Annotated in this window: 54 protein-coding genes (1 of these 54 only partly in view); 25 read left to right on the top strand and 29 right to left on the bottom strand. The window is 43.1% G+C overall.

Going from position 1 to position 57,671, the window contains the following annotated elements:
* Positions 1–302: 302 nt before the first annotated feature.
* Positions 303–887 (bottom strand): LON peptidase substrate-binding domain-containing protein, encoded by a 585-nt coding sequence (locus Q91_RS09490; protein ID WP_015006677.1) that lies wholly within the window; start codon positions 885–887, stop codon positions 303–305.
* Positions 888–894: 7 nt separating this feature from the next.
* On the bottom strand, positions 895–2,250 hold the full coding sequence (mpl, locus tag Q91_RS09495) for a UDP-N-acetylmuramate:L-alanyl-gamma-D-glutamyl-meso-diaminopimelate ligase (RefSeq protein ID WP_015006678.1): 1,356 nt from the start codon (positions 2,248–2,250) through the stop codon (positions 895–897).
* 127 nt (positions 2,251–2,377) lie between these two features.
* Between mpl and apaG the strand changes: the two genes are divergently transcribed.
* Together apaG and Q91_RS09505 are read left to right on the top strand one after the other, a co-directional pair.
* Positions 2,378–2,761 carry a Co2+/Mg2+ efflux protein ApaG gene (apaG, locus tag Q91_RS09500; protein ID WP_015006679.1) on the top strand — a complete coding sequence of 128 codons (384 nt, stop codon included), beginning with the start codon at positions 2,378–2,380 and terminating at the stop codon, positions 2,759–2,761.
* A 9-nt stretch (positions 2,762–2,770) separates the two neighbouring features.
* Entirely contained in the window at positions 2,771–3,598 is an 828-nt protein-coding gene (locus Q91_RS09505; RefSeq protein WP_015006680.1) for a symmetrical bis(5'-nucleosyl)-tetraphosphatase, read from the top strand.
* On the opposite strand, the gene Q91_RS09510 is transcribed toward Q91_RS09505, so the two are convergent.
* The 3 genes from Q91_RS09510 to lgt are packed head-to-tail and all read right to left on the bottom strand — an operon-like array spanning position 3,595 to position 5,649.
* Positions 3,595–4,077: a dihydrofolate reductase gene (locus Q91_RS09510; RefSeq protein ID WP_015006681.1), complete on the bottom strand. Its 483-nt coding sequence runs from the start codon at positions 4,075–4,077 to the stop codon at positions 3,595–3,597. The two genes, Q91_RS09505 and Q91_RS09510, sit on opposite strands and share 4 nt — an antisense overlap.
* A complete protein-coding gene (gene thyA / locus Q91_RS09515; protein ID WP_015006682.1) occupies positions 4,077–4,871 on the bottom strand; it encodes a thymidylate synthase in 795 nt (264 codons plus the stop codon). The genes Q91_RS09510 and thyA overlap by 1 nt, the downstream gene beginning before the upstream one ends.
* A 4-nt stretch (positions 4,872–4,875) precedes the next feature.
* Entirely contained in the window at positions 4,876–5,649 is a 774-nt protein-coding gene (gene lgt / locus Q91_RS09520) for a prolipoprotein diacylglyceryl transferase (RefSeq protein WP_015006683.1), read from the bottom strand.
* Positions 5,650–5,973: 324 nt separating this feature from the next.
* Between lgt and Q91_RS11865 the strand changes: the two genes are divergently transcribed.
* From Q91_RS11865 to Q91_RS09540, 5 genes are all read left to right on the top strand, one after another.
* The gene (locus Q91_RS11865) at positions 5,974–6,150 is read left to right on the top strand and encodes an MscL family protein (protein ID WP_202948165.1); all 177 of its coding nucleotides are present in this window, start codon (positions 5,974–5,976) and stop codon (positions 6,148–6,150) included.
* A complete protein-coding gene (locus Q91_RS09525; protein WP_015006684.1) occupies positions 6,144–7,613 on the top strand; it encodes a helicase HerA-like domain-containing protein in 1,470 nt (489 codons plus the stop codon). Before Q91_RS11865 ends, Q91_RS09525 begins: the two co-directional genes overlap by 7 nt.
* A 69-nt stretch (positions 7,614–7,682) precedes the next feature.
* Positions 7,683–8,087 carry a DUF4332 domain-containing protein gene (locus tag Q91_RS09530; protein WP_015006685.1) on the top strand — a complete coding sequence of 135 codons (405 nt, stop codon included), beginning with the start codon at positions 7,683–7,685 and terminating at the stop codon, positions 8,085–8,087.
* Between the two features lie 95 nt (positions 8,088–8,182).
* Positions 8,183–8,629 carry a DUF3465 domain-containing protein gene (locus tag Q91_RS09535; RefSeq protein WP_015006686.1) on the top strand — a complete coding sequence of 149 codons (447 nt, stop codon included), beginning with the start codon at positions 8,183–8,185 and terminating at the stop codon, positions 8,627–8,629.
* Positions 8,630–8,650: 21 nt separating this feature from the next.
* Positions 8,651–9,103, top strand: a complete 453-nt coding sequence (locus Q91_RS09540) for a hypothetical protein (protein WP_015006687.1) — start codon at positions 8,651–8,653, stop codon at positions 9,101–9,103.
* Between the two features lie 44 nt (positions 9,104–9,147).
* On the opposite strand, the gene Q91_RS09545 is transcribed toward Q91_RS09540, so the two are convergent.
* Positions 9,148–11,154, bottom strand: coding sequence for a sodium-translocating pyrophosphatase (locus Q91_RS09545; protein WP_015006688.1), 2,007 nt, complete (start codon positions 11,152–11,154; stop codon positions 9,148–9,150).
* 174 nt (positions 11,155–11,328) lie between these two features.
* On the opposite strand from Q91_RS09545, the gene ppa reads away from it, so the two are divergent.
* Positions 11,329–11,877, top strand: coding sequence for an inorganic diphosphatase (gene ppa / locus Q91_RS09550; RefSeq protein ID WP_015006689.1), 549 nt, complete (start codon positions 11,329–11,331; stop codon positions 11,875–11,877).
* 14 nt (positions 11,878–11,891) lie between these two features.
* Here the strand turns inward: ppa and Q91_RS09555 are convergent, their stop codons facing one another.
* Together Q91_RS09555 and moaD are read right to left on the bottom strand one after the other, a co-directional pair.
* Complete coding sequence (locus tag Q91_RS09555) at positions 11,892–12,344, bottom strand: molybdenum cofactor biosynthesis protein MoaE (RefSeq protein WP_015006690.1); 453 nt, start codon at positions 12,342–12,344, stop codon at positions 11,892–11,894.
* Positions 12,345–12,346: 2 nt separating this feature from the next.
* Positions 12,347–12,616 (bottom strand): molybdopterin converting factor subunit 1, encoded by a 270-nt coding sequence (moaD, locus tag Q91_RS09560; protein WP_020932094.1) that lies wholly within the window; start codon positions 12,614–12,616, stop codon positions 12,347–12,349.
* 46 nt (positions 12,617–12,662) lie between these two features.
* On the opposite strand from moaD, the gene moaC reads away from it, so the two are divergent.
* From moaC to purU, 3 genes are read left to right on the top strand one after another with little or no spacing between them, the layout of a single operon-like run.
* Positions 12,663–13,145, top strand: coding sequence for a cyclic pyranopterin monophosphate synthase MoaC (moaC, locus tag Q91_RS09565; protein WP_015006692.1), 483 nt, complete (start codon positions 12,663–12,665; stop codon positions 13,143–13,145).
* A 2-nt stretch (positions 13,146–13,147) separates the two neighbouring features.
* A complete protein-coding gene (locus Q91_RS09570; protein ID WP_015006693.1) occupies positions 13,148–13,585 on the top strand; it encodes an HIT domain-containing protein in 438 nt (145 codons plus the stop codon).
* 13 nt (positions 13,586–13,598) lie between these two features.
* Entirely contained in the window at positions 13,599–14,462 is an 864-nt protein-coding gene (purU, locus tag Q91_RS09575) for a formyltetrahydrofolate deformylase (RefSeq protein WP_015006694.1), read from the top strand.
* Positions 14,463–14,545: 83 nt separating this feature from the next.
* Here the strand turns inward: purU and Q91_RS11625 are convergent, their stop codons facing one another.
* Genes Q91_RS11625 through metH form a run of 3 tightly spaced genes read right to left on the bottom strand, consistent with a single transcriptional unit; the run spans position 14,546 to position 18,682 of the window.
* A complete protein-coding gene (locus Q91_RS11625) occupies positions 14,546–14,722 on the bottom strand; it encodes a hypothetical protein (RefSeq protein WP_015006695.1) in 177 nt (58 codons plus the stop codon).
* The gene (locus Q91_RS09580; protein WP_232228635.1) at positions 14,719–14,988 is read right to left on the bottom strand and encodes a glutaredoxin family protein; all 270 of its coding nucleotides are present in this window, start codon (positions 14,986–14,988) and stop codon (positions 14,719–14,721) included. Before Q91_RS09580 ends, Q91_RS11625 begins: the two co-directional genes overlap by 4 nt.
* Positions 14,969–18,682, bottom strand: coding sequence for a methionine synthase (gene metH, locus Q91_RS09585; protein ID WP_015006697.1), 3,714 nt, complete (start codon positions 18,680–18,682; stop codon positions 14,969–14,971). Before metH ends, Q91_RS09580 begins: the two co-directional genes overlap by 20 nt.
* Positions 18,683–18,804: 122 nt before the next feature.
* On the opposite strand from metH, the gene Q91_RS09590 reads away from it, so the two are divergent.
* Positions 18,805–19,608 (top strand): hydroxymethylpyrimidine/phosphomethylpyrimidine kinase, encoded by an 804-nt coding sequence (locus Q91_RS09590; protein ID WP_015006698.1) that lies wholly within the window; start codon positions 18,805–18,807, stop codon positions 19,606–19,608.
* Positions 19,605–20,225 carry a thiamine phosphate synthase gene (gene thiE / locus Q91_RS09595; protein WP_015006699.1) on the top strand — a complete coding sequence of 207 codons (621 nt, stop codon included), beginning with the start codon at positions 19,605–19,607 and terminating at the stop codon, positions 20,223–20,225. Before Q91_RS09590 ends, thiE begins: the two co-directional genes overlap by 4 nt.
* 207 nt (positions 20,226–20,432) lie before the next feature.
* Here thiE and Q91_RS09600 read toward each other — a convergent pair whose 3' ends face one another.
* The 3 genes from Q91_RS09600 to Q91_RS09610 form a co-directional block, all read right to left on the bottom strand.
* Complete coding sequence (locus tag Q91_RS09600; RefSeq protein WP_015006700.1) at positions 20,433–21,539, bottom strand: NAD(P)-dependent alcohol dehydrogenase; 1,107 nt, start codon at positions 21,537–21,539, stop codon at positions 20,433–20,435.
* A gap of 72 nt (positions 21,540–21,611) precedes the next feature.
* On the bottom strand, positions 21,612–22,604 hold the full coding sequence (locus Q91_RS09605) for an amidohydrolase family protein (protein ID WP_015006701.1): 993 nt from the start codon (positions 22,602–22,604) through the stop codon (positions 21,612–21,614).
* 29 nt (positions 22,605–22,633) lie between these two features.
* On the bottom strand, positions 22,634–23,560 hold the full coding sequence (locus tag Q91_RS09610) for a VOC family protein (RefSeq protein ID WP_015006702.1): 927 nt from the start codon (positions 23,558–23,560) through the stop codon (positions 22,634–22,636).
* Positions 23,561–23,750: 190 nt separating this feature from the next.
* On the opposite strand from Q91_RS09610, the gene Q91_RS09615 reads away from it, so the two are divergent.
* Complete coding sequence (locus Q91_RS09615) at positions 23,751–24,866, top strand: fatty acid desaturase (protein ID WP_015006703.1); 1,116 nt, start codon at positions 23,751–23,753, stop codon at positions 24,864–24,866.
* 406 nt (positions 24,867–25,272) lie between these two features.
* Here Q91_RS09615 and Q91_RS09620 read toward each other — a convergent pair whose 3' ends face one another.
* The 8 genes from Q91_RS09620 to aceE all read right to left on the bottom strand — a co-directional run bounded on the left by Q91_RS09620 (position 25,273) and on the right by aceE (position 38,403).
* Entirely contained in the window at positions 25,273–26,379 is a 1,107-nt protein-coding gene (locus Q91_RS09620) for an NAD(P)-dependent alcohol dehydrogenase (RefSeq protein WP_015006704.1), read from the bottom strand.
* A gap of 247 nt (positions 26,380–26,626) precedes the next feature.
* A complete protein-coding gene (locus Q91_RS09625; RefSeq protein WP_015006705.1) occupies positions 26,627–28,744 on the bottom strand; it encodes a TonB-dependent receptor in 2,118 nt (705 codons plus the stop codon).
* A gap of 340 nt (positions 28,745–29,084) precedes the next feature.
* A complete protein-coding gene (locus Q91_RS09630) occupies positions 29,085–30,302 on the bottom strand; it encodes an argininosuccinate synthase (protein WP_015006706.1) in 1,218 nt (405 codons plus the stop codon).
* Between the two features lie 61 nt (positions 30,303–30,363).
* Entirely contained in the window at positions 30,364–31,515 is a 1,152-nt protein-coding gene (locus tag Q91_RS09635) for an OmpA family protein (protein ID WP_015006707.1), read from the bottom strand.
* A gap of 44 nt (positions 31,516–31,559) precedes the next feature.
* A complete protein-coding gene (locus Q91_RS09640; RefSeq protein WP_015006708.1) occupies positions 31,560–32,336 on the bottom strand; it encodes an alpha/beta fold hydrolase in 777 nt (258 codons plus the stop codon).
* Between the two features lie 13 nt (positions 32,337–32,349).
* On the bottom strand, positions 32,350–34,092 hold the full coding sequence (gene lpdA, locus Q91_RS09645; protein ID WP_015006709.1) for a dihydrolipoyl dehydrogenase: 1,743 nt from the start codon (positions 34,090–34,092) through the stop codon (positions 32,350–32,352).
* Positions 34,093–34,101: 9 nt separating this feature from the next.
* Entirely contained in the window at positions 34,102–35,703 is a 1,602-nt protein-coding gene (gene aceF, locus Q91_RS09650; RefSeq protein ID WP_015006710.1) for a dihydrolipoyllysine-residue acetyltransferase, read from the bottom strand.
* 21 nt (positions 35,704–35,724) lie between these two features.
* Entirely contained in the window at positions 35,725–38,403 is a 2,679-nt protein-coding gene (gene aceE / locus Q91_RS09655; RefSeq protein ID WP_015006711.1) for a pyruvate dehydrogenase (acetyl-transferring), homodimeric type, read from the bottom strand.
* A 224-nt stretch (positions 38,404–38,627) separates the two neighbouring features.
* Here aceE and Q91_RS09660 point away from each other — a divergent pair, with 224 nt between their 5' ends.
* Positions 38,628–39,578 carry a DUF4124 domain-containing protein gene (locus tag Q91_RS09660; RefSeq protein WP_015006712.1) on the top strand — a complete coding sequence of 317 codons (951 nt, stop codon included), beginning with the start codon at positions 38,628–38,630 and terminating at the stop codon, positions 39,576–39,578.
* Here the strand turns inward: Q91_RS09660 and argB are convergent.
* From argB to coaBC, 4 genes are read right to left on the bottom strand one after another with little or no spacing between them, the layout of a single operon-like run.
* Entirely contained in the window at positions 39,575–40,468 is an 894-nt protein-coding gene (gene argB / locus Q91_RS09665) for an acetylglutamate kinase (RefSeq protein WP_015006713.1), read from the bottom strand. The genes Q91_RS09660 and argB overlap by 4 nt on opposite strands.
* Before the next feature lie 38 nt (positions 40,469–40,506).
* Positions 40,507–42,888, bottom strand: coding sequence for a phosphomannomutase/phosphoglucomutase (locus Q91_RS11845; protein ID WP_015006714.1), 2,382 nt, complete (start codon positions 42,886–42,888; stop codon positions 40,507–40,509).
* Positions 42,889–42,891: 3 nt separating this feature from the next.
* Positions 42,892–43,347: a dUTP diphosphatase gene (gene dut / locus Q91_RS09675; protein ID WP_015006715.1), complete on the bottom strand. Its 456-nt coding sequence runs from the start codon at positions 43,345–43,347 to the stop codon at positions 42,892–42,894.
* On the bottom strand, positions 43,328–44,572 hold the full coding sequence (gene coaBC, locus Q91_RS09680) for a bifunctional phosphopantothenoylcysteine decarboxylase/phosphopantothenate--cysteine ligase CoaBC (RefSeq protein WP_015006716.1): 1,245 nt from the start codon (positions 44,570–44,572) through the stop codon (positions 43,328–43,330). Before coaBC ends, dut begins: the two co-directional genes overlap by 20 nt.
* A 60-nt stretch (positions 44,573–44,632) precedes the next feature.
* On the opposite strand from coaBC, the gene radC reads away from it, so the two are divergent.
* From radC to rpmG, 3 genes are all read left to right on the top strand, one after another.
* The gene (gene radC / locus Q91_RS09685) at positions 44,633–45,307 is read left to right on the top strand and encodes a DNA repair protein RadC (protein WP_015006717.1); all 675 of its coding nucleotides are present in this window, start codon (positions 44,633–44,635) and stop codon (positions 45,305–45,307) included.
* Between the two features lie 104 nt (positions 45,308–45,411).
* On the top strand, positions 45,412–45,648 hold the full coding sequence (rpmB, locus tag Q91_RS09690; protein ID WP_015006718.1) for a 50S ribosomal protein L28: 237 nt from the start codon (positions 45,412–45,414) through the stop codon (positions 45,646–45,648).
* 10 nt (positions 45,649–45,658) lie between these two features.
* Positions 45,659–45,814: a 50S ribosomal protein L33 gene (gene rpmG / locus Q91_RS09695; RefSeq protein WP_015006719.1), complete on the top strand. Its 156-nt coding sequence runs from the start codon at positions 45,659–45,661 to the stop codon at positions 45,812–45,814.
* A 69-nt stretch (positions 45,815–45,883) separates the two neighbouring features.
* On the opposite strand, the gene Q91_RS09700 is transcribed toward rpmG, so the two are convergent.
* Together Q91_RS09700 and Q91_RS09705 are read right to left on the bottom strand one after the other, a co-directional pair.
* Positions 45,884–46,276 (bottom strand): Rieske 2Fe-2S domain-containing protein, encoded by a 393-nt coding sequence (locus Q91_RS09700; protein WP_015006720.1) that lies wholly within the window; start codon positions 46,274–46,276, stop codon positions 45,884–45,886.
* On the bottom strand, positions 46,267–50,781 hold the full coding sequence (locus Q91_RS09705; RefSeq protein WP_015006721.1) for a cyclic nucleotide-binding domain-containing protein: 4,515 nt from the start codon (positions 50,779–50,781) through the stop codon (positions 46,267–46,269). The genes Q91_RS09700 and Q91_RS09705 overlap by 10 nt, the downstream gene beginning before the upstream one ends.
* A gap of 211 nt (positions 50,782–50,992) precedes the next feature.
* On the opposite strand from Q91_RS09705, the gene Q91_RS09710 reads away from it, so the two are divergent.
* From Q91_RS09710 to Q91_RS09740, 7 genes are all read left to right on the top strand, one after another.
* A complete protein-coding gene (locus Q91_RS09710) occupies positions 50,993–51,412 on the top strand; it encodes a DUF6524 family protein (protein ID WP_015006722.1) in 420 nt (139 codons plus the stop codon).
* An 11-nt stretch (positions 51,413–51,423) separates the two neighbouring features.
* A complete protein-coding gene (locus Q91_RS09715; protein ID WP_020162614.1) occupies positions 51,424–52,797 on the top strand; it encodes a DegQ family serine endoprotease in 1,374 nt (457 codons plus the stop codon).
* A gap of 5 nt (positions 52,798–52,802) precedes the next feature.
* The gene (gene moaB, locus Q91_RS09720) at positions 52,803–53,327 is read left to right on the top strand and encodes a molybdenum cofactor biosynthesis protein B (protein ID WP_015006724.1); all 525 of its coding nucleotides are present in this window, start codon (positions 52,803–52,805) and stop codon (positions 53,325–53,327) included.
* A 6-nt stretch (positions 53,328–53,333) separates the two neighbouring features.
* Positions 53,334–53,708 (top strand): DUF423 domain-containing protein, encoded by a 375-nt coding sequence (locus tag Q91_RS09725; RefSeq protein WP_015006725.1) that lies wholly within the window; start codon positions 53,334–53,336, stop codon positions 53,706–53,708.
* A gap of 4 nt (positions 53,709–53,712) precedes the next feature.
* Entirely contained in the window at positions 53,713–56,349 is a 2,637-nt protein-coding gene (pepN, locus tag Q91_RS09730; RefSeq protein ID WP_015006726.1) for an aminopeptidase N, read from the top strand.
* A gap of 39 nt (positions 56,350–56,388) precedes the next feature.
* Complete coding sequence (locus Q91_RS09735) at positions 56,389–56,904, top strand: methylated-DNA--[protein]-cysteine S-methyltransferase (RefSeq protein ID WP_015006727.1); 516 nt, start codon at positions 56,389–56,391, stop codon at positions 56,902–56,904.
* A 127-nt stretch (positions 56,905–57,031) separates the two neighbouring features.
* The gene (locus tag Q91_RS09740) at positions 57,032–57,505 is read left to right on the top strand and encodes a DUF1456 family protein (RefSeq protein WP_015006728.1); all 474 of its coding nucleotides are present in this window, start codon (positions 57,032–57,034) and stop codon (positions 57,503–57,505) included.
* 4 nt (positions 57,506–57,509) lie between these two features.
* On the opposite strand, the gene Q91_RS09745 is transcribed toward Q91_RS09740, so the two are convergent.
* A protein-coding gene (locus Q91_RS09745; RefSeq protein WP_015006729.1) for a CoA pyrophosphatase crosses the window boundary here: on the bottom strand, positions 57,510–57,671 show its end. The gene runs 420 nt beyond the window's last position; only the last 162 of its 582 coding nucleotides appear in the window; the start codon falls outside the window, past its right edge — the gene reads right to left on this strand; its stop codon occupies positions 57,510–57,512.

Here is a 57,671-nt window from a genome sequence, read left to right on the forward strand (position 1 = left end):
TGATTAACAACTGGCCACCTAGCCTTGCTCTCATAAGTGGCCACCATCTCAATATGCCACGCTTTCATCTTGTGTGCGCAACTCACCAATGGCTTTAGAGCTTGAGCAAGTGTTCAAGCATAAATATTGCCCCTGAAAAAATCTATCCAAGCAAAACAACGAGCAAGATATTCTCGATCGCTCATTGCCTTCATTACTCCTTGTTTTCACACACATACCCAAAACCACCCGGTCATAAATTTTTTTAACCTTTAAAATATAGCAGATAAAAACTCTTCTACAAGTCGATAAACAAAGACAATTCAATGGGCCGATAACAAACCCAAAATCACCTCTAATCGCTCGGTAGGATTGTCTATTTCAAGCAATCGTTGGCGCATAATATTTTCCATTGGAAATACTTCTGTTAGGCGGCAACTTACCCAGTTTGCATCTTTAAACCTTGTTTCATCCAATGAGTTATTGGGCTGATGCTTTTTAAGTATTCTTTTTAACATCGTGATTAACTCAGAGCACTCAGCAGGAATCGTTGCGCCCACAGGTTCCTCTAAAATTTTAATACTGGCAGTTCTTAACTGTTGATCAGACACTTGGCTATCTACTATGCTGAATCGCTGACAACCTAATGCCTCGATTTGCAGCACGCCATCGGCTGACTGATCCCAATTGATGATTTTAGCTAATGTGCCTATTGCATAACACTTGGCTGCATCACCTACCTCATGACCATCTTCAATCATATTAACGCCAAAAGGCATATTTTGTTTTAAACAACGGCTCACCATATCGAGGTATCGCGTTTCAAAAATTCTTAGCGACAAAACCCCTTCTGGAAAAAGGGCTACGGATAATGGAAAAATAGGGACATTGTTTGTTGAAATTTGCATGGCCGTGTTACGAATTTAATCTGTCTTCAATTATTTGATGAATACCGCTAAAACTACCATTGCTCATAAATAACACATGGTCATTTGATTGCACAACACTAACGATGGCTGCCACTAAATCATCAATGGTTTTAAAAAGCCTAATATTGGGATAATTACCCATCTCCATTTGCCAGTCCATCTCATCCGGCATAAAAACAAAAGCAAGGTCTGCTTGCTCTAACGAGGGTAACAAGGTCTCTTTGTGCACGCCCATTTTCATAGTGTTGGATCGTGGTTCAAGCACCGCTATTATCCGTTGATCTGCAACCTTTCCTCGCAAACCCGCCAAGGTGCTAGCAATGGCCGTTGGGTGATGGGCAAAATCATCGTACAAGGTAATATTATTTACAACCGCTCGAACTTCCATTCGACGTTTAACGTTTTGGAATCGCGCCAGCGCTTTAATTGCGGTGGCCGGCTTAACACCCACATGAGCTGCCCCTGCAATAGCAGCTAAGGCATTTGATACATTGTGTTGCCCGCTTAAGCTCCAACACACACGCCCCATAAAATCACCTTGATAATACACATCAAACTCGCCTTCACCTGCGTCAAGGTTATCGGCAAACCAAGTCGCTTTAGCTGATGACTGTTTAGCAAATTTTTCTACCGGAGACCAGCAGCCTTGTATGAGCACCTCGTCTAAGTTTTCATCACCGGAAGGGGAAATCAACAGCCCATTGTTTGGCACCGTTCTTACCAAATGATGAAACTGGCGTTTTATCGCACCAAGGTCATCAAAAATATCAGCATGGTCAAACTCAAGGTTATTTAAAATACAGGTCTTTGGCCGGTAATGTACAAACTTCGAACGTTTATCAAAAAAGGCCGTATCATATTCATCCGCTTCAATCACAAAGTAATCAGATTCTCCCAACTTAGCAGATATAGCAAAATTTAGCGGCACACCACCTATTAAAAAACCTGGTTTTAAACCAGCGTCCTCTAAGATCCACGCTAACATCGAACTGGTTGTCGTTTTGCCATGCGTGCCAGCGACAGCTAACACCCAATGATGTTGCAATACATGCTCGGCCAACCATTGTGCACCTGATGTGTAAGGCAGATTTAGATTCAACACCGCTTCAACCTCTTCATTGCCTCGCGACAGTGCATTACCTATCACAACAATATCTGGCTTTACCCTTAAGTTATCAGCACTATACCCCTGCATCAACTCAATCCCTTCGGCTTCAAGCTGAGTACTCATGGGAGGGTAAACACCTGCATCTGAACCAGTAACGGTATGGCCTAAACGTTTCGCCATAACGGCAAGCCCGCCCATAAAGGTGCCACAAATACCTAAAATATGTACTCTCAATTCACGTTTTCCTAGATAATATCGCTGAAGACCATCTTACTTCAGATACTGTTTATATTTGAAGGTAAAGGCCAATTTATTATGAACAACCACCCACATTGGGCAAACGCTATTATTTATAAAAACCATGAGTGATATAAAACGTCAAAAGATTCAAGTCGATGTAGACACTACTTACATCGCCTCTTCATCTGAACCAGAAGCAGCACGTTACGTCTTTGCGTATTCTATAACAATTAAAAATACCGGTAATATTGAGGCACAACTCTTGAGCCGTCATTGGATTATCACTGATGCTAATGGCAAAGTTCAAGAAGTGCATGGCGAAGGCGTCGTTGGCGAAAAGCCTCACCTACAACCAGGCGAGTCTTTTCAATATACTAGCGGTGCGGTTATTGAAACATCGGTAGGTGCGATGCAAGGCAGTTATCATCTACAAGATGCTGATGGCGAAAAGTTCACCGCTACCATTGCGCCCTTTTCTTTATCCACGCCAAGAACCTTGCACTAAGGCGCTGTTATGACAACCTACGCCATCGGTGATGTTCAAGGTTGTTATGATTCTCTTCGCCGGCTATTGGATAAAATTCAATTCGATCCTAACAAAGATCAACTATGGTTTGCTGGCGACCTCATCAATCGAGGTCCCAAATCATTAGAAACATTACGTTTTATCATCTCGCTAGGCGACAGCGCCCACAGTGTATTAGGTAATCATGAGTGCCATTTTTTAGCATCCGCACGTGGTCACAAGAAAGCACATCGCACAGATACATTTGCTAATATTTTAGAGGCTCACGATGCCGACCAGCTTATTCACTGGGTTCGGTCGCTTCCATTCTTACATCACGACAAAACACTCGGCTATACAATGATTCACGCAGGCTTGCCTGCCCCATGGACACTTGAAGATGCTAAACGATATGCAAAGGAGCTGGAAGCAGCCTTTCAGAGCGACTTATTCGATCCCTTTTTAGCAAGTATGTACGGTAACAAGCCTACCCACTGGGATAACAGCTTGTCAGGTCATGCACGTTTGCGCTTTATTATTAATTGTTTTACCCGAATGCGTTTTTGCGATGAACAAGGACATTTAGAGTTTAAAGAAAAAGGTTCGCCAGCAGATAGTCCGCCTCACTTAATACCTTGGTTTGAAGTACCTAAGCGGCAAACAGCCCAGGAAAAAATAGTGTTTGGTCACTGGTCAACTTTAGGCCTCAATAAACAAAACAACGCCTTTTGTTTAGACTCTGGCTGTCTTTGGGGTGGCCAATTAAGCGCCATGACACTGGATGGAACTGAGCGCATAATCTCGCTAGATTGTGACGCTTCATTAGAACCTTATTAGATTCGTCGATAGGTTATAAATGAATACGGGTAAGCGTGCTTTTCATCCGCTTCATGCTTAACCTGCTCAACAACCTCCCAATCTTCGGCTTTGATCTCAGGAAAAAAAGCATCTGCTTCAAAATCTTGATGGACCACCGTTAAATATAATGTCTCTGTCACCGGTAACATTTGCTCATAAAAACTTGCGCCACCAATGACCATCACATCATCAAATTCTTCCGTCGCCTCTAACGCTGCTGTAATTGAATGAACAATGACAATACCCTCAGCCGTAAAGTTATTATCACGGGTAATAACAATGTTTTTTCTGCCCGGTAATGCCTTTCCTATCGATTCAAACGTTTTACGCCCCATTAAAATAGGCTTTCCCATGGTGACCGACTTAAAATGCTGAAAATCTTTAGGTAAATGCCAAAGCAGCTCATTATTTTTCCCAATGGCTCTGTTTTCAGCCATTGCAACAATCATAGAAATCATTAAATCGCGACCGGTGCTTTAATCCCAGCATGGGATTGATAACCGATGATCTCAAAATCTTCATACCGATAATCAAATAATGAGGCGGGCTTTCTTGCTATCTGTAATTGAGGCAACGCTAAAGTATCACGTGATAGCTGTAAATTTGCTTGTTCAAAATGGTTGCTGTAGAGATGCACATCTCCCCCTGTCCAAACAAAGTCACCAACCTCTAAACCTGCTTGCTGAGCAACCATATGGGTTAACAAGGCATAGCTGGCTATATTGAACGGCACCCCTAAAAAGAAATCAGCTGAGCGCTGGTACAACTGACACGACAGTTTCCCATTAGCGACATAAAACTGAAACAATAAATGGCATGGTGGTAAGGCCATATCCGGTATCTGCCCCACGTTCCATGCACTCACTATCATTCGGCGAGAGTCGGGGGTGTTTTTAATTTGCGCCAACACCTCACTGATTTGGTCAATATTCTCGCCAGAAGGAGTTGGCCAAGAACGCCACTGGTGACCATAAACTGGGCCTAAATCACCCTTATCATCTGCCCATTCATCCCAAATACTCACCCCGTGATCTTTCAAATAGCGTGTATTTGTATCGCCATTTAAAAACCATAACAGTTCATGAATAATAGATCGCAAGTGTAATTTTTTAGTTGTTACCAACGGAAAACCTTTCGATAAGTCAAAACGCATCTGCCGACCAAACACTGACCGCGTTCCAGTTCCCGTTCTATCTTCTTTATCTGTCCCGTTATCGAGGATATCTTGCATTAACTCTAAATATTGTTTCATTAACTTAGCCTTTTTGTTTTGCTTTCAGCATTAAGACGGCTCCTAACAGCAACATTGGCAAGGTCAAAATTTGCCCCATGGTTAGCCAACCAAATGCTAAGTAGCCTAAATGCGCATCGGGTAGCCGGACAAACTCAACCGCAAACCTAAAGGCGCCGTAACCGATTAAAAACAGGCCCGACACGCTCATCCTTGCTCTTGGTTTGCTTGAATAAATCCATAAAATAAAAAATAGCACAAAGCCTTCTAGTGCCGACTCATACAATTGTGAAGGGTGCCTAGGCATATTACCTAACCCTGGCACTAGCATGCCTAGCGCAAAATCAGTCGGTTTACCCCACAACTCCCCATTAATAAAATTACCAATTCGTCCCGCCCCTAAACCAATCGGTACCAAGGGGGCAATAAAGTCAGTCACTTCAAAAAAGTGATGCTGGTATTTTTTGCCAAACAGGTACATGGCAACAAGCACACCTAATAAGCCACCGTGAAAAGACATCCCGCCTTGCCATATTTTTAACAAAATAACAGGGTTATCGATAAAAGCAGGGAAGTTATAAAATAACACATAGCCAATACGGCCACCCAATACCACACCCATCGCCGCGTAAAAAATAAGGTCATCAATTTGCTGAACACTCCAGCCCACCTTTTTAGCCCTATACCGACCTAACAACCATGCACCCACAAACCCAACAAGATACATGAGGCCATACCAGTGAACAGCCAACGGCCCAAGGTTGATCGCAACGGGGTCTATTTGAGGGTATACCAACATATTATTTAATCCTTAAAGGGAGTAAATATTTTAGCGTGTGCACGCCAAGACATGCATCTTTTATTTAACGCAACCTGATTAACAAAAGTTATCGATATTTTTAACATTTTTCTCATGTTAAATAAGACATGAAATCTAACAACAAAAATAACTATTGTGGCTACTCGAACAACTGACTAATATAAGAAATATAAAATAAGCATGATGAAAGGATTTACTGTACAAAGAAATGCCGTTGGTATGGTGATTAGCATCATCATTCGCACGGCTTGTAGTTAAGGACCCTTTCATCATTTTTAGCTGACAGGATTATACCATCCACAGATGAATTACTTCTTCTCGTCACTATTCAAGAAGCTGTCAGCGAAGTACCTGCTGCGGTCATTAAATACGCTAGTTTTTATTTATACGGTGGTCGATTTTATAATTATTGCTTTCACTATTTTCATGGTTGTGAAGGCTATTAACTCAACAAAAATAAACGGTGCTTATCAATGTTGAATGAATCTAACTTGTTAATTGGCGGCAACCTTACTGATCAAATAAAATTGAACCCTAAAATGGGCAATCGACACGGGTTGATTGCGGGGGCTACAGGCACTGGAAAAACCGTGACACTTCAGGTGTTAGCTGAAGGGTTCTCCAAGCTTGGTGTCCCTGTCTTTATGGCTGATATTAAAGGGGACTTATCTGGACTTGCTAACGCCGCATCAGCACACCCAAAAATCGAAGAGCGTATTAAGAAAATCAAAATAACAGATTATCAATCGCAAGCTTCACCAGTAGTTTTTTGGGATGTTTATGGAAAACTTGGTCACCCATTACGCACAACTGTCAGCGATATGGGCCCGCTACTTCTATCTAACTTACTCGAATTAAATGATACTCAAACGGGTGTCTTATACGCCTGCTTCAAAATTGCAGATGATAACGGATTATTGTTACTCGATTTCAACGACCTTAGATCAATGCTGACATGGGTGAGCAATAACACCAAAGAACTAAAAGGCGAGTATGGCAATATCACCTCCGTCAGCATTGGCGCAATACAGCGTGATCTGCTCATTTTACAACAACAAGGAGTAGAAAATTTTTTAGGTGAACCAGCCTTAAGGCTTGAGGATTTAATGCGTATTGACTGGTCAGGTCGAGGATTCATCAATGTGATGGATGTAACGCAACTCATGCAAAAGTCACCTCGTTTATACGCCACTATTTTATTATGGTTACTGTCTGAATTATTCGAAAACTTACCGGAGGTCGGTGATGCAGATAAACCAAAGTTTGTTATGTTCTTTGATGAAGCGCATTTGCTCTTTGACGATGCACCGGAAGCACTAACCGACAAAATCGAACAAATTGTAAGACTCATCCGGTCGAAAGGTGTTGGCGTCTATTTTATCAGCCAAAGTCCTATGGATATTCCGGAAAATGTCTTAGGGCAATTAGGCTTACGTATACAACATGCCTTACGAGCATTTACACCTAAGGACCAAAAAGCTATCAAACTGGTGGCTCAAACATTTCGACAAAACCCAAACATTGATATTACAACATGCCTTTCTGAGCTAGGTATTGGCGAAGCCTTAGTCTCCACACTTGACAAAAACGGTAGCCCTACACAGGTTGAGCGAACGCTCATTCGCCCACCTGAATCACAAATTGGCCCGATAAAGATGAAAGAACGCGCAGAAAAACTTGACCGTTCTCCTGTATCCGGAAAGTATGACACGCCAGTTGATCGAGAATCCGCTCATGAGCTCTTAAAAATAAGGGCAGAAGAAGCAGAAAAACGTGCGCTCGATATTGAAGAAGAAAAAGCCAGAAAAAAAACCACTCGTAAGAAACCTCAACGCTCTACCAATAGCCCAATGGACGCCATGATAAAAAGCGCCGCCCGAGCCATTGGAACTAAAATTGGCGGTAAACTCATACGCGGTCTCCTAGGTTCATTACTAAAGTAGTTTTAAACAAGGACAGATGAGTGTAAAGTTTTTAACGTCAACTCGACAAAACAACATAGGGAGAGAAAGATGACCGCATTATCTGATATAGAAGGAATTGGACCAGCATATGCAGAAAAACTAAGGGACGCCGGTTTAACATCAATTGAAAATTTATTAGAGGTTTGCTGTACAAAAAAAGGACGCAAAGAAATTGCCGAAAAGTCTGGCTTGAGTGAGAAACTTATCCTAGGCTGGGCCAACCGCGCAGATTTAACGCGTATTAAAGGTGTCAGCACACAATATGCAGACTTATTGGAATGCGCTGGCGTTGACACGGTACCAGAACTAAAACAACGAAACGCCGAGAACTTACACGCTAAAATGGCACAGGTGAATGAAGATAAAAATTTAGTCCGTAAAGTTCCCGCCTTATCACAAGTAGAAAGTTGGGTTGAGCAAGCTAAAGACTTACCTAAAAAAATCACACATTAAAAGCTTCCAGCACCCTATATAAAAGCCGTATATATCGTTAATGCTATGTACGGCTTTTTTTTACCCCAAAACAATCCTTTGTAAACTTTACATCCATGAGAAAGTATCTTGTTCTAATAATAGCGATCATTATTTTTTTCACCTTCTTTAACAAACAGCATCAACCCCTTGATACACCTCATGACTCAAGCTCTTCTACGTCCACGTATTCAACTGATGCGTTAATAAGCGCTTATAACAACAAACAAAGCGATAAAATTATCACTGCCACAGGCACCGTGAGCAAATTATTAGCCGATGATAACAATGGCAGCAGGCATCAAAAATTTATTGTCCGTATTTCACCCGTATTAACAGTCTTGGTTGCGCATAATATTGACCTAGCTCCTCGAGTAAAGGCCTTAAAAAAAGACGACCCTATTACATTTAAGGGAGAATATGAGTGGAATATAAAAGGTGGTGTTATTCACTGGACCCATCATGACCCTAGAGGCATACACCCAGCCGGATGGATCAAATATCGTGGTAAAGTTTACCAATAAGATGAAAAATTAGAGAACATTATGAGCAAACCAACAAAAAGCAAAAAGATTCCAACAAAAGCAGAACCATTACTTGGTTCAAATTTAGTCAACGTAGACATTGGTCAAATACACTCATGCGCTCTTTCAGAGGATGACACCCCTAACTTACAAGAAAGTAATGAGTTTAGAAGTGCCGGTGTGTTAATGAAAGCCATTGCTGATGAAGCCCTATCTTGGCGACAATCACTTGAAGAAGGCCTACAACCAGCTATTGTGGCCGTTCTACAAGGTGGCATTCAAATTGACGTGTTAAAACTCTCTCAAGTCAGTTTCCACGGTATTAGAATTGAAGGCAAAATGGGCGGAAATAGCTGCGTGATGTTTGCTCACCAATCCAGTGTACAAATGCTCTGTCACGCGATAGAAATAAAAGAAGAAGCCCCCCAACGATCCATCGGATTTATCTGGCCGGATAAAGAGGTTCACATATAAAAAAAAGCGGCATGTAAGCCGCTTTTTTTATACCCTTTTACGCTCTACCCGAGCAACGGCGCAATAACCAAACTTACAATCGCCATTACATTAATCAAGATATTCATTGAAGGGCCTGATGTGTCTTTAAAGGGATCGCCTACCGTATCGCCTACCACTACGGCAGTATGGGTATCAGAGCCTTTACCGCCTAAATTCCCTTTTTCAACGTACTTTTTAGCATTATCCCAAGCACCACCGGCGTTCGCCATCATCAATGCTAACAACACGCAACATAGCAATGCGCCTGATAACATACCGCCTAAGGCTTCAGCGCTTATGAAAAAACCAACTAAAGGAGGCGCACTCACTGCAATCACACCGGGCACAATCATTTTCTTAAGTGCTGCTGTTGTTGCAATATCAACACAACGAGCGGTGTCTGGCTCGGCTGTTCCTTCTAATAAACCATCAATCTCTTTAAATTGGCGACGAATTTCCTTAATCATCTCAAATGCCGCATCACCGACAGCTGTCATCGTCAACGCGGCAATAACAAACGGAATAACCCCACCAATAAATAAACCAATTAATACTTGCGGGTCATTTAACTGCAAAGAGAAATCTGGCACATGTACCGATACTGTTTCTATAAACGCAGTAATAATCGCCAATGCCGCTAATGCTGCTGCACCAATAGCAAAGCCTTTACCTATCGCTGCTGTTGTATTACCCAGTTCATCTAACGAATCTGTGATTTTACGAGTTTCCTCGCCCAAGCCCCCCATTTCAGCAATACCACCGGCATTATCAGCAACGGGGCCATAAGCATCTATGGCCATAGTTATGCCAACAGTCGCCAGCATGCCCACCGCAGCAATACCCACACCGTATAAACCAGCAAAGTGGCTGGAAACTGCAATCACTCCACAAATACTAAATGCTGGGATAGCGACTGATTGCATACCAACAGATAAGCCTGTAATCATCACCGTTGCAGGGCCCGTTTCACCTGATTTAGCGATATGTTTAACCGGCGCTCCTGCAGTGTAATATTCTGTCACTAAGCCAATTACCATACCACCTACTGCACCGGCCAAAACCGCTACCCAAACATAATTACTCACATCCATCATCAAAATAAGTAGCAAAGCCACAACAATAAATAAAGCAGATGCCCCCATGGTCCCCATACGCAGTGCTTTTTCTGGCGACTTAGACGCGTTGTTTTTAACAATGACAATACCTCCAATTGAGCACAACAAACCAATTGAGGCCAATGCCAAGGGTAAAAACATTAAACTGGACTGTGCGCCCAGCTCTGACAACAAAACAGCAGACATTGTTGATGCAATCGCAATGGTCGCAATCATAGACCCACAATATGATTCAAAAATATCTGAGCCCATGCCAGCAACATCGCCCACGTTGTCGCCAACATTATCAGCTATCACGCCCGGATTACGCGGATCATCTTCTGGAATACCCGCTTCAATTTTCCCCACCAAATCCGCACCAACATCTGCACTTTTAGTAAAAATACCGCCACCTACACGAGAAAACAGCGCAACAACTGAGGCGCCCATCGCAAAGCCATGTATAGCATGTGAGCTTTCGGGGTCACTGCCAAAAAATAAATACATCAAGCCTAAACCCATTAGGCCAAGAGAGGCTACCGCTAGCCCCATAATTGAACCACCAAAGAAAGCAACTGAAAGAGCTGCCTCGGCGCCATCTGTATGAGCGGCCGTTGTTGTTCTAACATTCGCTTTGGTGGCTGTATTCATACCGATGTAACCAGCCGCACCAGAGGCCAACGCGCCCACTAAGAAGCAAAGTGCTGTTGCCCAACCTAAAAATATAAATGTTAAAACAAATAAAGCGGCCGCAAAATTAACCAGCATTTTATATTCGCGCTTCATAAAAACCATTGCGCCTAAATGAATTTGCTCAGCAATTTTTGCGACAACACCCTCACCTTCCGGGTACTTCATTACCAAGCTATATACATATTTCGCTGCATACAAACCAAAACACCCAATAATAGGGGGCAATAAGTGACTCAACTCCATAGTTTTCTCCTGATGATTATTCTATTTCCCGCTGATTAGCTTCATAAAAACATCACGCCCTCTCTTTTTTACTCTGCCTACTGGTATGGTGCAAGCAGAAAGCTTAATTAAATCAAATCCTCCCTGTATAATGCGGCACAACATTCAATCCAACATAAAAACATAGGAAAAAACATGAGCCTTAACCTAGTCCCTTCTGGGGAAGATCTACCCCATGACGTTAACGTTATTATCGAAATACCCTCTCACTCTGATCCTATTAAATATGAAGTCGACAAAGAATCTGGCGCATTATTTGTAGACCGATTTATGGGCACTGCTATGCATTACCCATGTAACTATGGATACGTGCCGCATACACTTTCTGATGATGGTGACCCAGTGGATGTGCTCGTTATTACACCCATTCCTTTGATGAATGGCTCGGTTATTCGCTGTCGCCCTATTGGTGTTTTAAAGATGACTGATGAAGCAGGTGAAGATGCCAAAGTATTGGCTGTGCCTGTATCAAAACTGACACCCTTGTATGATGATGTTAAATCCTATGAAGATATCTCACCGGTTACCTTAAAACAAATCGCTCACTTTTTTGAACACTATAAAGATTTAGAAGCGAATAAATGGGTAAAAGTTGAAGGATGGGAAGGTGTTGATGGTGCCGCCAAAGAAATTACAGAAAGTGTTGCTCGTTACAACGCTATAGAAGAAAAGCCTAACTTCTAAACGGCTTGTTCTGATCAATAACCGCTGGTGTTTTTTTCAACCCAGCGGTTTTTTTCTGCCTGCAAAGCGGTAGAACTAAGGTTCTCTTTTTTCCAAAAAGGTGCCTTACTTTTTAAATCTTCCATAATAAAACGACTCGCCTCAAACGCATCTTTACGATGTACCGACCAAGCAGCCACCAAGACTATAGGATCATTTGGCAATAGCGCCCCTACTCGATGAATAACTAATGTTTCCAGCAGGTCCCACTGTTTTTTTGCCGATTGAACGATCTTTTCCAAGTGTTTTTCGGTCATTCCAGGATAATGTTCAAGAAACATTCCGTTGACGGCATCTCCCTCGTTAATATCACGCATCGTTCCAATAAAATTAGCACAAGCACCAAACTCACCTTCTCGCTTCATTTCTCGCTGAAAGGTTGATAACTCATGCCAAGGGTCAAACGCTTTTTGAATAATTTTAATCATTCTCAACCACCCGTAACTGGAGGAAAAAAAGCCACTTCATCGCCAGCATGTACTAACGAGTCCGCCTGCGCATATTCATGATTAACCGAATACAGCACCTGCTGGGATACATCGTACCCCTTGCTCACATGCTTCCAAACATCTTCGACCGTTTTTAGGCCGTCAATATTAAGCTGTTGCTCGCTACGCCCGAACAGCTCTTTTAAACTGGCAAAATAAAGTACTTTTACAGACATCGCTTCTTCATACATCTGACTATTTGATTGTGTCATAATTGATTATATTATCATGTTAACAAACGAATCGAGCCACTAGATTATGTCTGAACTCACACATTTTAACACCGCCGGTGATGCTCATATGGTCGATATTAGCGCCAAAGCCGATACCGACCGGACAGCCGTAACTGAAGGCTTTATTGAAATGAGCGCTGCCACCTTACAACGGGTGATGAACGGCGATAATAAAAAAGGCGATGTGCTGGGTATTGCACGGATCGCTGGCATTATGGCCAGCAAAAAAACAGCTGACCTTGTGCCCTTATGCCACCCCTTACCAATTACCCATGTGGACATTAAACTGGAACCTGATACGCAAAATAACTTGATTGCTTGCCAAACCACCGTCACCACATCGGGCAAAACAGGTGTTGAAATGGAAGCCCTTAATGCTACTCAGGTAGCCTTACTGACAATTTACGATATGTGCAAAGCGGTTGACCGCGGTATGACTATTCAAGGTGTTCGTTTGCTTGAAAAGAAGGGCGGGAAATCAGGTCATTGGAAACGTGAGGAGCCATAAGCATGGACTTTAAATTACATCCATGGCTTGCTGAAGATTGTTACTACCTAGGCGATTTTCCTTTGTGTGCACTTTTACTGAGCAAAGACGCCAATTACCCTTGGTACATTCTTGTGCCCCGACAAGCAGGCATTGTCGAAGCATTTCAGCTCAATAAGCAGGACCAACAAACACTACAAGATGAATCCTTACAATTCAGCCAAGCGTTAAGCGCAGCCTTTTCCGCTGACAAGATGAATATCGCCGCATTAGGAAACATGGTCCCGCAATTGCACCTTCATCATATTGTTCGTTATAAACATGATGCCGCTTGGCCAAATCCTATATGGGGCCATGTGAGCGCTAAACAATACACCCCTTCTGCATTACAAGACCGTATTCAAAAAACACACCAATTGCTCGGTCAGATGCACTTCACCCCTAACTTACAAACCAGCTAAAACAGGGCTTATTTTGAACCAACAAACCACCGCCATCTTATTAGCAGAATGTCCTGATCAAGCTGGCATTATCGCAAAAGTTACCAATTTTCTTACTAAGAATAATGGCAATATCGTCGATTTAGAACAACATGTCGATACTGCAGATAAGCACTTCTTTATGCGTGTTGAATGGCAACTAGAAAACTTTTCTATTGACCGCGAACAGATTCAAAAAACCTTTTCGGAAGAAGTTGGCTCGGCGCTTAATATGAACTGGCAGATAGCATTTTCTGACATTAAACCTAAGCTTGCACTGTTTGTTTCACAGCATGGGCATTGTTTGTTTGACATTCTTTCTCGCTACCAATCCGGCGAGTGGGACGTCGAGATCCCCCTGGTCATCAGCAATCACAAAAACCATCAATCACTTGCTGAAAACGCAGGCATTGCTTTTCATCACATACCCATCACTGCCGACAACAAGCAGCAGCAAGAACAGACGCAACTTGACTTACTTGCCAAGCATCAAATAGACACTATTGTGCTGGCTCGTTATATGCAAATATTAAGCGCCAACTTTATAGACCATTACCCGCATCAAATTATTAACATTCACCATTCTTTCTTACCCGCTTTTCCAGGCGCTAGGCCGTATCATTCAGCGCATGAAAGAGGGGTCAAGATTATTGGTGCCACTAGTCATTATGTCACCACGGAATTAGATGCAGGCCCTATTATTGAACAAGATATTGTACGCATCAGGCATAACGATAATATCGAAGATTTAAAACGCAAGGGCCAAGACAATGAAAAAATTGTGTTATCTCGCGCTATCCGACATCACCTAATGCACAAAGTATTAGTTTACAAAAACCGTTGTATCGTCTTTGTGTAACAACCTAATCAACAGCGGCTTAGTTGCCCAGTTGGTTTTGCGTAAATAAGCAACCGAGTCAAAAAGCCATTCCCAACCACGCTCTACTTAGTTGTAACAACAGAGCTACTTAAGCTGGGACGTTTTGCGCCGTCAGATGATGCACCAACCTCATCAAAAACAAACCAATAAAAAACCCCAACACCCAACAAGACGGCCACCACACTTAAGACAACCATCATATAAGCAAAGCGGCTTACTGCCTTTTTATTCGCTCTCACTGCATCTCTCCTTCATCTACAAAACAGAGTAAATCTGCATAAGTAAACGGCCAAGCCAACACTTGCTGAACAGCATCTTTCATCACAACGGGTATGCGCGTTCCATACTGTTCAACTAACTCTTCTGAGTCAATAATATCCACCACTTCGATTTGAAAACGCGTTGGATACTGCACTAATAACTGCTGTAATAACCGCTGTGCATCCTCACATAAATGACATCCTTCGGTTGTATAAAAGGTTAACTCAATTATCATCTGGGTCATACGCAAGACTTGGGGCCAGCCAACGTTCTATATATTCTAACGATTCACCCTTACGCACCGCATAGTCTTCAACTTGGTCTTTCTTTAGTTTTCCAACATTAAAATACTGCGCCTGCGGATGCGCAAAGTACCAGCCGCTCACTGCTGCAGTTGGGTACATGGCAAAACTTTCTGTTAACTCAATACCTGCTTGCTCGCTAGCATTAAGCAATGAAAACAATGTGGCCTTTTCAGTATGATCAGGACAGGCAGGGTAGCCTGGAGCAGGACGAATACCCGTATATTTCTCGCCAATAAGCTCGTCATTTACAAGTGATTCATCAGCGGCGTACCCCCAATAATCTTTTCTTACATGCTGATGTAAGCACTCAGCAAACGCTTCTGCTAAACGATCAGCTAACGCCTTGACCATAATCGATTGATAATCATCATGATCTGCTTCAAATCGCTTAATATGCTCTTCAATGCCAATACCCGCCGTTACTGCAAATGCGCCAATGTAATCATTAATGCCTGAACCCTTTGGTGCAACCATGTCCGATAAGCAGTAATTTTTACGTCCTGGTGGCTTGATATTTTGCTGACGTAAATGATGTAAAACTGCTGCTTCATTAGAACGCGACTCATCTTCATAAACAACAATATCATCCACTTGACTATTGGCTGGATAAAAGCCAAAAACCCCACGAGCCGTTAGCCACTTCTCATCGATAATTTTTTGCAGCATGATTTTGGCATCTTTTAACAAGTCCTTTGCATGCTGACCGACTATTTCATCTTCTAAAATTTTAGGGTAGCTTCCAACCAGCTCCCAAGTTTGAAAAAAGGGTGACCAATCAATAAACTTTGCAATTTCATCCAGTGGAAAATCATTCAACACCTTGGTACCCAAGAAACTCGGCTTTACCGGTGTATACTGACTCCAATCAATCGTGCTTGCATTCTGCCTGGCATCGTCTAAATTAAGCTGGCGTTTTGTAGACTGACGACCCTTATGACGCTCACGAACTTCAGCATATTCCTCACGAATTTTTTGCTGATAATCATTCGCCGCGCTTTTATCCATTAAATTACTCAACACACCAACCGACCGAGACGCATCGGTAACGTACACACTTACACCATGATAGTGCGGTTCTATTTTTACCGCTGTATGCGCACGCGATGTCGTCGCACCGCCAATCATTAACGGTATATCAAACCCTTGGCGTTCCATTTCTTTTGCCATATGCACCATTTCATCCAAAGATGGCGTAATCAGGCCGCTTAAGCCAATCACATCAACATTGTGTTTACTGGCTTCTTTCAAAATAGTATCTGCAGGTACCATTACACCCAAATCAACTACTTCAAAACCGTTGCATTGAAGCACAACAGCAACTATGTTTTTACCGATGTCATGCACATCGCCTTTGACTGTTGCCATTAAGACTTTTCCGTTAGTCTCCACCACATCACCCTTTTCTTCTTCCATAAACGGCATTAAATAGGCGACCGCTTTTTTCATAACACGCGCAGACTTTACGACTTGCGGTAAAAACATCTTACCAGCGCCAAACAAGTCACCTACTACATTCATACCATCCATCAGCGGCCCCTCGATGACGTGTAAAGGACGCTCAACTTCTTGTCGAACCAATTCGGTATCTTCTTCAATAAATTCTGTAATGCCTTTAACCAGCGCATGCTCTAAGCGTTTTTTAACCGGCCAAGATCGCCATTCGGCGGCTTCTTTAACCGCTTCTTCTGAATCACCCTCAAGGTATTTTTCAGCAATGGCTAATAAGTTCTCTGTCGCAGAGGTACCGCTTTTAGGTGTCCGGTTTAAGATGACATCTTCGACACTCTCGCGTAGCTCATCAGGAATATCGTCATATACTGCTAGCTGCCCTGCATTGACAATGCCCATATCCATGCCTGCTTGAACCGCATAGTATAAAAATACCGCATGAATCGCTTCCCTGACTTTGTTATTTCCTCGAAAGGAGAAGGACACATTCGAAACACCACCAGACACCATAGCATGTGGCAAAGTTTGCTTAATAACACGTGTTGCTTCAATAAAATCAACCGCATAATTATTGTGCTCATCGATGCCTGTGGCAATGGCAAAAATATTAGGGTCAAAAATGATATCTTCGGCTGGGAAGCCAACCTTTTCAGTCAGCACTTTATAGGCACGTGTACAAATTTCAACTTTACGTTCAAATGTATCTGCTTGCCCGGTTTCATCAAACGCCATCACTATCACTGCCGCGCCGTAACGCATAATGGTTTTAGCTTGATTGATAAAATTTTCTTCGCCTTCTTTCAGACTAATCGAATTGACGATCGCTTTGCCTTGCACACACTTTAAACCGGCTTCTAAAATATCCCATTTAGAAGAATCGATCATCACGGGAACCACCGATATATCTGGCTCTGCCGCTATCAAACTTAAAAAACGTATCATCGCTGCTTTCGAATCCAACATGCCTTCATCCATGTTGATATCGATCACCTGAGCGCCACTTTCCACCTGCTGACGCGCTACATCGAGTGCTGTTTCGTAATCTTGCTCTTTAATTAGGCGTTTAAACCGAGCCGAACCGGTCACATTCGTTCGCTCACCCACATTGACATACAGAGAGTCTTTAAAAATATTCATCGGCTCTAAGCCAGACAATCGACAGGCAACCTCAAGCTTCGGTATTTCCCTTGGTGCACTATCGCTCACTGCTTCTTTCATTGCCGTTATGAATTCAGGTGATGTTCCACAACAGCCACCAATAATATTCAAGAAACCACTTTGCGCCCACTCCCGAATATGGCCGGCCATATCGTCTGGTGTTTCGTCATAACCACCAAACTCATTCGGTAGACCTGCATTGGGGTGTGCACTGATATACGTATCGGCAACACGAGACAACTCTTCTACATATTGGCGCAACTCTTCAGCACCAAGAGCGCAGTTAAAGCCAATACTAATCGGCTTGATATGTCTTAGCGAATTCCAAAATGCTTCGGTTACTTGACCTGACAACGTTCGACCGGAGGCGTCGGTTATTGTGCCAGAAATCATGACTGGGTATTCAACATCATGTGTTTCAAAATACATTTGAATCGCGTACAGCGCCGCTTTCGCATTGAGCGTATCAAAAATGGTTTCTACCAAGATAATATCGACCCCACCTTTTATCAGCGCATCAATTGATTCTGTATAAGCCTCCGCCAATTCATCAAAGCTGATATTTCTAAAAGCAGGATCGTTTACATCCGGCGAAATACTGGCCGTACGATTTGTTGGGCCTAAAACACCTGCTACAAAACATACTCTGCCAGGGTATTTTGCCTCAATCTCATCTGCCGCTTTTCTTGCAATACGAGCCGATTGTTCGTTAATTTCATACGATAACTCTTGCATATCGTAATCAGCCATAGCGACACGTGTTGAATTAAAAGTATTCGTTTCAACAATATCCGCACCCGCTTCAAAATAAGCCAAATGGATAGCACGGATAGTATCTTCTTGAGTTAACGATAATAAATCATTATTGCCTTTTACATCGCTTGGCCAGTCAGCAAAACGCTCTCCACGATAATCACTTTCGTTAAAGTCATACGACTGAATCATCGTACCCATAGCGCCATCCAGTAATAAAATGCGTTGCTTTAATAAATCTAACAGCTGTGTATGTTTTTCTGTTTGTGCCATTGTTTCGGTACGTTTGTTTTTAAATAATCAGCCATTTTACTCGTTTGCTACTGAACAGGCACTTGTTGTTATAAATTTATTCCTCTACCATCCTTTTTAAATGTAAAACGCACCCCACTCTTTTGTCTCATTCGCCAAAAAATCTAGACACAAAACCTGCCGTACTAACTATTTCTGGGCATGACCCAACTGGCGGCGCCGGCATTCAAGCGGATATCGAAGTACTCACCCATTTTGGCTGCCACCCTTGTTCAATCATCAGCTGCTTAACGGTACAAGATTCCAGCACGGTTCATCGTTTAATACCCTTAAAAGCGGACGATATCATTGAGCAAGCTAAGGTGTTGTTTGATGATCTGTCTATTGCTGTTATCAAAGTTGGGCTAACTGGGTCAGTCGACGCCGTTAAAGCTATCGTCAAGATCATTCAGTTACACCCTAATATTCCTGTGGTTTTCGACCCCGTCCTTGCTAGTGGCGATGGCACATCATTGGCCAATATTAAACTGCTCGATGAAATTAAAAATACGCTTCTTACCCTCACAACCGTGTTGACACCCAATACTATCGAAGCGGCTCAACTTTCTGGTTTACAACACGATAACAATGAAGAAAGCCTTGGCAAAGCACTGCTTAACACAGGTACAAATTACGTTTTAATAACGGGCGGGCATTCACCAGGGGCGGTACTGCGTAATCACTTATTTTTTAATCCTGAAAAACAAATAACTTATGAATGGGAACGCCAAAGCGGCCACTTTCATGGTACCGGTTGCACACTGGCCTCAGCCATTGCAGCCTTAGTCGCGCAAGGTCAATCAATACCCAATGCCGTAGCGTTGGCACAAACATATGTTAACCAAGCCATTAAATTAGCTAACCGAGTTGGTAAAGGGCAACTTTTCCCCAATCGCATTCAGCAATGACTCCGTTACCTAAAAATGGCCTATACGCTATTACACCAAATATAGCCGAAACAGCTTTATTATTAGAAAAAGTAGAACAAGCACTTCAAGGAGGTGCAAGCCTTCTGCAATACCGAGACAAAATCAGCACGCCTGTTGAAACACTGCTGCGAGCACAGGCTATTCATCAATTGTGCTTAAATTATAACGTTCCATTGATCATTAACGACAATCCTGCCCTTGCACTAGCCTGTCAGGCAGAGGGTGTCCACCTTGGTCAATCAGATGGCAGCATTCTTGAAGCGAGACAACGATTAGGCAAGGATGCACTTATCGGGGTGACTTGTCATCACCATTTATCGCTTGCCTTACAGGCTCAAGAACAAGGTGCAGATTATGTTGCATTTGGTCGATTTTTCAATTCAACCACAAAGCCCGGCATTCCTTTAGCAAACCTTAAAACCCTACAGGATGCGAAAGCTGCTTTATCTATCCCCATCGTTGCCATTGGCGGCATTCAACACAACAATGCAAAAGCACTGATTAATCAAGGTGCAGACTTTATCGCCGTTGTAGAGCAAATTTTCAGCGCAGATAACATCAGCGAAAGCTGCCAACACTTCAGCGCTTTATTTTAGTATTGCAGTGCCCACCTATCCACGACCTGTAGAGCATTTGCATCAGCTGCCACTAACTCACGCGCGCAAGTCAATAGTATTTGCTGGCTCACGATAATTCTCTTTAACTATGCTCTGACATTCAAAATGCGCATATTACGCTCTTTCATTTCTAACTAAACCTCGTAAAAACCCGAAGAGTAAGGTTCGGCGTTTGTATTCTAAGTACTACTTGGGAAGTCGCATCACCGCTTTAAGTGTCACGCCTTTCTCTGAGTCTTCCGCTGCTTGGTTTATTTGATCAAATTCGTAAAATTTTATTAATTTATCAAATGGAAATTTACCCTGTTTATACAACTCGATTAAGCGTGGGATAAAAATATCAAAGTTAGATTGGCCTTGTATAATCCCTCGTAGCGTTCGGTTATCCAACATAAAACTAACATCTACAGGTATCGTTACACCTAGCGCTGGTGAACCCACGATGCCTATTTCACCCCCTGGTTTTGAACAAGTAATTGCTTGAACCAATACATTTGGAACCCCGCTTGTTTCAAGTACATAAGCAATACCTGCCCCACCCACTATTTTCTTAATTTCCTCAACAGGGTCTACCTCAGCGGCATTAATAACATGGGTCGCCCCAAGCTCTTTTGCTAACGCTAAACGGTTTTCCTTTACATCAACCGAAATTATCGTTGTACAGTTTGCAATAACAGCCCCCATAACAGCTGAAAGACCGACTGCACCCGCACCATAAATAGCAATTGCACTTCCTGCAGGTGGGTTCAAGGCATTGAGCACCGACCCTGCACCTGTTTGCACGCCACAACCTAACGGCCCCAATAGCTCCAATGGGACGTCTTTAGGCACTTTTATGGTATTTCTTTCATAGGATAGTGAATAGCTAGCAAACGATGATTGGCCAAAAAAACTCGAGCCGATTGCTGCCCCCGAGTGATCATGAATCGTACAACTACCATCGACTGCTCGACCTAAAAAGTTCGGCTCAAATGCTGCTTCACATCGCGCAGGCTCACCATTCAAACAAGCTTCACAGTGGCCGCAGGTATAAAATGTAAGAACAACATGATCGCCCGGTTCAACCTTCGTCACATTTTTACCTACTTTTTCTACAACGCCAGCCCCTTCATGACCAAACACCATGGGCAAGGGAACGGGATAAGCTTGATCACGACAGGTTAAATCCGTATGACAAAGCCCTACTGCGACTATTTTTACTAAAATCTGATCAGCTGATACTTCTGCTAACTCCAACGATTCAAACTCAAAAGCCCCTTTACTTCCCCTTATTACTGCTGCTTCTATTTCCATGGAATGATCTCCTTTAGGTGATTATTATTTTTTATAAAATGCTAGTGTTAAAAATATGAATGAATGCTTTGCCTACCTAGAGCAAGCTAGAAAACGTTGTGCGTTGACAGACTGAAGGAGCGACATATCATGCTCACTAAGCCCCAAAGACTGTATCCTCTTGCCGGGCGACTTCTCACGAATGACAAAGGGGTAGTCAGTACCCACCATGAGTTGCTCTATGCCAAATGAGTCAATTAAATACTGAAGCGTTTGATTATCGTACACCAAGGTGTCGTAGTAGAGTCGTTGTGCAATATCTATCGGCGACTCATCAAATAGATCACGCCCCATTGTTTCCCACCCTTGCATCATTCGCGGCAACATCATAGCAAAACCACCGCCACCATGACTTAACCCAATACGTAACGCTGGGTACTTGGTCAACATTCCCCCACTGACTAAAGAAGCCGCCGCGAAAGCTGTTTCATTTGGGAATGCGACCAAAGCTGACATGGCTGGCGGGCCTGTAACTCTTTCCACCCCAGCTGGGTGTAACGGATGAATAAAAATTGATAATCCATTCTCAACCGCTGCCGCAAAAATGGGCTCAAAGAAAGGGTCGCCAATGGGCCGTCCATTAATATTTGTACCCACCTCTATACCCAATAAACCATAATCAGCACGTAAACGTGACATTTCACTGGCTGCACGCTCAGGGTCTTGCAAGGGAACCATTCCTAATCCATAAAAGGATTCAGGAGAACTATTAACCATGTTAGCAATCGTATGATTCATATGCCCACACATACGCACAGCATCATCCACATCAAACCAATAGGATAAAAGCTCAGGCATTGGCGACAAGACTTGTCTATCAACCTTTTCCACCTGCATATCAAGCAGACGTTGAGAGGCATCCCAGCTATGATGACTGACTTCTCGAAATGTTTTGCCAGCAATTAAAACTGACCGATGATGCGGCTGATCACAACAGCCCATTGATGGCCATCGAGTGGCTACATTATTACCAGAGTATGCAGGGAAATACTCAGGAACCACATGCGTGTGTACATCAATAATCACTTTGAACCCCTATAAGGCTAATCTGGTTTTTAAAGTAACTGGCCTATCAATTGTGGTTTAGCCGGTAAAATATCGCCAGCCTGAGCCCAATCTTCTTTCGGTACACTTCCCCAATAATCACCAGAATCTGGACGAGGCTCTAACGACCTTGGTTTCCGTGGGTTTTCTTCAGGAAATTCTTCCATGCCAAAACTGTATTCAACCGTCATTCCATCTGGATCTAAGAAATAATAAAAAATACTGCCTGAGGGTGGATGCCGTCCTGGCCCAAATACAATAGGAATATTATTTTCTGGCATTCTATTCAGTGCGCGCCCAATATCATCCATGTCTGTCACCATAAAATTAACATGATGCAAGCCTGGTCTATCGCCTCTTAATTTCGCATTACTCACACCCAACGTATGGTGGTATGGGTTAGGAAAACACCGCATAAAGTTTATAAAACCATCAATCGAGTCAGAGGTATCAAAGTTCATGACTTCTCTAAAGAACTTGATCGAGGCATCCCAATCAGAAAAACTCACGACCACATGACCCAAACGGGCAATTTTACTGACGGTTGGCTGATAACTTGTTGCTCTCTTGTATTGCTGGTTATAGAGTTCAAAACATATACCATCATTAGGCTCTATAAAACGTAATGTTCGTCCTTGGAAAATCCCCTTACTTTCTTCGGTTGGCAATTCATACACATCGAGGCCATGCTTTTTAAACGTATCAGCCGCGTTATCTAATTCGGCATCACTCTCCATTTCCCATGCAATGCGCTTTAACCCCGCAACATCATTTTGGTAAAGCACTAGATTATGATGGTCATCACTGCAAGAGAAATATGCCACCCCCTCTTCTTGCAAGTTAAGCTGCAAACCAACTAAATCACGGTAATAAGTAATAGACCTTTCCAGATCGGTGACACCCAACGCAACATAACCTAATTTTTTATAACGGATCATTACATTTCCTTTTGTGTTTAAACCTAACGGCTGACTTAATTAAAGCCCTTTCATTGAAATTAAGAATAAAGACCTTAACTCAAGCTCTTAAAGCAATCAATAAAAAATAACATCCGTTAGTTATTTATTTTCTTTTGTGCTAGGGTGTTGATTCCAATAAAAATAAAATCAATCGTTACAGGAGGGAGTTATGGATTATTTACGATACTACTTCGGAACCATTCTTGTTTGCATTGCTATTTGGGGCTTTGCTCATGGAGGCCACTGGGTTTGGGTCGGCGTCGGGCTGCTGATACCCATCACTATTCTTGATGTTTTAGCCAAACCCGATCTGAACATGCGCAAGATAAATCACCCGTTTATCGTCAATATCCCTCTGTACCTTCACCTCTTCTTTATGATTGGTTTATATGCAAGCTTTGTACATTGGGTCAACACGACGGTCCAGGCTACAGGCTCTATCCCTGTTATAGATATGGTCGGCGCAGTACTTTCTCTTGGATTGTTAGGCGCTATGCCCAACGTACCTGTTACCCATGAGTTACTACACCGCAGAGATTATGGGCGTTATTTTGCCACCTTATTAGGTACTTTTTTTCTAGATCCCACTCGTGACGTCGCTCATATCCACAACCACCATGTTAACCTAGCAACACCTCTGGACTCTGATACCGCAAGACGAGGTGAAAACATTTATAGCTATATGTTTAGGGCCTCTTTTGGCAGCTATAAAGACTTTATTCATGCAGAACGTGAAAAGAGTAAAAAAACTAATAAAAGCATATGGTCTCCGAGTGGTCGCTTAGTACGTGCTATCGTCCAAGTGTTTATCCTCATTGGAGTCGTTACTTGGTTCGGCGGCGTTTATGCGATGGTGATAAGCATTTTCGGCTTAATGCTAGCTAAACTATTTGCTGAGGGTTTTAACTACTTCCAACACAATGGTTTAGTTAGGGTTGAGGGCCAACCTTATGAATCACGTCATATTTGGAATCACTTGTCCTACATTATTCGCCCGCTCGCATATGAAATTTCAAATCATAACGATCATCACCTAGACTCATATATCCCGTTTTATGAACTAAAACCAACACCTGATGGCCCACAAGGCCCGAGCATGTTTTTATCCTTCAATGCAGCCCTAATCCCGCCCATTTGGTTTAAGTTTCTTGCTCAACCTAAACTCAAAGAGTGGGATCTGACTCGCGCTACACCTGAAGAAAGAGTGCTTGCAAGGGAAGCTAATAGAGCAGCTGGTTGGCCTGACTGGCTGGGTGAACCAACAGAAGAAACTGTCAGCGCGTAATTTTTCCTCTTACTCAGAAAAAAACCGAGTAGCAATTCTACTCGGTTTTTTTGAATAATAAAGTAGCCTAATTTAGTTTAGCGGATCAATCACATAACGCCGCTAATTATTCGTAGTAACAATCGCCACACTCTTTTGAAAATGAAGCTCCACTAGACACATGATCAGTTCTTATTGGCAAACCAAGGCTGGAACGACGTCACTGCCTGAGAACATTATATTACTCAATATAATGTCAGCATTAAATAGCTAGCATGCTCTAGGTTAAAACGTCATAGAAATTAACGCGCAGCATAAAATAAATATGACTAATGCACAGGCAACAATGCCATACCAATACAAAAATATCAGACATAAAAAAACCGGCACTATATATAACGCCGGTTTCTTAATACCCTACAGGTGACTACTTAGGAAGACGCATAATCGCTTTTAGCGTTGTTCCTTTTTCTGAGTCTTCCGCTGCCTCGTTAATTTGCTCAAGATCATAGAACTTAACCAACTTATCAAACGGGAATTTACCCTGTTGATACAGGCTAATCAACCGAGGAATAAAGATATCAGAATTTGACTCGCCTTCTATAATTCCACGCAATTTACGATTAAATAACATGTGGTTAACATCTAAAGGAACCGTTGTGCCCATTGCAGGTGCACCTACAATACCAACCTCACCACCCACACAAGATGACATAATAGCCTGGCTCAACACAGGTGCCACACCGCTGGTTTCAAGCACATAAGCAATACCTGCACCACCGGTTAGTTTTTGAATTTCTTTAATTGGATCAAGCTCTGCAGCATTGATGGTATGTGTTGCACCAAGTTCTTTAGCAAGCTCTAAACGGTTTTCTTTAACGTCAATTGAGATAATAGTTGTGCAGTTTGCCACTACCGCGCCCATCACCGCTGAAAGGCCAACCGCTCCGGCACCAAAAACAGCAATCGCACTACCCGCAGGTGGGTTTAGTGCATTAAGTACAGAGCCTGCACCCGTTTGCACACCACAGCCCAGCGGGCCAAGTAGCTCAATTGGTGCTGATTTATCTACTTTAACTGTATTACGCTCATAAGCTAACGCATGGGTAGCAAAGGAAGACTGTCCAAAAAAGCTACAACCCACTTCATCACCAGCATGATCATGAATGGTACAGCTACCATCAAGAGCACGCCCCATAAAATTAGGGCCAAAAGAGTTAGCGCAACTAGTAGGATCTCCACTAAGGCAAGCGTCACATTTTCCACAAGTGTAGAAAGTTAAAACGACGTGGTCACCAGGGGCTACTTTACTAACATTTTTACCTACTTTTTCTACCACACCCGAGCCTTCATGGCCAAACACCATAGGCAGTGGTACTGGGTAAAGCTGGTCACGACAAGTTAAGTCGGTATGGCATAAGCCAACACCAGCAATTTTGATTAAAATTTGATCATCAGATGGCTCTGCTAACTCAAGTGTTTCAATTTTAAAGTCACCCTTACCTTCTCGGACCACTGCTGCTTCAATCTTCATACACGTTCTCCTGAATTATTTTTACGTTATAAAAAAAAACAAAGCCACCTACTTGGTAGCCAATTTATCAATGGCACTATAAAAACATCATCTTTTTCTATCGTCAAACAATAATTGAGCTAATCGAGACAATTATCATTCTCTATATACTTTTAGCATTTTATTGCTTTCCAATACCGCATAAAAAAGCCTAGGCGTCACCTAGGCTTTTTACTACCATTGTTATGTAAAACTTAGTTCTTACAACTTACCATTTGTAGCTCGCTGTGACATAAAGATTGCGTCCTTGGCCTGGTATTTTGTCACCCACTGCAACATCTTCATTATTCATTGCCCGATTAACAGCTGAGGTATGATCTTCAAAATCTCTATCTAAAATATTTTCTACCCCCAACCCAACTTTAAGGCCTGCAATAGGTGCTATTTCACCACGAACATGCAGCAGCCCATAACCGGCTGATTTTTGCTCACCATTATAAGCAGCTACGTCATTTTGCGCACTGTACGCTTCGAGCTCTGTGGCTAATGACCAGTTATTTTGTTCGAACGTTAATTGCGTTCTCGTATTAAAAGGTGCTATCCGATAAAGATTATCTCCACCTCCATCACGGCGACGACCGCGCACATAACTGACCGTTCCATCCAAACGCCAGTCTGTCGTAAGTTCATAGCCCCACTCCACATCCACACCATACAGTTCAGCATCTACGTTGCTGAACTGTAACACCGTATCTCCGCCAAAAATACTGTTCGCGCCATCTGCTACAATATTTGCAGTTGTGCCAGTGACTTGCTCACCTTGAATATAATCATTCACACGGTGATAAAAAGCACGCGGCGCAAGGTATAACTCGCCAGCAGCATATTCTAGACCCAGCTCAAACTGATAGGCCGTTTCAGGCTCTAAATTCACATCGCCGATATACACTCGGTTATCCGCTAAACCACCCGTGGCTTCTAACGGTATCCATAAATAACGTTCTTGATAACTGGGAGAACGCATTTTACGTGCAAAACCTACTTCAGCTGTTAATTCGCTTGATATCGACTGCCTTAAAATAACATCAAAATCCCAGTTATGATCTGTTTGAGAACGATCTCCCTCATTAAAGCTATCAACCAATTCTGTGACTTGAGGCCCGATCATCATCATATTCCCGTACATGTGGTGCCCCACTTCGTCTGAATCCATTTTAACTTGGGTATATCGAAGGCCTGTTTCAAGCTCTAAACCCTGCTGGACGTCACCTTTCCATTCTGCAAACCCACTGTAACGATTGCGTTCAGCGCCGTTAAAATTATCCACGCCAAACATTGGGTTATTCGGATCAGTAATAAAACCGTCATGCGTCGATTGATCGCCTTGCACACCAAGGCTAAGGTGACCGTTTGAAAAAGGCATTTTATAAACAGCCGATAAGCCACCCCCATCAACTGTTGTTAGGTTTTCACGGGTGCGGCTACTACCTGCCATGGTGGTCATGTTCGTACCGTTAGAACGTAAGCTAAAGTTATTCATTAAATGACGCATATCTTGATAATAGTAATCGACTTCTAATGAACGATTGTCAGCTAACTGGACACTGTAGTCAGCAGAAAATATACCGCCTCTAACCCAGATGATATCCATCGGTAAAGAAGCGGAGCCAGTATGACCGGTATCATTATTACTGTAATTAAACCCTAACTCATGTGCACCAAATTTTGTACCGTAACCAATGGTATAAGCATCACGATCATATTGGCTAGGGTCAACTGTACGACTACCGTCAAACTCATAGTCATCGCCTTGTTCTTTGCTAATACTCGCATAAAAACGATGGCTATCATTCGAATATGCACTCAACACACTGCTGGTTAAGCCGTTATCTACCTCACTAAACCCCAGTGACGCTAAACCATGAAACTCAAATTCTTCACCATCGGTGAACTCTCCTTTACGAGACTCAGCGATCATTGAACCACCTATTGTTTCAATCCCGCTACTGATCGGCGCAATACCGCGATACACGGTCAGCTTATCGGTTAATGCTGCTGGTATATGGCTTAATGGAGGATCCATGCTGTTTGGCCCAACTTCTTTCCAAGACATGCCATCAACCACTGCATTAATACGACCACCAAATTGACCTCGGTATGAGGCTATACCGGTTAGCGGGCCATTACGATTAACATTAGCGCCAGGCACTCTTTTTAGAAGCGCAGCAGTATCTTTCAATGCTAACGATTCTGGTGCAATTCCGAATGCGCCCGGACGCATGCTAGCACCTTCTACAATGATTGTTTGATTTGTGTAATCAGCCGCCTTAACTGGCAAAGCTGCAATGACAGCTAATGATAATAAACTTAATTTAAACCGTTTCATAAACCCTCTAATTAGTTTTTTGTTTTTTTACAACAAAGTGGATTTTACCAATGAATCGGTTTTCAGAAATGTGACAAATTGTCACACCTCTATAGCGTCACACAAAAATAAACGTTAAAACCTCTGCGACAATTTGCCACATTCTCAGGACTCACATATCTCGGTAAGCTATCAGCAACTCTTAAAAGCTGATTGAGTAATTTTTACTTCAAACATGCTGATGCCCTATGGGCATAAAGCAGCCCGAATCTCCCTTCTATGGCTGCTTTTTCGACCTCAAATCTATTAAGAGTTCTTTATCGCCCTCTGTATCCCAGAGGGCTTTTTTTGACTATAAAGATTAAGAACGTTTCCTAGCCGCAATTCGCATGCGTAATGCATTTAATTTAATAAACCCTTCTGCATCTTTTTGATCATATGCGCCGCCATCATCTTCAAACGTGGCAATGTTTTCATCAAATAAACTATTAGAGGCTGATTCACGACCCACAACAATCACATTTCCTTTGTAGAGTTTCAAACGAATTCGGCCATTTACGGTAATTTGTGACGCATTAATCATTGTTTGCAACATTTCACGCTCTGGACTCCACCAGTAGCCGTTGTAAATAAGGCTAGCGTAACGTGGCATCAATTCATCTTTCAGATGGGTCACTTCGCGATCTAATGTTATCGATTCGATGGCACGATGCGCTTTTAGCATGATAGTGCCGCCTGGGGTTTCGTAACAACCACGCGCCTTCATACCCACATAACGGTTTTCAACAATATCTGCACGGCCAATACCGTTTGCCCCACCTATTTTATTTAATTCCGCTAATACGGTAGCCGGTGACATCGCTTGACCATCAATCGCTATAATATCACCACCTTTATACTCCAGTTCAATATAGGTCGGTTCACTGGGGGCTGCTTCTGGAGAAACAGACCAACGCCACATGTCTTCTTCTGGCTCAACCCATGGGTCTTCTAAAATATCCCCTTCATAAGAAATATGTAGCAAGTTCGCATCCATCGAATAGGGTGACTTTTTACCACGTTTCATTTCAACGGCTATCCCCGCTTTCTCAGCATACGCAAGCAATGAATCACGCGAGGTTAAATCCCACTCGCGCCAAGGCGCAATAATTTTTACATCTGGCTTTAACGCATAGGCACCGAGCTCAAAACGCACCTGATCATTACCTTTGCCGGTTGCCCCGTGTGAAATGGCATCCGCTCCTGTCTCATTAGCAATTTCAATTAAGCGTTTTGAAATTAGCGGGCGAGCAATAGATGTCCCGAGAAGGTATTCACCTTCGTAAATTGTATTCGCTCTAAACATTGGAAAAACAAAATCACGGACGAACTCTTCCTTTAGATCATCAATGTAAATTTCCTTAATGCCGTAGGATCGTGCTTTTTCACGGGCTGGCTCTACTTCCTCACCTTGACCCAAATCGGCGGTAAACGTAACCACTTCACAATTGTATACATCTTCTAGCCATTTAAGGATAACCGACGTATCTAATCCACCAGAATAAGCTAAAACAACTTTATTGACTTCTTGCTTTGACATGAGATCACTCGCGACTTAAAAATAATCCGCGAATTATACCCGATTGCATGACCACTTGGCGCTACCCTGAAATTGAAATATCCACTCGTCTGTTTAATTGACGCCCTGCAGGGTACCTATTACTAGATGTAGGGCGACTTTCACCATACGCCTTAGTCACTATTTGATCTGACTTAACACCCTTTGATAAGAGGTATTTTTTTATTACCTCAACACGCTTTTTGGAGACTGCCATATTAATCTGACGAGGACCTTGACTATCACTATATCCTTTAAGCACTATCTTCCCGTCTGGATGTTGTAAACGCCTATATTGTAATAAGTAGTCTAACTTTTTATTATCACGCTCATTTAAGCTGACTGAACCGGACCTAAAGTAGATATGCTTAAAAGGCTCAGGGCCAGCCACTTTCATCCGCACACTGGCGGCGGGTGTATCTAATGCTTCGGGGTCATCTAAGGCAATAACCTGTTCTTCAGGCATTCCTTCGTTAATTAAGAACTGGCGTAACGCCTGAACCCGCCCATCATAAACGCGCCGACCGTCTTTGACAGAAAAATCTTCTGTGCCACTAACTAAGTCAATTCTTTCTGTCTGACCAGCTTCTTTTACATACGTAACCGCTTTGCTTAACAGCTTGCGGTTTTTATGTGTGATTGTTGTACTTAAATAGTTGAATAACGACAATTGCTGGTGCACATCGTCCCTGCTAAAGGGGAGTAGATTTTGGCGGCATGACTCAAATTGCGCCATCACATCCAAAAAGTTAACCGATGATATCGCTACGTTAACCTGCCCACCTTGATTCGCCTTATAACTAAACTGTGGAAAACGGCCATTGGATAGTTCTTGTAACATACGTTCTGATACATCACTTTGAACCACCAATTCTTTGGTTTTCGTTTTAACCTTTGCTAATTTAAGTGAGGGCGCATCGTGCATCCATACTGGTGGCACAGAGCTCAACATAGCCGTGTGAATTGGTGGCACGTATGATTCTGCTTTTAAAATAAAATTAACCCGCTCACCTGACTTTTGCTCAAAAACACCCACGCCATATTGTGGAATAACATGCGTTATATAACACCCAACTTTGTTACCAGAGAACGTCCATTGTGAATGCGTAACTGGCGCCTGATACTGCTGAGCCAAGGTGCTCGCACTAAACAGCGTCATTGCCAGTAAGAATATATAGTGTTTAATCGTCTTCATACCGCCTATATCGGCAGATAAAAATAGAACTTTATATTTTTCTTCTAACTTAAAAAACTATTAAGCAACGTCATAAATTCCACAGGTGATTCAATATGCGGCCAATGGCCAGACTTAGCTATGGTTTGAAATTCGGCGGCTGGAAACATTTCTTTCGTCGGTTCTCGGTAGCGTGACGTCATATAGGTTGATTGACCACCATTAATAAACAACGCACGATTCGCATACTGCTTCTTAAGGCTATTTGCTGGAAACCCCATAATATCAGGCATGCTTTTTTCAATGCTCGCAAGGTTAACTCGCCACTGATAACCCCCTGATGTATTCGCCACCAAGTTTTGTAGTAAAAACTGTCTTAAACTGGGCGTACTTAGTTTTTCAGCTAAGTACTGATCAGCTTCTTTTCTTGAGCCGACGCTGTCAAGTGGTACATGATATAGGCCCAACAACACATCATCGAAATTATGCGAATACGTCACAGGTGCCATATCCACAACAATTAATTGACTCACCTTTTTTGGCTCTGAGAGGGCCAGTTGCATCGCAACTTTCCCACCCATGCTATGGCCTAGTACCACCGCTTCTTTAATGTCTTCAAGCGCCATAAACGCTAGCACATCAGCCGCCATTGATTCATACCCCATCTCATCAGCATGTGGAGATGAACCATGATTACGTAAATCTAAGCTGTATACCGTGTCGCGTTCTGCCAATTGCTTTGCAATTCCCTGCCAATTACGCGCGCTACCAAATAGCCCATGTAAAATAATTATCGGCCTACCCGCTTCACCGTGTCGTACAAAATTCAGTGATACGCTCATCGCCTGACCCGACTTATTTCTTTTTAACGTATAAGTCGGTAATTGAACCCGCCTGCATTTCTGCTGCAAAACACAAGGTCTCAGATAAGGTCGGGTGTGGATGAATGGTTAACCCCATATCGTCAACATCTGCGCCCATTTCCAATGCTAAAACCGCTTCGGCAATTAATTCACCTGCGTTGGTGCCAACAATACCTGCACCTAAAATACGTTTTGTTTCAGGATCCCAAAGGATTTTGGTCATCCCTTCATCGCGGCCAATGCTCAAGGCGCGACCACTCGCTGCCCATGGGAAAACAGATTTTTCGTACTTAATACCATCCGCTTTTGCTTTTGTTTCGGTCAATCCCATCCATGAAATTTCAGGGTCGGTATATGCTACCGATGGAATCGTCATAGGGTCAAAGGCTGCTTTTTCACCCGCTATCACTTCAGCGGCTACTTTTGCTTCATGAACTGCCTTATGCGCTAACATAGGGTTACCAACGACATCACCAATCGCAAAAATATGTGGTACGTTGGTTCTCATTTGCTTATCGACCGAAATAAAGCCGCGCTCATCTACATTCACACCGGCTTTATCTGCCGAAATTAAACTGCCGTTAGGACGACGACCTACAGACATCAACACTCGGTCATATACCGCTGAGTCGGGCACACCTTCGCCTTCAAAGCTTACTTTCAAGCCATCATCTGTTGACTCAATAGCCGTTACTTTTGCTTTCAAGTAAATATTTTCAAGCTGTTTCGATAATCTTTTATGTAAGGGCTTAACAAGGTCTTTATCACAACCGGCTACCAATTGATCCATTAATTCAATCACACTAATTTTTGAACCTAAAGCATGATAGACCGTCGCCATTTCTAAACCAATAATACCGCCACCGATCACCAACATTTTTTCAGGAACATCGGCCAGAGCGAGCGCACCTGTTGAGTCCATCAGACGATCATCGTCGTATGGGAAACCAGGGATTTTAATCGGCTGCGAACCGGCTGCAATAATTGCATTATCGAAGGATATCGTTTGGCTACTGCCTTCATTTTCAACCACAACAGAATGACTGGATGCAAAATTCGCATACCCTGTCACAACCGTAACATTTCGTTGTTTTGCTAAGCCTGCTAAGCCACCTGTTAAGCGCTGAATAATGTTCTCTTTATTGCCACGAATGGCATCGATATCCAACGTCGGAGGTTCAAAAGTAACGCCATGTGCTGACATTTCTGCCGCCTCATGAATAACCTGCGCTTGGTGCAATAGTGCTTTTGATGGAATACATCCAACATTCAAGCAAACGCCCCCTAACGAGGCATGGCGTTCTATAAGCGCCACTTTTTTGCCGAGGTCAGCTGCGCGAAAGGCCGCCGTGTAACCACCAGGACCTGCGCCCATAACCAGTACATCCACATGCAGATCAGCACTTTCATTTGCGCTTACAGGCGGCGTGGAAACAGGTTCTGCCACTGGAATATCGTCAGCAGCTGACGAGTCCTGCGTCGCCATAGCCTCAGATGCTTCAAGCTTTATCAATAAATCACCTTCAACCACTTTATCGCCTAATGCAACCATTATTTCTTTCACAACACCGGCTGAGGTACTTGGAATATCCATCGACGCCTTGTCGCTTTCCAAGGTCAAAAGACTGTCTTCGACCGCAACGCTATCACCCACAGCGACCTGAATATCAATTACCTCTACGCCGTCATCAAACTCGCCAATGTCTGGAACTTTTATATCTATTAGATTAGCCATCATATCCTCCTACAACAACACACGACGGATGTCATTGAGATAACGTGAAAGCGCTACCATAAAGGAGGCAGCATCCGCACCATCTATCACGCGATGATCATAAGTGAGATCTAATGGAAGCATTAAGCGGGGGATAAATTCACTACCATTCCAGACCGGCTGCATCTCTGCACGTGTCGCACCTAAGATCGCCACTTCGGGGGCGTTAACAATTGGTGAAAAAGCAGTACCGCCAATTCCACCTAGGCTTGAGATCGTCATACATGCGCCCTGCATTTCCTTTGGCGAAAGCTTACCATCCCTTGCTTTTTTACTGATCACGCCCATTTGTTCAGCCAACTCAAAAATACTGACCTTATCAACATCTTTAAAGACAGGTACAACAAGCCCATTTGGTGTCGCAACAGCTATACCAATGTTGTAATATTTTTTATAAATCAAGCTATTACCATCTGGCGATAACGAGGCATTAAACTGTGGAAACTCTTTTAATGCAGCCACTAAAGCCTTCATCATAAATGCTAAAAACGTGACCTTCACACCCCGTTTTTCAGCATCTGCTTTTAATGATTTACGGAACGCTTCCATATCAGTAATGTCTGCTAGCTCATGATGTGTCACCATCGGCACATTCAGCCAAGCACGCGTTAAATTCGTGCCTGTTAAGCGCTTAATCTTACTGAGCGGTTTTTCCTCTATTTCACCAAATTTTGTAAAATCAACCTCTGGAATAGGTGGAATCCCCGAGCCAACTGATGAAGACGTCGCTGATTGGCCGGCAATAATTTGCTTAACGTGTTGTTTAATGTCTTCTTTTAAAAGCCGGCCTTTAGGCCCTGTTGCCTTGGTAACCGTTGATAAATCAACACCCAACTCTCTTGCAAACTTGCGTACCGTTGGACTTGCATGAATATGTCCCATTGGTTTTGAAGTCACCGGTGCCGCTGCAACATTGGTATTGGGATTGGTATTCGTTTGCGATTTCGGCGCTGGCTTTGCTGGCGCTTTTTCTTCTGCTTTTGGCTCAGACTTTGCCGGACTCTCAGCCTTCACTGTTGCAGCCGCTTGGCCGGATAAAACTACAATTAAATCACCTTCTGAGACTTGCTCACCGACGGCGACTTTAACCTCTTTAACGGTACCTGCTGAGGTCGAAGGAATCTCCATACTGGCTTTGTCACTTTCTAAGGTTAACAACGATTGTTCTTCTTCAACCACATCGCCGACAGCGACATTCACTTCAATAACTTCAACGGCATCAAAGTCACCAATATCTGGGACATGAATATTAATTTCGCTTTCTGTTACTTCTTCTTGTACTGGTTCAGCTGCTGCTTCTTGAGCTGGTGCCTTCGCTTGCTCTGACGAGTTAAGCTCTTTTAGGCGAACGACAACAGTGCCTTCTGCCACAAAGTCGCCAACCGTCACTAAAATTTCTTCGACCACCCCTGCTGCTGATGAAGGGATTTCCATACTTGCCTTATCACTCTCTAACGTCAACAAGGCTTGTTCTACCTCAACTGAATCACCGATAGAAACTAAGACTTCAATAACCTCAACAGCATCAAAATCACCAATATCTGGCACCGCTACATCTATTAAATCACTCATTCAATTCTCCTATCGCTCGCTCTACACTAACCATGGCGCAGGTTTTTCAGTGTCTATTTCATATTTTTCTATGGCCTGCTGAACAACCTCAGCCTTAATTTGCCCTAAGTCTACCAGCGCATTTAGTGCGGTAATGGCAACATAATAACGATCAACTTCAAAGAAACGACGTAGGTTCTCACGGGTGTCTGATCGACCGAAACCATCTGTACCCAATATTGAACAATGCTTGCGAATAAATGGGCGAATTGAATCTGCTAATAAACGCACATAGTCTGTCGACACAATAACGGGGCCTTGACGTTCATTTAAACATTCAGACACATAAGGTATCCGTTTTTCTTGCGTTGGTTTCAAGCGGTTTTCACGCTCACAGGCCTGTCCCTCGCGGGCCAGCTCCGTAAAACTGGTACAACTCCACAAATCAGCTTCAACACCCCAATCAGTTTTCAATAGTTCTGCCGCGGCAATCACTTCGTTAAAGATCGTACCAGAACCCAATAACTGCACACGCAGTTTGCTCTTCGAAGCCCCTTCTTTAAACAAGTACATGCCTTTAATAATGCCTTCTTCTGCACCGTCTGGCATTGCTGGGTGCGCATAGTTTTCATTCATAACCGTTAGGTAATAGAAAACATCTTCTTGCTCTTGGAACATGCGTTTTAAACCATCATGCGTGATGACGGCTAATTCATAATTGAACGTTGGATCATATGAAATACAGTTCGGCACAGATGAGGCCCATAACAAACTATGCCCATCTTCATGCTGAAGCCCTTCACCATTAAGTGTCGTACGCCCGGCTGTTCCGCCTAATAAGAAGCCACGTGCACGCTGATCAGCCGCAGCCCATATCAAGTCACCAATGCGCTGAAAGCCAAACATTGAGTAAAAAATATAGAACGGGATCATTGGCACATCACTGGTTGAGTAGGACGTACCTGCTGCAATCCAGTCACACATTCCACCGGCCTCATTGATGCCCTCTTGCAATACTTGACCGTTCTTATCTTCTTTATAAAACATCAGCTGATCTGAGTCTTGTGGTGTGTACAACTGACCCACGTGCGACCAAATACCTAACTGACGGAATAAGCCTTCCATACCAAACGTACGCGACTCATCTGGCACGATAGGCACGATACGTTTACCAATCTCTTTATCTTTCAACAAAATGTTTAATAACCGAACAAAAGCCATCGTGGTGGAAATTTCACGGCCTTCCGATGTCCCTTTCATCATCGGCTCAAATACGGCTAAGTCTGGAATCGTTAAAGACTCTGACTTTTCACGACGCGCAGGTAAGTAGCCGCCTAAATCTTCGCGCTTCTTCTTCATGTACTCTTGTTCTGCCGAGCCTTCTGGAAAAGTAAGATAGGCAAGATTATCAACATCTTCATCAGAAATCGGTAGCTCAAATTTATCTCTAAAGTGAAGCAATGAGTTATGACTCATCTTCTTCTGCTGGTGCGTGGTATTTTGCGCCTGACCTGACTCACCCATGCCATAACCTTTGATGGTTTTTGCTAGGATCACAGTCGGTCTATTTGTTTCTTTGCAAGCTGCATCATACGCAGCATATACTTTAGCGGGATCATGTCCACCACGATTCAAATCCCAAATATCTTTATCGGACCAGTCAGCCACCATTGCTTTTAGCTCTGGCGTATTAAAGAAGTTCTCACGTACATAAGCCCCATCTTTGGCTTTCATGGTTTGGTAGTCACCATCAACGCACTCCATCATACGTTTACGTAGATGACCTTCAGTATCACGTGCTAACAGGGCATCCCAACGATTACCCCAAACAACTTTAATGACATTCCAGCCAGCGCCTCTAAACTCTGACTCTAGTTCTTGAATAATTTTCCCATTACCTCGAACCGGCCCATCTAGTCGCTGTAAATTACAGTTGATAACAAATACCAAATTATCAAGATTTTCACGACCAGCCATACCAATGGCACCTAAGGATTCTGGCTCATCGGTTTCACCATCGCCCAAAAACGCCCAGACTTTTCTCTCTGAGGTTTTAGCAAAACCTCGGTCTTCCAGGTATTTCAAAAAGCGCGCTTGGTAAATCGACATGATCGGCCCCAAGCCCATTGAAACCGTTGGGAATTGCCAAAAATCGGGCATTAACCAAGGGTGCGGATAAGATGACAAACCACCACCATCAACTTCTTGACGGAAGCCGTCCATCTGCTCTTCGCTCAAACGACCCAGCATAAATGCACGTGCATAAATCCCAGTTGCTACATGTCCTTGCACATAGACTAAGTCTCCGCCATGCGTTTCACTCGCTGCGTGCCAAAAATGGTTATAACCCACATCATATAATGTAGCTGATGATGCAAAGCTGGCAATATGCCCACCAACATTAGTATTTTTATTCGCTCGAAGCACCATCACCATGGCATTCCAACGAACATACGAACGAATTTTATGCTCTAAGGTTCTATCACCAACATATTGCGCTTGTTCTGCAATCGATATCGAATTGATATACGCCGTTGCAGCGCTAAACGGGATATCCGCTCCTGCAGATCTGGTTCTCTCTATCAATGTTTCAAGTAAAAAATGGGCGCGATCTTTACCCTCATGTTCAATGACCGCCTCAAGTGCCTCAAGCCACTCGTTGGTTTCTTGCGGATCCGTATCATTCGCATCGGCGATGAAAGGGAAGTTATCGGTAGGCATACATACTCCAAAATGAATCAAATATTAAAAAAACCAGCATCTGTTTACATTCCCACAAATACCACTTTCTAAACTATACTCACTAACAGGCACATTCGTTATATAACGAAAAATGGCATATAACCATAATGAATGTTATTCACTCTGATACCTAAGTTTTCAGTCTATGCCTATGATAACCATTAATTGATTTAATCTTCAAAAAAAATAGACCTTTAATTCCCATGAGAAAAAAAAACCGTTTAATTTTATCCATCCTTTTATTGACTCTCTCAAACCCAACCTTTGCTGGAAAACTATATAAGTGGGTTGATAAGAATGGAAACGTATCCTTTTCGGACAAAGTGCCACCTGAAGAATCAAGGCGAGAACGAGAAGAACTAAATGAAGAAGGCCGCACCATCGCTGTAAAAGATGCTGCTAAAACCCCGGAAGAAATTCAGCGGCTGAAAGAAATCAATCACTTACAAGCCTTACAAAAAGAGCTCTTACAGTCACAATTGGCTAAAGATAGCGCTTTATTAAAAACATTTCGCTCAGAAGAAGATATCGACACGCTGGCAAACAGCAAACTTGAGATGCTTGATTCACATATAACAATCGCTACAAGTCAGTCTGAGACACTTAAAAAACAACTTATTCTTCACCAAGCGGCGGCTGCAAATTTCGAACGTTCAGGAAAAAAAATACCGCAAAAAAACCTTTCTAACATTCAGTCTGCTCAAGCACAATTTGATAAAAATCAACAAGAAATCGCTGACTTTAAATTACAAAAAACACAGTTAAGCGAACAACTCGCGAACGATAAATTACGCTTCAACGTATTAAAAACTCATTCAGTTGAAACACCTACCATTGATTCAGAAACCATTCCTAGCCTCTTTCTAGGCCAGTTAACATGTGACGCAAATACCTGCGAAACACTATGGGACAAAGCATCATCCTTTATCACTGACGCTGGCGCTACCATTGTGTATCGCTCGGATGAACTCATCCTTACCAGGACACCAAGGCTTAGCAAAGACATCGGCCTTTCATTAACTAAAGTTAACAATAAAGCCGAACTAAATATTATGCTGGATATCCGTTGTGCTAATTCAAAAGGCGGAAAAGCTACCTGTAAAAGCGAACAAACTGCCCAGCTCATCGAGCAATTTAATCAGCTAACACCTTAACTTCTAACCAGTAAAGTACCCATACCTTTATCAGTTAATAGCTCTAGCAAAACAACATGTGGAACACGCCCATCAATAATGTGGGCGCTGTTCACACCACCATTCAGCGCATCCATCGCACATCGAATTTTTGGTAGCATGCCACCAAAAATGGTGCCATCGTCTATCAACTTATTTACCTCATCAATAGACAAGCCTGTTAATAATTCACCTTCCTTACTTAGCAAGCCTGATGTATTGGTCAACAACAACAGCTTTTCTGCAGATAAAATTTCGGCCATTTTCCCCGCAACAAGATCCGCATTTATATTGTAAGAAGCCCCATCCTTACCCACGCCAATAGGCGCAATAACAGGAATAAAATCACCTTGAACCAGCATATCAACAACTGCAGAGTCAATGCTATCAACATGACCAACATGTCCCATATCTATCAGCTCTGAAGCCTCTTCTGTTGCTGCTTCTTTACTAGAAATTTTCTTCGCTCTTATTAAGTCACCATCTTTACCTGTTAGGCCAACAGCTGAGCCTCCATGCTGATTGATAAGACTTACAATTTCTTTATTAACTAAACCGCCAAGCACCATCTCAACAACATCCATCGTGTCACTATCTGTCACGCGAATACCATCTACGAATTGGCTTTTCATACCCAATTTTTCGAGATGACGACCAATCTGTGGTCCACCACCATGAACAACAACCGGGTTTAAACCCACCTGCTTTAGCAACACAATATCTCGTGCAAAACCACTTTTTAAGTCTTCGTCCACCATGGCGTTTCCGCCATATTTGATGACAATGGTTTTACCCGAGAATTTTTGAATATACGGAAGCGCCTCACTTAAAACGTGCGCTGTCTGAATTGGATCAATTTTATTATTTTCCATCATGCCTCATCTACAAATCATATTGATAAATAGTACGGTTAAAAAGGTAACGCTATGTCCGCATTAATTTTCAACATTTGTTCTCTAAATACATCTTTTATACGCTCTAACGACACCTCATTATCCGCTTCAAAGCGCAATACTAACGAAGGCGTTGTATTCGATGCTCTGACCAGCCCCCAACCATCTTTAAATTCAACACGGATACCATCAATGGTAATAACCTTAGCTTCGTCAAAGGTTGCCTGAGACTGCAATTTTTCAACAAAACTGAAGTTTTCACCTTCTGCCAAACTAGTATTTAATTCGGGGGTGCTCACACTGTCAGGTAGTTCTGCAAAAATCTCGGCTGTTGACCTAAACTCTGCTGTCACAATTTCTAATAGTCGTGCGGCGGTATATAAAGCATCATCAAAACCAAACCAACGCTCTTTGAAAAAGATATGCCCGCTCATCTCACCTGCAAGCTCTGCTTTAGTCTCTTTCATTTTAGCTTTAATCAGTGAATGCCCTGTTTGCGACATAATGGGCTTCCCGCCATGTTTGGCAATTACTTTGGCAAGGTTCCGTGTACATTTCACATCATAAATAATGTCCGCGCCTGCTTGTCTAGATAGCACATCAACCGCGTACAACATCATTTGCCTATCCGGCCAGATAATATTGCCATCCGAGTCAACCACGCCTAAACGATCGCCATCGCCATCAAAAGCTAAACCCAGCTCCGCCTCTTCCTCACGCACCTTGTCGATCAGCGTTTGTAAATTCTCTGGCTTGCTCGGGTCGGGATGATGGTTTGGGAAATTACCATCAATCTCACAATACAACGGAATCACTTCACAGCCTAACGTCGACAGTAGCATTGGGGCAGCCTCTCCAGCCACTCCATTACCGCAATCGACCACTACTTTCATCATTCTGCCTAAACGAACATCGCCAGTAATAGCACCAATATATTCAGGTAACATCATTTGCTCTTGGTAAGCGCCTTCACCAGTTTCCAAGTTATCTTGCTGAATGCGTTGATATAACTGCTGAATCGCCTCGCCTGACAACGTATTACCCGCAATAACAATTTTCAAACCATTATAATTTGCTGGGTTGTGGCTACCCGTTATCATTACCCCTGATTGGGTGTCTAGTTGATGGGTTGCAAAATACAAGACGGGGGTTGGGACTTGGCCAACATCTATCACATTACATCCCGCAGCTTGTATGCCCTTGGATAGTGACTCGCTAAGCCTTAGACTGTGCAGCCGGCCATCACGAGCAATCGCTATAGTCTGCTGACCTACACTTAACGCTTCGCTAGCAATCGCACGTCCAATCAAAAACACACCCTGTTCTGTCAATGTCTTATCAACAATCCCTCTAATATCATATGCCCTAAAAATAGACTGCGGCACTTCGGCTTGGGTTACCACATCAATTACATCGTCTTTCATAAAAATTGGACTTGATGTTGAGTCACCCGCATCAACACTTTCTTCCTTAATGCTATCGACGATTTGTTTATGTTCACGCGCCTCATCTTCTGGTGGGGAAATATCATCATCTTTCAAAACCAGCGGCTTTTTAGACGCCTTGCTTGTGCTTTGCTTTATCACCTCAACCCATTCTCGACATTTATCTTTATGTTTCACAAGGGCAAGCAACACCCCTGCAAGCAGCACCATTACCAATGCTCCAACAAGGTAGGTAAACAACTCTGCTTTAGTAATAGGCGCTGCTAACGCTTGCCTTTTTATACTTATGCGCCAATGCGTTCCTGCTACTGGCACACTGCCAATACTCTCACCCATCTGATGCATTGAAGCGCCATCACCAACAAGCTTCAACGCACCTTGCTTAAGCGTTAAAAAACCCTCTTTCTCACTGCCTATGGCCACACTAAATGCCGTCTGTATGGCCGGCACCTCAAATGCGCCGAGCATCACTGCTCGCAGTGTCTCGCCGTCTAATACAGGTAGTGCTATTACAACATGTTGATGATCTGTCTCCATCATATGAACTTCTGGCATTTGAGCTTTCTTTGATGACTCTACTTTTCTAATTAGATCCAGCGTTGCATAGCCCAAGGGCGGCTTACTCGTCGGATCAACCTGCATCAGGTCCGGCTTAACAACTCGTAACGATACGATGTCATCTATCAACGCTGCTTGTGCTGCCACCCAATTTGTTGCCGCTGTTTCACCGCCGTCCAAGCCTTCAATCAAAGCTGGTGCTTTCGCCACATCCTCTAGGGCCTGACGCCACGCCCTTACTTTTGCTGATAAAGTATCACTCGCCTTTTCTGTCCGCTTGGTTAACTGTTCGGCTTGCTCAATATTTTGTTGGTCAATCTGACCGAGGTAAACATAGCCCGCACCACCCAAAGCAATAACAAGCAACATCAGCACAAGTATTGTTTTATTTATCATTTTTTACCCTTGTCCTGTATGGCCAAAACCACCTTCGCCACGATGGCTGTTATCAAAATGATCTACTTGCTCAAACTCAACTTGTTCCACAGGCACAAAAACCAATTGTGCAATCCGGTCCCCAACCTCAATATTAAAGGCCGTATCACCGCGGTTCCAACATGAAACAAATAACTGCCCTTGATAATCAGAGTCAATTAAACCAACTAAATTACCCAATACTATGCCGTGTTTATGCCCCAAACCTGATCTAGGCAAGATGACTGCCGCCAAATTAGCATCGCTGATATGAATGGCCATTCCGGTTGGAATTAACGTTGTTTGCCCAGGCTTCACCAATAACGATTCATCCAAACATGCACGTAAATCCAACCCCGCAGAACCACTTGTCGCATATTCCGGTAAAGGAATTGATTGACCTAAACGATCATCCAGTAATTTAAGTTGTATTTTTTTCATGGTACCTTTTTGCTATTAATGTCACTAATTCACGAGCCAATTCAGACTTGGGCATGTAGCCGAGCTCTTGCTCACCACCTTTCCAGTAGACCGATAAGGCATTATTTTCACTGTTAAAACCAACGTTTTTCCGGCCCACCCAATTTGCCGCAATCATATCCAACGATTTTTTTTCTAACTTGCCTTTAGCATACGCTTCTAAGTTATCCGTTTCTGCCGCAAAACCAACACAAAACGTTGCGCTGCCTTGTGTTGCGACACTGGTCAAAATGTCTGTTGTTTTAACCAGAGTTAGCTGCATCTGCGATGCGTTTTTCTTTATCTTATTCTCGGCAATTTCAACTGGGGTGTAATCCACAACTGCAGCTGAGGCAATAAAGATATCGGCTTGCGCCGACCTTGAAAGCACAGCATCCGCCATCTCGCGCGCACTCACCACATCAATTCGTTCCACACCAGACGGTGTTGGCATATATACAGGTCCCGCCACTAACGTCACGTGCGCACCCGCCTCTACACAGGCTTGCGCCAATGCAAAGCCCATTTTCCCAGAACTGTGATTGCTGATATAGCGAACAGGATCAATGTTTTCTCTTGTTGGCCCTGCGTTTAATAAAACATTTAACCCTGCCAACTCACCTGTTTGGAAATGTTCGACAACGGCTTGCGCCAAATCTTCCGGTTCGAGCATTCGCCCTAAGCCAACCTCACCACAGGCTTGCACGCCTTCGCCTGGCCCTAAAATAACCACGCCTTGAGACTCAAGCTGACGGATATTGTTTTGTGTATTTTGATCATCAAACATCGCACGATTCATTGCTGGCGCCAACATCACTGGTTTTTCTGTTGCCAGCAAAAGCGTTGTCAACAAATCATTCGCCATACCGGAAGCTAAGCGAGCAATAAAGTCTGCGCTGGCTGGCGCCACTAAAACCACATCAGCCCAACGAGCCAGGTTAATATGCCCCATACCTGCTTCTTCTTCGACATCCATCAATTGAGTATGCACAGGCAAGCCTGACAACGCCTGAAACGTTAACGGGGTAATAAATTCTGTTGCCGCTGGGGTCATCACAACACGCACCTCAGCACCCATATTTTGACATTGGCGCAAAATTTCGGCGGCCTTATAAGCGGCTATTCCGCCCGTCACGCCCAATAACACACGCCGATACTGTAATTCATTCACAATATTTTCTGCATCTTTATGTAAGTAATACCCCATTATGTCACACAACACGATATATTCTATGATCCAAGCCACTATCATTATCAAGGATTGATTATGTCTATTACTGACTGGCCTGAATTGGAAAGGCCCCGTGAAAAATTATTAAGTCGAGGCGCCGCCTCACTGTCCGATGCAGAACTTCTCGCCATTTTCTTACGTACAGGCACTCAAGGCTTGACCGCCGTAGACCTATCTCGCCGCCTTCTCAAGCAATTTGGCTCATTAAACTCGCTAATGCACGCATCGCAACCTGAGTTTTGTCAGGGGCATGGGTTGGGTAAGGCTAAATATGCACAATTGCAAGCCGTGCTAGAAATGGCACGTCGATATTTACACGAAAACATCCGCCATAAAAACGCGCTCAACACCCCCGATGACACCAAACAGTTCTTAAAAAGCAAACTAGCTCATCAGCAAAGAGAGGTATTTGCTTGTCTCTATTTGGACACCAAGCACCACGTTCTTGCCTTTGAAGAATTATTCTTTGGCACTATTGATGGTGCTAGTGTACACCCACGAGAAGTTGTTAAAGGCGCTCTTGCTAACAATGCCGCAGCAGTTATTTTTGCTCACAACCACCCATCAGGGAATCCAACACCCAGTCAAGCCGATATACAGGTTACCCACCAACTAATCGAGGCATTAAAGTTAATCGATATTCGCGTTTTAGACCATTTAATCATCGGCAGCGGCGATGCCTCCTCACTCGCTGAACTAGGCCACATCTAAGAATAGAAACGAATTTTTTCTTTACTCAATTATCATATTCTGGTATAAATTCGCACCGTTTCGCAGTAAGTTGCCAATCAATTAATTTTAATAGAGGTTTTATCATGTCTAAAGTATGCCAAGTCACTGGCAAGCGCCCTATGTCGGGAAACAATGTTTCTCACGCGAAAAACAGAACTCGTCGTCGCTTTGAGCCGAATCTTCATCACCACCGTTTTTGGGTAGAAAGCGAAAATCGTTTTGTTCGCTTACGCGTTTCAGCAAATGGCATGCGTACAATTGACAAAAATGGCATCGACGCTATTTTGGCCGACATTCGCTCACGTGGCGAAAAAGTTTAAGGACTGAAAAATGAGAGATAAAATTAAATTAGTTTCAAGCGCTAAAACAGGCCATTACTACACAACAACAAAAAACAAACGTAATATGCCAGAAAAAATGGAAATCAAAAAATTTGATCCAACCATTAGACAGCATGTTATGTATAAGGAAGCTAAAATAAAATAAGTCTGAACCAATCAGCACTTAGCTTTCTGCACAGGCCATAGTCTGCGCAAAAATACCTTAAAAAGCCCGTCAAATTGACGGGCTTTTTTCGAGATCAAGTAAGGCAATATAAGACATTCCGTCTTTTTCAATAAAGCTCAATGCCTTTAACCACTTCCCGTTACATGGCCCAGCAAAACACTCGCCATCTTGTGTTTTAAACATCGCCCCATGAATAGAGCATTGAATATATAAACCAGTTCGACTTAAAAACTGGTCTGGCATCCAGTTCAATGGCGCCCCTGTATGGGGACAGTTATTCTTATACGCTCTCAGCGTCATGTCTTGTTCGCGCACAAAAAAACCACTGCAAGCACCTTTATCACCCAAGTCGACTTCAAATGCTCTGGAACTTAGGCTTGCTAGCGTTTCAACTTCAACCGCAGCCACATATTCAACACCATCTTTTTGTATTATTTCCACCAGCCCTTTTTCTTTTCTTTTTGTGTTTTCTCAGGAAGCACTTCTTGGTTTGCTAACGTTTGCATCGTCAAGATCTTTTTCTTCAGCGCCAAATTCATTTTTTCACTATTTTCTACTTTTAGCTGCATTGCTTGGATATCTTTTTCTGTTTGCTCCCGAACTAAATCTAGCTCTGACTGAAGTGCTTTAAGAGCATTTTTCTCTTCTTCACTGGATTCTTCTACTACATCGCTAGAGGATGTCTCTAGTTTTATCTCAAGATCCAGCAACATAGTTGACGCCTCATCTAACTGTTTTTCCAACTCTTTTATTCGTTTTTCTGCTGGATCATTCTCGACCGCACTAGACGCATTTCTTTCCATCTTTTCAAGTTGATGCTTCAACTCATTATTGTTGTTATTAATATCCGCCAGCTTCTCTTGCAGGGCCGCTTTTTCGTGCTTATCGGTCTCAAGTGAGCTCATCAGCTGATCTAACCTTTTTAATGTTTCTTTCTCTGCATTTTGCGCCGTTAATAGTTGCTCAGTTAACTGAGCAGTTTTTTCATCTGCATCATTATGCGCTTTGATCAACTGTTCTTTTTCCACTTTAAGGCTTTTTAGCGATTGCTCCAGCTCAGCCATTTTTTGCTGTGATACGTTAACAACCTTATCACCCGACAATTTAAGTTGCTCTAACTCTGATAAGGCGACGCGCATTTCTTCTTTTTCACTAACCTTGGAAGATAAGTTTGTTTCCGCTTTTTGTAGAGCAATACGCTCTTTTTGGAGGTCATTTTCTGTCTGCTGAAGCTGGTTTTCTAACGCCTTTAACCGCTCTTCAAACATCCGTTCTTTATCTTGCTGTTTTGACACTTGTAGAGCTAAAGCATTATTCAGTTCCTCACAACGCTGCTCAGCGCTGTCCGCTAAAGTACTCAGCGCTTTATGCGCCTTTTTAGACGTCAACAACTCTTCTTCCAGTTCTTTTTTTAGCGATACAAACTCATCCATTTCAGTTTGTTTTAACTCAACCGTTCGTGTTAATTCCACAGACTCATTGCGCGCTTTTTCTAGCTGCACCAATAATTCTCGTTGATCACCCGTAGCACTCGATAAAACTGCTTCCGCATCAAATAGTTTCTGTTGCAACTCATCTTTCTCAGCTTGCACTGACATCAGCTGCCCTTCGCTAAGCTCCTGCTGCTGTTTGACTTTTTTTAGCTCTGTGTCCAATTTGTTAAGTTGTTGAACATGAGCTTCATCGAGCTGTCGCGTCTGTTCGAGCAATGACTCTTCTAATGCTTTCAACTGGCCTTTGAGCTGCTCTAACGAGTCTGCTAATTTAGCATTCTTAGCATCCTTTTCTTGGATGATCATTTTCGTTTCTTGACGCTCTTGAGACAGCTCTGCGGTGACTTTTTGTTGCTCAATCAACAGACTATCAAGCTGAGATTTAGTGACTAATGACGCTTGCTCTGCAGCTTCTTTTTCTGACGCTAATTTATTAAGTTCCTGCGCGCTTTCAGCCTCAGCTCTTTGCAGCATGTCCAACTCGGCTTCAAGCATATCGGCCTTTTGTTGTAACTGCCTAACATCACCCTCTTTTTCCTTAGTCAACGAATTAAACTCTACGTTTCTTTCTTGAAGTTTTGATTCGGCCTGCTGTAGCAACTTCGTTAAACGTAATACTTCAGCTTCTCCGCCTTCACGCAGCTCTTCAAGCTTTTCTTGCGATTCATCTAACTGTTTGCTTAATTGTTGCTGCTCACCCTGCCTCTGCGCCAACTGTTTTTCCAAGGCTATTAGGCTTTTTTGGATAGCTTCCTTTTCACTCACTTCGCGATTCAGTTGCTGCTCAACATCTTGTTGCGTTGTTAGTGCTACTTTGGCATCATTTTGCGCCTCGGCAAGGCGCTTCTTCAACTCACTCTCTAACGACTCTTTGCCTGAGCTTATTTCACTCAGAGAGCTTTCTAGGGCAATCACCTGCTGACGTAGTTTTATCGCTTCTTTTTCAAACTGTTCTGTTCGAGCCTCTGATTCATTAAGCGACTCAGCCAACGCCTTTTCTGCTTGCGATTTTTGTTGTTTAAGACTGTCAACCTCTGTTAAGTAGTTATCTTCGTTACTCTTTAGCTCATCGGTCAGTTCTCGCAATTCATTTAACTGTTCAGCTAAAACTGTTTTTTCAGCCAACACATTCGATAAATGACTGTCCGACTGTGCTAGCTTTTCTTCTAAAGCAGCTTCCTCAGCATTCATTGCAACAGACTGTTCACGCCATTCAGCCAACAGCGTATCTTTTTCTAACACAGCGGACTCTAGGTCCTCTCGTTCTTGACTAAACGTCTCAAGTTTTTTCTCTGCCGTTTCTAATGCCTTTGTCAAAGCCTCAAGTTTAGTTGTCTTTTCATGCAGGGTTTGGTCGTACCCCCTGCTTTTCTCTTTCAATGATTCACAGGTTTCCGCCAAGAAGCCTAACGCCTCTGTTTGCTTTTCTAACGCTGTATCTTTTTCTTCTACTTGTTGTGTTAACGCGTTTATATCGCTTTCAAGCTCTTGGCGACGAGCATCAGCCTCTGCTTTATTTTTTTCTATCGCATCGTTTTGCTTTTCTTTTAACTGCTCTAGTTCATGCCTAGTCTGTGAAAGTTGGCTCTCTAATTGTGTTTGCAACTGGCCCGAGCTCTTTATAGTCGAACGCATTTCAGACAATTGGGAATTTAACTGCTGAATTTGATTATCTTTCTCTAAGTTAGCCGCTTCCTTATCATTAATCCGCTGTTTATTTTCTTCTTCCAGTTTAGTTTGAGATTTAAGTAACCCGCCCATTTCGCGCTCAGTCGCCTCTACTTTTTCTTCCAAGGCCTTTTTTTGGTTTCTTAATTCGATGGCTTCTTGTTTTGCCATCGCCAACGTTTCCTTAAACGTTGTTGTCGTTTCTGCCTCTCGAGTATTAATATCACTGATCGTTCGTTTAAGCTCATCGAGCTCCTTATCCTTCGCCTTAATGTCTTCGCCTAACAGGCTAAGCGATTCACGAGAACTCTCCATCGCTTGCTGCGCCTTATCCAGCGCTAGGGCTTTATCTTCCAGTTCTTTTGAAAGCTGCAAACCTGCTTCTTTTTCAGCAAGCAGCGCCTGGCTCATTTCCACCTCACGGTCACCATGACCATTGCGCAGCGCTAGCAGCTCGTCTGACACACGCTTTGATGATAATTGCAGCTCAGCGACTAGGGCTGCTTGTTGCTCATATTGTTGCTGTAAGCCCCTACGCTCTAACTCAAGCTTATTAGACCTTTCATTTGATTGCGCGCATAATTTTTCAAGCTCTGCTATTTTACGTTGCGCCTCTTCTAACTGCTTAGCATTCAAACTGTCAGCATTACTAACCGTCGCACCTTGATTCTCATTTGATGTTGTCGCAACGGCTGATAACGGCACCTCTTTTAAGGACAATTCTGGTGCCTTTTTCTTGCTCTTACTGGTAGACCTGCTAGCGATTCCTCCTTTCAAAATCAGCGCATTAAAACCAAACTTCAATAGTAGAAATGCTGCGGCCTCACTGGTTCGACCATTGGAGCAGACCAATACTTGTAATTGATCGTGACGCAATTCAGCGATTTTCATTCGTAACGAAAAGAAGGGGATATTTACACTGCCGTCAATATGATCATCAACATATTCATCGACCCCTCTTACATCTAACCAATTAGCACCCGCACTGACTTTTTCCTGCCCTTCTTGAAAGTTTACATATTGTAATACTGGCTCTTTAACCAACTTGATGAAGTTAGCTTTTGATAGGCGAAGCATTTGCCCCTTGCCTTTCATTTGAACCGTTACATTCCTTGGGTTGCCTGATAGCAGCGCATCTTCGCCAAAAGCATCACAGCTATGTAACTCACCCAACTTGATTAACCGCGCACCTTCAGAAGGCTGACGTATCAATTCACAACTACCTGTTTTAATGATGTAATAAAAATCCGCCTCATCCCCTTGTTTAACAACAACCTCACCCGGTTCAAAAGCGATCTCTTCCATCTGCATCATTACTTTTTGTAAATTTGATGCGGGCAACCGTTGAAAGACCGGCGATTGCAACATCGTTGTCATCCAATCGCCACTATGGTCTTCAACGTCATCTACCAAATAGGTTTGCCCATTATCTTCGGGGTTATCCATATCCAGCATATAAGTAGGAACTCGCACAATCCTCGCTTTAGACTTCGTCACTGCTCGAACTTTACGGGGCAATTGGTGGGCGATTGCAAAACGCGCCACTTCCGAACCTGTTACGATGGTTTCCATTTCCATCTCACCGGCAAATAAGCTAATCATTCCGCTGATCAAATAGATAAACTCTTTAGCATCATCCCCTTGCTCAAATAACACCGTTCCCTTATCGCACTCTTCAATAAGACATTCATTGCAAATAGTCGAAAAGTGGCCGCTTGGTAAGGTGTTTAAAGGAATAAATTTCCTTAAAATATGTTGGTTATCTTGATGTGGTCTCACGCTCATTTAATTCGGTTTGATCAATTAATTATCTATATATACAACACAGTGTAGTGCATGCAATAAAAATGGTCTGATTTCAGCCATAGAAATTAGTGTTTTCCAATTACGTCACACTTGCTACGCTTTTTTCAAAACGCTTTTAAAGCGTTCGTAAAGAAGTTAGCATTTTCAGTTAGAATACGTCTCATCAAGGTGACTCATTAAGGATAATACATTGAAAACAAATCAGTTCTCGGCCACTAATTTTTTCATTCGTTTAGCCATTGCAACAGTACTCGTCTTTGCAAGCTACAACCCCGCTGGCTTATCTTATTACCATTGGGTCGTCACAAAAACACCCGATATAACACCCCTTATGGCACTTGCCGGGCTGATTTTAATAATTGGTTGGGTCATTTATATACGCGCCACTTTACGCTCCCTTGGTGCTATCGGCATTGCCTTGGCAATTGCTTTTTTTGGCACCATATTCTGGATGATTGTTGATTGGGGGCTTGTGCCAGCTGATAACATCGATGCGGTCACTTATATTATTCAATGTATTTTATGTTTTATTATGACAACAGGTATGTCTTGGTCACACATACGTCGTCGTATGAGCGGACAAGTTGACGCCGACGATGTAGATCAATAGCATAGAGGTTTATGATGTTAAGACTTAAACAATTTGTACTGATCGGTTTATTAGTCCTTGCTACGAGTTTACCTGCGCACGCTGCACTGCCTGCTTTTATAGGCGAAAAACCTCTGCCTAGCTTAGCGCCCGTTTTAGAAAAAGTAACACCTGCTGTTGTTAATATTGCCACTAGAAGTATGGTTCAACAGCACGAAAACCCTCTATTACAAGACCCTTTCTTTCGACGTTTTTTCCAGCTCCCCAACACACCAAGAAAGCGTTCCACGCAAAGCTTAGGTTCAGGCGTCATCGTCGATGCAAATAAAGGACTTATCATTACTAATCACCACGTTATTGATAAAGCCGACAAAATAACGGTGACTTTGCGCGATGGCCGCTCATTTAACGCCAACGTGGTCGGCAGCGACCCTGATTCTGACGTTGCGGTTATTCAAATTAAGGCCGATCGGCTCACCGATTTACACATCGCCAACTCTGACCATTTACGGGTTGGCGACTTTGTTATTGCCATAGGCAACCCGTTTGGCCTTGGGCAAACCGTCACTTCAGGTATTGTTAGTGCGCTTGGCCGCTCTGGCCTTGGGATTGAAGGTTATGAGGATTTTATTCAAACAGATGCGTCTATTAATCCTGGTAATTCTGGTGGCGCGTTAATTAACTTGAAAGGCGAACTGGTGGGGATTAACACCGCCATCCTGGCACCGAGCGGCGGCAATGTTGGTATTGGTTTTGCGATCCCTAGTAATATGGCCGTTAGCCTAAAAGACCAATTGGTTAAGTTTGGTAAAGTCAAACGTGGGCAGTTAGGTATTAGTGTTCAAGACTTAACCCCTGAACTGGCGAAAGCATTTAGTCTTAGGGTCAAACATGGCGTTATTATTAGCCAAGTTGCTGCCAACTCCCCGGCAGAAAAAGCCCGCTTACGCCCCGGCGATATTGTGTTAAGCATAAATGGCAAACCGATAAAAAATAGTGCCAGTTTACGTAACAGCCTAGGACTGCTAACTATTGGCGACAATGCCAAACTACAAATCTTACGTAACGGCAAGCAACTACCTGTCTCTATCACCATCGCTCAACATGAAGTGGTTTCTATCGATGGGGCGCGTATTCATAATCAATTGGTCGGGGTAACACTGTCTAACTTATCTGATGGTGACCAACTGTACAACATCAAACACGGCGTCAAAATTGCCGACGTCGCAACCAACTCTATTGCTTGGCTAAACGGTTTACGTAAAGGTGATATCATTAGCCAAGTAAACCGCATTCCCGTTCGTAACATCCTTGAACTAACCAATGCCATCAAACAACGTAGATCCAACTCGCTACTACTGAATATTCAACGCGGTAATAGTGCCTTCTTTTTACTTATTCGGTAGCCAAAATGCCCACAAATTCTCGTCAATTTATTCCACTTAATATCGCCATTATGGTGGTCTCAGACTCGCGTACAGAAGAAACCGACACTTCTGGAAAAACACTGGTTGATCGACTCGTCGATGCAGGCCACCAGTGTGCAGAAAAAGTTATTGTTATTGATGATATCTACCAAATTCGCGCAAAAATATCCGCTTGGATTGCCGACCCAGCTATTAATGCCATCATTACCACTGGCGGCACTGGCGTCACTGGCCGTGATGGCACGCCTGAAGCTGTAAAACCTTTACTAGATAAAGAATTGACAGGCTTTGGTGAAGTTTTTCGCACACTTTCATACGATGAAATAGGTACCTCAACCATGCAATCAAGAGCCATTGCTGGCGTTGCTAATGGACATTATATTTTTTGCGTACCCGGCTCATCAGGTGCTTGTAGAACCGCATGGGACAAATTAATTAGTGCACAGCTTGATTACCGCACACGACCCTGCAATCTGGTTGAAGTAATGCCACGTTTACTAGAAAAGTAACACCTTATGAAAACCTTACCGTTTATCACCTTAGGGGCCTTCTTTGCTTTCTTGGCCGTAGTAATAGGAGCCTTTGGAGCACATGCTGTTAAAGGCAGCTTATCGCCTCATTATTTAGCCGTTTACCACACCGCTTCGGATTATCAAATGTGGCATGCCATCGGCCTGATTCTCATCGGCGTGTTACACCAAAACAATCCATCTAATTTATTACGCATAGCGGGTTGGTTTATGCTTGCCGGGATGCTAATTTTTTCTGGCAGCCTATACATCCTCAGCTTAACAGGCATCACCATTCTCGGCGCAATCACACCCATTGGTGGCGTTGCCTTGCTCATCGCATGGTTACTGTTTGCCTACCACTCCTTTAAATCAAAATAACCTTATGTCTACTTCCGAACAAAAAACTATTTACTTAAAAGACTATACCGTTCCTGAGTTCCTAATTAGCAAAACTGAGCTTCATTTTGACTTATCGGCTGACAAAACCCATGTCAATTCTCGCCTCAATATTTACCGTAACCCTGATTGTAAAAAAACTAACCCTGATTTGGTATTAATGGGTGAAGAGCTAACGCTTATTGACCTTAAAGTTGATGGTGAAAGACTTCACCCTGAACACTATACACTCGATGATAAAACACTCACTATTCACAACCCTAGTGCTCGTTTTGTTTTAGAAATCAGCAATCACATCAACCCAAGCACCAATACAGCGCTTAGTGGTTTATATAAATCAAACACCATGCTCTGTACCCAGTGCGAGGCCGAGGGCTTTAGACGTATTACCTGGTTTTTAGATAGGCCAGACGTCATGTCTATCTTTAGCGTCACGATGGTGGCCGACAAAGATGAATACCCCGTTTTATTATCCAACGGCAACCGCACTGGTAGCCCAAACATTGCCCTAGCAGATAATAAACACGCTGCCCGTTGGCATGACCCTTTCCCCAAACCTAGCTATTTATTTGCGCTTGTCGCTGGAGATTTAGCTTGCTTAAAAGACTCTTTTACAACCTGTTCGGGGCGAGAGGTTGCGTTAGAAGTGTACGTCGAAGAGCATGATTTAGATAAGACGTCACATGCCATGCAGTCTTTAAAAAATGCCATGCGTTGGGATGAACAAGCCTTTGGTCGCGAATACGACCTTGATATCTATATGATTGTTGCTGTGAGCCATTTCAATATGGGGGCAATGGAAAATAAGGGCCTCAATATTTTCAACACAAAATATGTTTTGGCCAGTGAAAAAACCGCTACTGATGCCGACTTTGAAAATGTCGAAGCTGTCATTGGCCACGAATACTTCCATAACTGGTCTGGCAATCGCGTTACCTGTAGAGATTGGTTTCAACTGAGTTTAAAAGAAGGCTTTACTGTTTTTCGCGATCAACAGTTTACCGCCCATCAAACTTCTGAAGCGGTAAAACGTATTAAAGATGTCAATATGCTTCGCACACATCAATTTGCTGAAGATGCGGGGCCATTGTCACACCCTATTCGCCCCAGCTCCTTCGTTGAGATCAATAATTTTTACACCCTTACTATCTATGAAAAAGGTGCTGAAGTTGTGCGAATGCTTCATACATTGTTAGGTGAAACCGGCTTTAGAAAAGGCTGTGACTTATATTTCGAACGTTATGATGGACAAGCTGTCACCACCGAAGACTTTGTCACTGCCTTAGAAGATGCGAATAACGCCAACTTTGAGCAATTTAAACAGTGGTATAGTCAAGCAGGCACGCCGACGGTTACAGTAACAACAAGCTATAACCAAAACGAAAAAACCTACACCGTAAGTTTCGAACAACACAATAACTCCCCCTCAACTCAAGCCAATAAAGAGCCTCTAGTCATCCCCATTCGACTGGGTTTACTCGATGACAACGGCAAAGAACTTAACCTGCATGGCGAGCAAACATCAACGGTTCTTGAGTTAACTAAAGCGGAGCAATCATTTACTTTTACTGATATTAATACAGAGCCCACCCCCTCTATACTCCGTGGATTTTCAGCACCGATAAAACTGCAACAAACACTTAGCATTGAACAGAAAATCCATTTATTTCAACATGATAAAGATGCCTTTAATCGCTGGGAAGCAGGACAAAACTGCCTAAGCTATTTTATTTTTAAAACCATTGATGCGATACAGAACCATCATAAGGTACCGCCCTTACCCGATGAACTGGTGGGTACATTCCGTGCCATTTTGCAACAGCCTTTAGCAGATCTAGCTTATCAATCATTATTATTAAGCCTTCCAAGCAAAGCTTACCTGGCCGAACAAATGAGCACTATTGATATTGATGCCTTATACCAAGCACACCGCATTGTTAAGCAAACCTTAGCCTCATCTCTACAAGACCTATGGCTAGCACGCTATCACGCTAATCATCACGTAGGCGCTGGCACCGATTCACAAAGTATTGCTCAACGGTCATTTAAAAACCTTTGTCTCGATTATTTAATGGCGTTAGAAACCGATGAGGTTCGTTCAATGTGTATTCAACAATTTGAAACGGCTCGGAACATGACCGATCAAATTGCTGCGCTAGCCGAATTAAGCCACCTCGATACCCCACTCAATGTGAGTTATTTTGATGCTTTTTATCAACAGTGGAAAAATGAAGATCTGGTCATCGACAAATGGTTCGCCTTGCAAGCTTGTTCAGAAAAAACCGACGCATTACACAGCGTAAAAAAGTTAACTCAGCACCCAGACTTCGACATGAAAACACCCAATCGAGTTCGGAGTGTGATTGGCGCTTTTGCCACAGCCAACCCTTTGCACTTTAACGCAATAGACGGCTCTGGGTATGAATTTGTAGCCGATAACATTCTTCTGCTGGACAGCATTAATCCTCAAGTGGCGGCTCGATTAGCTAATTCACTAAGCCACTGGAAAAAATTTGATAGTACGCGACAACAATTGATTAAGGCGCAACTATCGCGCATACAAGCTCATACACCACTGTCAAAAGATGTGTCTGAAATTGTTTCTCGTAGCCTAACCGCTTAATTCACTGGGCTATCGCTACAAAGGACTAAATCCCATAGCATGCGATCGCTAAATGAAATCCACATCCAATCATACGATAGCCCACTAGGTGAACTACTGATTGGCTCCTTTGAGAATCAACTATGCCTATGTGATTGGCAACAGCGGCAAAAACGGGCGAGCATTGACAGACGTCTACAAACGCGCCTAAACGCGCATTATGTCAACAAAAAAACAGCTATCATCGACACGGCCTTTAAGCAACTCAATCGCTACTTTCGACAAGAATTAACACAATTCGACTTACCCATTTTAATGGTAGGCACTGATTTCCAACAACGCGTATGGCGTAGCCTACAAACCATCCCATACGCTTCAACTACTTCTTACCAAACAATCGCTAGCACTATTCATAATAAAACGGCTGTTCGTGCTGTTGCTAATGCCATAGGCGCTAATGCTGTCAGTTTAATCATTCCTTGTCACCGAATTATTGGCAGCCATGGCAGCCTGACCGGTTATGCGGGAGGCTTAGCGGCCAAAAAACAGTTATTGGCCTTAGAACAAAATCAATAAAGCTTCGTCACTGTAAAACACCTATTATTCGGTTTACTTTTTCAGCGCATACAAAAAATGAACTACAGGCGCCCACGAAGCTGTAAAATACTCTCACCAACCAGACCAAACCATTCTAGGAACCTTTGTGACCAATAACGATATTTTACGCCGCCTTCGCTACACCTTCGATTTCAATGATGCAAAAATGATCGATATTTTTAAACAGGCAGATCACGAGGTGACACGCGAGCAAATAAGCAACTGGTTAAAAAAAGATGACGACGAAGCTTATGTAAGCTGTGGAGACACCTCATTTTCAATATTTTTAAATGGGTTGATTATCGACCGACGAGGAAAACAGGATAGGCCCACACCTGAGCCCGATAAAAAAATCACTAATAATATCGTGTTACGTAAACTTAAAATCGCCTTCGACATGAAAAATGAAGACGTTTTAGCGCTGTTATCAAACAATGGCGTTTCCATTAGTAAACATGAGCTAAGCGCATTTTTTCGTCGCACAGACCATAAACATTATCGTCCTTGTAAAGACCAAGTCCTACGAAATTTCTTGCAAGGCTTACAAAACAAGTACCGGCCCAGCTCAGCCAAAAACTAGCAAATTAGGTGTTTTTCGCCACCCTTAAACGGCCAGCAAATGCATACAGCATAGCGGCTGTTGCACCCCAGATTTGAAAGCCGTCGTACATCAACTCCCAATACATCCTATTTTGACCCTTCCAGACAACTTCTTTTCTTTCATAACAAGACTGGTCTGCCAAGAT

Origin of the sequence: Cycloclasticus sp. P1, from assembly GCF_000299965.1 — a bacterium.
GTDB classification, from domain to species: domain Bacteria; phylum Pseudomonadota; class Gammaproteobacteria; order Methylococcales; family Cycloclasticaceae; genus Cycloclasticus; species Cycloclasticus pugetii.

Bases quoted from the DNA above. Each gene is read 5' to 3' on its own strand.
- moaB (WP_015006724.1), top strand. From the start codon at position 52,803: ATGCCCACAAATTCTCGTCAATTTATTCCACTTAATATCGCCATTATG.
- Q91_RS09610 (WP_015006702.1), bottom strand. From the start codon at position 23,560: ATGATCCGTTATAAAAAATTAGGTTATGTTGCGTTGGGTGTCACCGAT.
- Q91_RS09615 (WP_015006703.1), top strand. From the start codon at position 23,751: ATGGATTATTTACGATACTACTTCGGAACCATTCTTGTTTGCATTGCT.
- apaG (WP_015006679.1), top strand. From the start codon at position 2,378: ATGAGTGATATAAAACGTCAAAAGATTCAAGTCGATGTAGACACTACT.
- moaD (WP_020932094.1), bottom strand. From the start codon at position 12,616: ATGACACAATCAAATAGTCAGATGTATGAAGAAGCGATGTCTGTAAAA.
- thiE (WP_015006699.1), top strand. From the start codon at position 19,605: ATGACTCCGTTACCTAAAAATGGCCTATACGCTATTACACCAAATATA.
- Q91_RS11845 (WP_015006714.1), bottom strand. From the start codon at position 42,888: ATGATAAATAAAACAATACTTGTGCTGATGTTGCTTGTTATTGCTTTG.
- Q91_RS09580 (WP_232228635.1), bottom strand. From the start codon at position 14,988: ATGACCCAGATGATAATTGAGTTAACCTTTTATACAACCGAAGGATGT.
- rpmG (WP_015006719.1), top strand. From the start codon at position 45,659: ATGAGAGATAAAATTAAATTAGTTTCAAGCGCTAAAACAGGCCATTAC.
- Q91_RS09505 (WP_015006680.1), top strand. From the start codon at position 2,771: ATGACAACCTACGCCATCGGTGATGTTCAAGGTTGTTATGATTCTCTT.
- Q91_RS09545 (WP_015006688.1), bottom strand. From the start codon at position 11,154: ATGGAGTTGAGTCACTTATTGCCCCCTATTATTGGGTGTTTTGGTTTG.
- ppa (WP_015006689.1), top strand. From the start codon at position 11,329: ATGAGCCTTAACCTAGTCCCTTCTGGGGAAGATCTACCCCATGACGTT.
- dut (WP_015006715.1), bottom strand. From the start codon at position 43,347: ATGAAAAAAATACAACTTAAATTACTGGATGATCGTTTAGGTCAATCA.
- Q91_RS09510 (WP_015006681.1), bottom strand. From the start codon at position 4,077: ATGATTTCTATGATTGTTGCAATGGCTGAAAACAGAGCCATTGGGAAA.
- moaC (WP_015006692.1), top strand. From the start codon at position 12,663: ATGTCTGAACTCACACATTTTAACACCGCCGGTGATGCTCATATGGTC.
- Q91_RS09490 (WP_015006677.1), bottom strand. From the start codon at position 887: ATGCAAATTTCAACAAACAATGTCCCTATTTTTCCATTATCCGTAGCC.
- Q91_RS09640 (WP_015006708.1), bottom strand. From the start codon at position 32,336: ATGAGCGTATCACTGAATTTTGTACGACACGGTGAAGCGGGTAGGCCG.
- radC (WP_015006717.1), top strand. From the start codon at position 44,633: ATGTCTATTACTGACTGGCCTGAATTGGAAAGGCCCCGTGAAAAATTA.
- Q91_RS09620 (WP_015006704.1), bottom strand. From the start codon at position 26,379: ATGAAGATTGAAGCAGCAGTGGTCCGAGAAGGTAAGGGTGACTTTAAA.
- Q91_RS11865 (WP_202948165.1), top strand. From the start codon at position 5,974: ATGAATTACTTCTTCTCGTCACTATTCAAGAAGCTGTCAGCGAAGTAC.
- rpmB (WP_015006718.1), top strand. From the start codon at position 45,412: ATGTCTAAAGTATGCCAAGTCACTGGCAAGCGCCCTATGTCGGGAAAC.
- Q91_RS09725 (WP_015006725.1), top strand. From the start codon at position 53,334: ATGAAAACCTTACCGTTTATCACCTTAGGGGCCTTCTTTGCTTTCTTG.
- Q91_RS09635 (WP_015006707.1), bottom strand. From the start codon at position 31,515: ATGAAGACGATTAAACACTATATATTCTTACTGGCAATGACGCTGTTT.
- Q91_RS09660 (WP_015006712.1), top strand. From the start codon at position 38,628: ATGAGAAAAAAAAACCGTTTAATTTTATCCATCCTTTTATTGACTCTC.
- coaBC (WP_015006716.1), bottom strand. From the start codon at position 44,572: ATGGGGTATTACTTACATAAAGATGCAGAAAATATTGTGAATGAATTA.
- lpdA (WP_015006709.1), bottom strand. From the start codon at position 34,092: ATGGCTAATCTAATAGATATAAAAGTTCCAGACATTGGCGAGTTTGAT.
- Q91_RS09525 (WP_015006684.1), top strand. From the start codon at position 6,144: ATGTTGAATGAATCTAACTTGTTAATTGGCGGCAACCTTACTGATCAA.
- Q91_RS09600 (WP_015006700.1), bottom strand. From the start codon at position 21,539: ATGGAAATAGAAGCAGCAGTAATAAGGGGAAGTAAAGGGGCTTTTGAG.
- Q91_RS09555 (WP_015006690.1), bottom strand. From the start codon at position 12,344: ATGATTAAAATTATTCAAAAAGCGTTTGACCCTTGGCATGAGTTATCA.
- argB (WP_015006713.1), bottom strand. From the start codon at position 40,468: ATGGAAAATAATAAAATTGATCCAATTCAGACAGCGCACGTTTTAAGT.
- aceE (WP_015006711.1), bottom strand. From the start codon at position 38,403: ATGCCTACCGATAACTTCCCTTTCATCGCCGATGCGAATGATACGGAT.
- Q91_RS09535 (WP_015006686.1), top strand. From the start codon at position 8,183: ATGAGAAAGTATCTTGTTCTAATAATAGCGATCATTATTTTTTTCACC.
- Q91_RS09705 (WP_015006721.1), bottom strand. From the start codon at position 50,781: ATGAGCGTGAGACCACATCAAGATAACCAACATATTTTAAGGAAATTT.
- lgt (WP_015006683.1), bottom strand. From the start codon at position 5,649: ATGTTGGTATACCCTCAAATAGACCCCGTTGCGATCAACCTTGGGCCG.
- Q91_RS09735 (WP_015006727.1), top strand. From the start codon at position 56,389: ATGCGATCGCTAAATGAAATCCACATCCAATCATACGATAGCCCACTA.
- Q91_RS09540 (WP_015006687.1), top strand. From the start codon at position 8,651: ATGAGCAAACCAACAAAAAGCAAAAAGATTCCAACAAAAGCAGAACCA.
- aceF (WP_015006710.1), bottom strand. From the start codon at position 35,703: ATGAGTGATTTAATAGATGTAGCGGTGCCAGATATTGGTGATTTTGAT.
- Q91_RS09715 (WP_020162614.1), top strand. From the start codon at position 51,424: ATGATGTTAAGACTTAAACAATTTGTACTGATCGGTTTATTAGTCCTT.
- Q91_RS09530 (WP_015006685.1), top strand. From the start codon at position 7,683: ATGACCGCATTATCTGATATAGAAGGAATTGGACCAGCATATGCAGAA.
- metH (WP_015006697.1), bottom strand. From the start codon at position 18,682: ATGGCACAAACAGAAAAACATACACAGCTGTTAGATTTATTAAAGCAA.
- Q91_RS09570 (WP_015006693.1), top strand. From the start codon at position 13,148: ATGGACTTTAAATTACATCCATGGCTTGCTGAAGATTGTTACTACCTA.
- pepN (WP_015006726.1), top strand. From the start codon at position 53,713: ATGTCTACTTCCGAACAAAAAACTATTTACTTAAAAGACTATACCGTT.
- Q91_RS09630 (WP_015006706.1), bottom strand. From the start codon at position 30,302: ATGTCAAAGCAAGAAGTCAATAAAGTTGTTTTAGCTTATTCTGGTGGA.
- Q91_RS09625 (WP_015006705.1), bottom strand. From the start codon at position 28,744: ATGAAACGGTTTAAATTAAGTTTATTATCATTAGCTGTCATTGCAGCT.
- thyA (WP_015006682.1), bottom strand. From the start codon at position 4,871: ATGAAACAATATTTAGAGTTAATGCAAGATATCCTCGATAACGGGACA.